Consider the following 57,671-nt stretch of genomic DNA (forward strand, 5'->3'; position numbering starts at 1 on the left):
CCCGCGGCCCGTGCCGCCCGGAGGATCAGCTCGCTGGTGACACCCGGGATCGGGTCCTCGCGGGCCGGGTAGATGTCCAGCACGACCGAGGCGTCCGCCAGCGACAGGGCCTCGCCCATCTCCTTGCCCAGCTCCTGGGTGCGGGAGAACAGGTGCGGCTGGAAGACCACGAGGATGCGGCCCGAGGTGCCCGCCCGCATGGCCTCCAGGTCGGCGGTCATCTCGGTCGGGTGGTGCGCGTAGGAGTCGACGACCTGGACGCCTGCCGCCTCGCCCTTGAGCTGCAGGCGGCGCTTCACACCGGTGTAGGAGGCGAGCGCGGGGGCCAGTTCGGCCGCCGGGATGCCGAGGGCGACACCCGCGGCCAGCGCGGCGACCGCGTTGTGCGCGTAGTGGCGGCCGGGGACGGAGACGGTGAAGGTGAGCTCGGCGCCGTCCAGCAGGACCGTGACCTCGCTCTTCAGGCCGTGCGGGACCACGGCGAGCACCCGGACGTCCGCGTCGGCGGCGTCGCCGTACGTCACCACGCGCACGTCACGGCCCGTGACGCGGCGCGTCAGTTCGCGGGCGCCCTCGTGGTCCGCCGAGATCACCAGCGTGCCGCCCTCGGTGACACGGTCCACGAACGTCTCGAAGGACTCGTAGATCTCTTCCATGGACGCGTAGTTGGCGTGGTGGTCGAGTTCGACGTTGAGGATGATCGCGACTTCGGGCGCGTACTTGTGGAAGCTGCGGTCCGACTCGTCGGCCTCGGCGACGAAGATCTCGCCCTCGCCGTGCAGGGCGTTCGAACCGGGGGCGTCGAGGTCGCCGCCGATGGCGTACGACGGCGAGAGGCCGAGCGACGACAGGGACACGGCCAGCATCGACGTGGTGGTCGTCTTGCCGTGGGTGCCCGCGACCGCGATCGGGCGCAGGCCGTCCATCAGGCGGGCGAGGGCGTCCGAGCGGTGGACCACGGGGATGCCGAGCTCGGCCGCGCGGGCGAGCTCGGGGTTGTCCGCGCGGATCGCGGAGGAGACCACGACACAGGTGGCGTCGGGGGCGAGGTGGCCGGCCGCGTGTCCGATGTGCACCGTGGCGCCCAGGGCGCGCAGCGCCTCGGCGGTCGGTGACTCCTTCGCGTCGCTGCCCGCCACCGCCGCTCCGCGCTGCGCGAGGATCTTCGCGATGCCCGACATCCCGGCGCCGCCGATGCCGATGAAGTGCGGTCGGTCCATCGCGGTAGGAAGGCCGGGTGCCATGCGTGTATCTCCCCAAGATCCGGTACGAAGGTGGGCGCGCTCTGCCGACAGAGCGCGCACCCAGCCTATGGGGTGCGGCGGACAGTCCCTCACTAGGGCGTGTTTCGAAAGTCCCGTCTGGCTCGCGACGCCTGGCACGGCCCTCCCCCAAGCTCTTCGAGCAGGGGGGACCCCCACGCCGCGTTGTCGGGATCGCCCGAGTACGCCCAGTACGCGGACGACCCTCCGCCTTGCGATGCACCGCACCAGACGCCGCGAGCCCCGCCCTCCGGGCGGACGACGCTACTTTCGAAACACGCCCTAGGACACCGGCGGACCCGCCGCGGGCACCCGGGGCGGACGCCCAGCCGTCTCCCGGGGAAGCCAGGACGCCGGGCCATGGGCCGTAGGCCCCGGGCCGCCCCTGGACCGGAATCACGGCCCGCGCCGCTGATTCCCCGGGAAGCGGGAGTGGCGGAGCCGCGCCTCGCACGCGCCCGGGGGCGGAGGCTGCGCCACGCGCGGCGCGCTCACGCCCCCGGAACCCGGGGCCCGCTCACACCTTGCTGTGCGAGAACAGCTTCAGCACCGGTACGCCCACCTTGTGGCGGGCCCGGGAGGCCCAGTCGCGGTGGAAGAACTCCTCCACGTAGTGGGGGTCGGTCAGCACGATGACCTCGTCGGCCTTCACCTCGTCGACCAGGCTCTTCAGCGCGTCGAGCGGGTGGTCCTCGATGAGCCGTCCCTCGGCCTCGCTGCCGGAGGAGCGCAGGGCGAGCAACGACACTTCGAGCGCCTGCTCACCCTGGCTGGCGGCCGCCTCGCCCTCCGGTGTGTCGCCCTCGCGGGCCGCCTCGTCGATCTCGCCCATCGCGACGTCGTCGATGGCCCGCAGCAACCGGTCCGCCTGGTCGCCCCGGGGCTGGAGCAGCACATGGAAGGCGACCGCCTCGTCACCGTGCAAGGTGGTGACGAACTCCACGTCGGCGGACGTCAGGGCCTTCTCGATCATCAATACGCTTGTGAACACGACAGGCGCCCTTCTCGTCCGTGGGCCGTCACGGCCCCTGCGGAAACCATCCTGCCCCGTGATCGCACGGGTACTGCGCGATTTAGTGTGCCCGTCGGAAGATAAACGGAACCTATCGTTCCGTCGGCCTGTCAGGGCCGACGGTATCGGCTGTACAGGAACCCGGCCTCTTCCAGCAAAGACACCAGTTCGAGCTGTCGCGGAACGGGCACCGAGGGCCCTCCGGCGATCCGCTGGGCGTCGCCCGCGCTGAGCATCGGGGCCAGCGTCAGGCACATCTCGTCCAGCACACCGGCCGCGACGAACTGGCCCAGCAGCCGGGGTCCGCCCTCGGTCAGCAGTCTGGTGTGCCCGAGGTCGCCCAGGGCCCGTACGGCGCGGGCCGGATCGATCCCCACGCCGTCCCCGGCGATCACCACCCGGGCGCCCGCCCGCTCGGCCTCCGCCATCCGGTCCGGGGCCGCCGCGGCGCCCGTCAGCACCAGCGTGGGCACCAGCGGCGACGTGAAGAGCGGCAGCGAGAAGTCCAGGTCCAGGCTCGCCGTGACCACGGCGAGCGCGGGCGCGGGGCCCTGCCCGGCGGCCTTGCGCAGGGCCGCGAAGGCCTCACGCGCGCGTGCCGGCCGGTATCCCTCCTGCCGCACCGTCTCCGCTCCGACCACCACGACGTCCGCGAGGCCCCTGAGGACGCCGAAGATCCGCATGTCGGTGGCGTTGGAGATGGGCTGCGAGCGCCCGTCGTGCTGGGCGGCGCCGTCGAGCGTGGACACCATGTTGGCCCGCAGCCAGGGCTCGCGGACCTCGGGGTAGGCGTACGCCGCCGCCAGTTCCCCGAGGTCCCACTCGCGCTCCGTCACATCCGTCACGGGGGCCTCGGCGGAGGCCTGGGCTGCTGTTTCGTAGGTCACAGGGAACAGGCGTCGCATGACGAGCAGTGTGGCACGGCGCATAGAGTGGGGAACCGTGTCGTCCACCTCCACCGCCTCCGCGATCGACCCGATAGCCGAAGCGGCACCCCTGTCCCTGTGCGCTCGCGAGCCGCACGTCCCCGCCGACCGGCTCGTCGCCGAGATGGTGCCGCCGCCGCGCTTCGACTCGGTCCGCTTCGCCACGTACATCCCGGACCCGAACCAGCCCAGCCAGACCCAGGCCGTGGGCATCCTCGAAGGCTTCGCGGGCGGGCTCGGCGGGGCGCACGCGGTGGGGGCGCCCAAGCGGAAGCTGTTCGGCTTCGGCAAGGCGCCGAAGACTCCGGCCGGCCCCCGGGGCGTCTACCTGGACGGCGGGTACGGCGTCGGCAAGACCCACCTCCTCGCCTCCCTGTGGCACGCGACCCCGGCGGAGCCCGCGCTCAAGGCGTTCGGCACCTTCGTGGAGCTGACCAACCTGGTGGGCGCGCTCGGCTTCCAGAAGACCGTGCAGACCCTTTCCGGGCACCGACTGCTGTGCATCGACGAGTTCGAACTGGACGACCCGGGCGACACCGTCCTCGTCTCCACCCTGCTCGGCAAGCTGGTCGACGCGGGCGTCGCCCTCGCCGCCACTTCGAACACACTTCCGGGCAAGCTCGGCGAGGGCCGGTTCGCGGCGGCCGACTTCCTGCGCGAGATCCAGGGCCTGTCCGCGCGCTTCCGCCCGCTGCGCATCGACGGCGAGGACTACCGGCACCGCGGTCTGCCCGAGGCGCCCTCCCCGTTCTCCGACGAACAGGTCACCAAGGCGGCGTACGCCACCGACGGCGCGTCCCTGGACGACTTCCCGCACCTGCTGGACCACCTGGCGCGCGTCCACCCCAGCCGGTACGGCGCGCTGACCGACGGGATCTCGGCGGTCTGCCTCACCGACGTCCAGCCCGTCCCGGACCAGTCGACGGCGCTGCGGCTCGTGGTGCTCGCGGACCGGCTGTACGACCGCGAGGTGCCGGTCCTCGCCTCCGGAATGCCCTTCGACCGGCTGTTCAGCGAGGAGATGCTGAACGGCGGCTACCGCAAGAAGTACTTCCGCGCGATCTCCCGGCTGACCGCGCTCGCCCGCGACGCGAAGCCACTCGTCGAGGGCCGGGGAGCCTAGGCCCCGTCGCGGAGCGGCGGGACCGTACGACGCCCGGCGACAGACCAGACAACAACCGCACCCCCGCGACGTAAAGTGGAGAAGACAGACAAACTGGGCGACTCGGAAGGGGGTCGTCATGGTCCAGGAAATCATCGCGGCGATCGCGGTGGCCGCTTCCGCCGGCGTGGTCTATGTCGCGGCCGGTGCCAGGGTCGTCAAGCAGTACGAGCGTGGGGTCGTCCTTCGTCTGGGGCGGCTCGCCGGGGAGGTCCGCTCCCCCGGCTTCACGATGGTCGTGCCCTTCGTGGACCGGCTGCGCAAGGTCAATATGCAGATCGTGACCCTGTCCGTGCCGGCCCAGGAGGGCATCACCCGGGACAACGTCACGGTCCGGGTGGACGCGGTCGTCTACTTCAAGGTGGTGGACGCGGCGAACGCGGTCATCCAGGTCGAGGACTACCGCTTCGCGGTCTCCCAGATGGCGCAGACCTCGCTCCGCTCGATCATCGGCAAGAGCGACCTGGACGACCTGCTGTCCAACCGCGAAATGCTCAACCAGGGCATGGAGTTGATGATCGACAGCCCGGCGATCGGCTGGGGCGTGCAGATCGACCGCGTCGAGATCAAGGACGTGTCGCTGCCGGAGACGATGAAACGGTCCATGGCCCGCCAGGCCGAGGCCGACCGTGAGCGCAGGGCCCGGATCATCAACGCGGACGCCGAACTTCAGGCGTCCAAGAAGCTGGCACAGGCCGCCGAGGTGATGTCCGAACAGCCCGCGGCACTCCAACTGCGACTGCTGCAGACAGTGGTGGCCGTCGCGGCCGAGAAGAACTCCACCCTCGTCCTGCCCTTCCCCGTGGAACTGCTGCGCTTCCTGGAACGAGCCCAGCCCGCCCCACCCGCCCAACCGGTGGCGGCGCCGCAGCCGCCGCCGAGGGAACAGCAGCCCGAGGCCGCGCCCGGGACAACGGAGCCGGCGGCGGAGGCTCCCGCCGCGCCGGACCGGGTCAACGGAGTGCCGGAGGCGCTCGGCCTTCCGGAGGCGTTCGCGGACACGGACGGGTTCGGAATCCTGAGCAGGCCCGGACCGCCGAGGGAGCCCGGGGAACCCGACGATCCCTTGGCCTCGGAGGATTCCGGGACGCCTCAGGACTCGTCCGGGGAACCGGAGGAGCGCACCGGGCCGGAGGCGCCCGCGGGATAAGTTCCGTGCGCCGCAAGTACCGCTGCTAGCGTGAGGGCCGTGAAGCGTGCCGTAGTGAACACGACGACGCCGGAGAGTGTCCCGGCGCGCTGACCGCTGATGTGAGTCGAAGCCCCGGGGCGAGTGCCCCGGGGCTTCGCCGTGTGGTCGCTCGCCCTCCGCAAGCGAGGAGACCACCATGAACGACCACCGCCGACTCGGCCGCGAACTCGACCTGTTCGACACCGACCCCCTGATGGGGGCCGGACTGCCCTACTGGCTGCCGGACGGCGCCGCCGTGCGGTACGCCCTGGAGGAGTACGTCCGCGACGCCGAGCGCCGGGCGGGCTATCGGCACGTGTACTCACCGGTGCTGGGCAAGAAGGAGCTCTACGAGATCTCGGGGCACTGGTCGCACTACGGCGACGACATGTTCCCCCCGATGGAACTCGGCTCGGAGCAGGTGCTGTTGCGGCCGAGCCTGTGCCCCCATCACGCGCTCATCTACCGGTCCCGCCCACACAGCTACCGCGAACTCCCCTTCCGAATGGCCGAGTTGGGCGCCATGTACCGCTCCGAGCTGTCCGGCGTACTGGGCGGCCTGACCCGGGTGCGCGCCATCCAGCTCAACGACGCGCACATCTTCTGCGCCCCGGACCAGGTCGCCGAAGAGGCCTCCGCCGCACTCGGGTTGATCCGGGAGGCGTACGACGCGATGGGCATCCGCGCGGCCCGGTACCGGCTGTCGCTGCCGGGCCCCGGCGGGAAGTACGTCGCCGATCCTGAGCTGTGGCACAGATCGGCCGCCCTGCTGCGCGAGGTCCTCGACGGCTCGGGTGTGGCGTACGAGGCCGTGGAGGGCGAGGCCGCGTTCTACGGGCCGAAGATCGATGTCCAGATCAGCGACCCGGCTGGCCGCGAGGCCACCCTCTCGACCGTTCAGGTCGACTTCCATCAGCCCGAGCGGTTCGATCTGCACTACATCGGCGCCGACGGCGGGAAACACCGGCCGGTCATGGTGCACCGGAGCGTGATCGGCAGTCTGGAGCGGGCCGTCGCCCACCTCATCGAGGTGCACGGCGGCGCCTTTCCCGCCTGGCTCGCCCCCACCCAGCTGGTGGTCCTGCCGGTCTCCGACGCCGAGACCGACCGGGCGCTCCAGTTCGTACACCGCTGCCGCGACCAGGGGCTGCGGGCCGAACTCGCCGCCCCGGAGCAGGGCAGTCTGGGTGCCCGGGTGCGGGCCGCCCGGCTGGTCCCGTACCAGGCGGTGATCGGCCCCCGGGAGGCGGCCGCCGATCTGATCGCCCTGCGCCTGCGGGACGGCCGCCGTCTCGACCCCGGACCGGCCGCCGAGGTCCTGCACCTCGTCGGACAGCAGATCGAATCCCGTAGCGTCGATCTGCTCGACCGGACCGGCTGAGCAGGCATGGCGGGGCGGTGCGGGCCCCGGGCCACCCGCACCCGCCCCGCCCGCCCTCGCGGATCACGGCCCCGGACGGAGCCCCAGCCGGGTGACTTCGGGGCCGTATGCGAGCGGCACACCTCCACCCTGGGCAAATAGTCACACTTATCTGCATATCGTCACACGATGATTCTCTCTGTACGGAGCATCGCCGCGACCTGCGCCCTGGGAGCCCTCGGCGCCGGACTCGCCGCCTGCGGCTCCCCGGCGATCCCGGATGCCGCGCGCCGGGGACACCACGCGCCCGCCACCGCGGCCGCCCCCGCCGCGCCCTCGCGGCCGCCCACGCTCGCACCCGGTCCCGCCGGGCTGACGCCCGTCTTCAAGAACGGGCCGCGCACGCCGGACAAGACCGTCGCGCTGACGTTCGACGCGGACATGACCGCGGACGAGGGGGCAAGGGCGGCGGCCGGTGAGCGTTTCGACAATCCGCGGCTGATCGCGACACTGCGGAAGTTCAAGGTGCCCGCGACCTTGTTCATGACGGGCCGATGGGCCGACGAGTACCCGCGGGAGGCCAAGGACATCGGGCAGGACCCGCTGTTCGAGATCGCCAACCACTCGTACAGCCACTACGCCTTCACCGGCGACTGCTACGGGCTGCCGACCATCCCCGAGGACAGGATGCGCGCGGACGTGGAGCGGGCGTACGCCTCCTTCCGGAAGGCCGGGGTGCGGGACCCGATGCCCTACTTCCGCTTCCCTGGCGGGTGTTACGACCAGCGGTCGCTGCGGGCGCTGAGCGCGGCCGGGGTCACCGCCGTGCAGTGGGACGTGGTGAGCGGGGACGCGTTCGCGACGGACGCGGACGCCGTGGCACAACAGGTGCTCGACGGGGTGCGGTCCGGGTCCGTCGTCGTCATGCACTGCACCCGCAGCGCGGCACCGGTGACCGAGCGGGCGCTGCGCACGGTCGTTCCGGAGCTGCGCCGCAGAGGCTTCCGCTTCGTGAAGGTGTCCGAACTGATCGGCGCCGCGGACGCACGGCACTGAGTCCGCTTCCGGTGCTCCGCGCTCCCGTGCTCCCTGGCTCCCGTGCTCCCTGGCTGCCCGGCCCTCGTAAGCTGAAGGCATGAGCGACGACAGCCGCGCGATCGACGCGGACGGGCCGGCCGGGGAGTCACCGCGCGCCCTCGGCGCGGCGGGGGAAGCCGGGCCGCCGTACGCGGAGTGCGTGCTGTGCCGTGAACCGACCGAATACCCGGAGTCGCACAAGGGGATCACGCTGTGCCCCGTCTGCGCCTGGCACGAGGCGCAGCGCACCGCTTGTTCCGGCTGACCCGGCCGCAGCACACCGGAGACCGGAAGTCCGGGCGGAGGCGCCGGGCCGGCGCCCGTGGGAACCGTCCGCCCTGGACGGATCTTGCGCCTGGCAGACTGGGGACGTGAGCAGCGACCCGGTCCCCGCCGACGATTCCACCGACGACAGCCCGTTCCGTACTGAGCCGACTGTGCGCGACAAGGCACGGCAGTTCGTGCTGCCGCTGGTCGTGCACATCGAGAAGGCCGCTCCCCCCGCGCGCACCGACGCGCTGGAGACCGCCGCGCGCGCCGTGCTGACCATCCTGAGCGACGAGCGTTCGCTCGGGGACGGCCCGTGGGCGCAGGCGATGACGGACTGGCAGGACGCCCGGATCCGCAAGGTGGTGCGGCGGGCGCGCGGAGCGGAATGGCGGCGCGCCGAGGCGCTGCCGGGCATCACGGTGACCGGGACGTCGTCCGAGGTACGGGTCTTCCCGCCGGTGCCGCTGGACGGCTGGCCGAAGGATCTGGCGCGGCTCCAGGTGTCCGGTACGGACCTCGACGACCCGGAGCCGCCGGCACCGGCCGATCCGGCGGCGCCCGTACTGTGGCTGAACCCGGAGCTCGACATGTCGGCCGGCAAGACGATGGCGCAGACGGGTCACGGTGCCCAACTGGCCTGGTGGGAGCTGTCGGAGAAGGAGCAGACCGCCTGGCGCGAGTCGGGCTTCGCCCTCTCCGTGCGTACGGCGGACCCGGCCCGCTGGAGTGAACTCACCACGTCGGAGCTGCCGTTGGTCCGTGACGCGGGATTCACGGAGATCGCGCCCGGACTGACCGTCGCCGTCGAGGGCCATGACCGGGTGGGGGCGTTGCCGCCGGAACGCGCGCCGGACTCGGCGGGCTGAGTCCGGCCCCTGCGCCGGGAGCCTCAGCCGGCCAGTGTCGAGGCGAGTTCGGTGGTGACCCGGACGAGTTCGGTGTCCGGCTCGGCCAGCAGGTGCTGGAGGCTGCCGCGGTGGGCGCGCACGGCCTGGCGGGCTTCCCGTTCCCAGCCCACCCAGTTCTCGCGGCGGTTGAGGAGCTTGGGATAGGCGGCGGCCGTCCGCTCCCACTGGCGGGCGTCCGCGATGTCCTTCAGGAGCTGGACTATCTGCACCCGGCAGGTGACCTGTGGGAGTTCAGCGAGTTCCCAGAGGAAGGGGACGGTCGCGGCCGTCGCCTGCTCCACCACGAATCCGTACTGGCAGATTCGTTCCCTCAGGTCCTGCAGTGCGGCCCTGGCCGTTGTCGCGTCACCCCAGGCGATGGTGTTGAGCAGGAACGGGATGGCCTCCGCCGACCCCTTGGAGTCCTTGATCTCGTCCCACGACACGTGTTCCAGATTCCTGAGTGGTGTTGCCATTTCCGCTCCCTCCGAAGGCGTCGGACAGTGTCAGGCGCTCGGGCGGCCGACAGTCCGTCCCGGGCGGGCACGCTCCCGAGGGAGCCCTGAAACGACGTCAGCACGTGGCGCTGGTAACGAGGTTGACGCCACGGCTATTATCCACGCTGACAGCCAGTTCGTGCAATTGCACGAGAAATTGCACGAAGACAGAGAGACACAGGGGCCGCGTGAGGTCCGGCCCGGGCCTGTGACCGGGGGCCGGGCGCGCACGCGTGGAACGTCAGCAAGGAGAGTGCGTGGTGCCATCAGTGCCGAACGGAGTACGGGCGAGCTCGCTGGGCGCCTGCTGGATCAAGAGCAGGCACAGCAACGCCGAGGGCAACTGTGTCGAGGTGGCCGCCCTGGGCGACGGAGGCATCGCGGTCCGCAACTCCCGTGACCCCGACGGTCCGGCCCTCGTCTACACCCCGGCGGAACTGGCCGCGTTCCTGGCCGGCGCGAAGGACGGCGAGTTCGACCATCTGCTCTGAGTCGGCCTTCGATCTTCCCGAACTCCGTTGAAACGGAAGGATAGTTGCCCACTTCTGTCTCTCCATGCGGCGAAGACCGGCGCAGTGCGATAATTTTGGCTGTCTTCTGCCGGTCGACTGGGAGTCAGGATGTCCGTCGAGTCACCCCGCACCTCCCGTCTCGAACCGTATCTGAGCCGGGAGGAGCCCGCCCCCACTCTGCTGAAGATGCTGGTCGGGGTTCAGCTGGCCGGCGCCCGCGAGGACGCGGGCCTCTCCCAGGAACAGGCGGCGCGATCCCTGGGGTTCAGCGGGGCGAAGCTGTCGCGCATAGAGGCGGGCAAGGGCCGCCGGCCTCCCACGGAGGGCGACGTCCGCGCGCTGCTCGACCTGTACGGGACCGACGGCTACGAGGCGTCGGTGCTGCTCAGACTTCTGAAGCGGGCCGGAGAGCCGGGATGGTGGCAGCGCTACGACAAGCGGTTGATGCCCGAGTGGTTCGACCGGCTGGTCGGGCTCCAGGAGGCGGCCACCACCATCCGTACCTTCGAGATCCAGTACGTTCCAGGGCTGTTGCAGACTCCCGACTACACCCGGGCCGTGGTGGAACGCGGTCTGCCGACGGCTCCGGCCGGTGAGGTGCAGCGCCGGGTGGAACTGCGGATGCGGCGACGGGAGTTGCTGGACCGGACGGACGCCCCTCAACTGTGGGCCGTCGTCGACGAGTCCGTACTGCTTCGGGTGCTGGGCAGCCGCGAGGTGATGCGCGCCCAGCTGGAGCATCTCATCGAGATGGCTCAGCGTCCCCATGTGATCGTGCAGATCGTGCCGTTGGACGTCACGAACGCCTCGGCACCGGCCATCCCCGTCACGTATCTGCGCTTCGGCGGCGTCGAACTGCCCGACATCGTCTACCTGGAGCACATCAGGAGCGCCAACTTCCTGGAGGACCGCGACGAGACGGAGGAGTACCGGGTGGTACTCGACCGGCTCGCCGACGAGGCCCTCAGCCCGCGCGCGTCCCTGGCGCTGCTGCGCGAGACCGTGGATCAGCGCTACAGCGCCTCGCACTGACGGAGCGGCGTCGAGCCGCTCTACCGGATGCGGCCGACTCCGCCGAACTCGATCCACTCCTGCGTGAGTTGGCGCGGTACGACGTCGGTGTCCGGGCGCCAGGTGGACACCTCGACCAGTCCGGGTTCGAGGACGTCCATTCCGTCGAAGAACTCCGCCACGTCCTTCTCCTGGCGCACCCGGCCCCAATGGCCCTGCGTCGCGGTGTCCATGAAGTCGGTGACGAACTTGCGGACCTCGGGGTCCTCGCTGACAAGCTGGCACATCACCATGAAGCTGCCGGGCGCGAGCCGTTCGGCGACACGGCTGATCACGGCGAGGGGACCGTCGGTGTCGCTGTCCGGGATGCAGTGGAACACCGAGTTGAAGAGCACGGCCACCGGCTGCGAGAGGTCGATCAGCCTCTTGGTGTCGGGATGGTCGAAGATGGCCTCGGTCTCGCGCAGGTCCGCGTGTATGACGGCGGTGCGGTCGTTCTGGTCCAGCAGGGCCCGGCCGTGCACCAGCACCATCGGGTCGACGTCGACGTAGACCACCCGGGAGGTCTCGTCGATCGCCTGGGCGACCTGGTGCACGTTGTTCTGGGTGGGCAGACCGGATCCGTGGTCGAGGAACTGCCTGATTCCGTATCCGTCCGTCAGCGTCCTGACCACCCGCTGCAGGAAGCGCCGGTTGTTCAGCGCCAGCGCGCGCGTGCTGGGGACGACCTTGTCCAGTTCTTCGCAGGCCGCCCGGTCGGCGGCGTAGTTGTCCTTGCCGCCCAGGTAGTGGTCGTACATGCGCGCGGCCGTGGGCACCGTGGCATCGATCGACGTGGACAGTTGCTCGCCAGGCTGCATCGTTCCCCCAGATCCGTGTCGCGCCGACCCGACTGGCCCGACCGACAATACATATTAGGGAAACGGAAGTTGGCGTTACCAGTCCCCGAACGAAGGACCCCGCCACCGGACCGCCCGTCTCCTTCGCAGAGGTGGCGCGAAATGACCGGTCGACAGCGACAGCGCCGGCCGCGACCGCGACGCCGAACATCCGCTGGGCCGCTGTCCGCCTCGGTCTCGGCCCCGGCGGGGCGGACACCGCCCGGCCGGAGCCCTCCGGAACCGGACAACGTGCTCCGGCTGCCGGCGGCGAACCTCAAATGTTGCTCTGAACGTCCGCCCCGGTGGGTTCGGCCCGCTCTCCCGGGGCCATGACTCCGTCACGCCGGAACACGGGCCGTCGCGGGGGGCGCGACACGCAAGCGGGCCCGGTCGCGGCCGTGACGGAGGAGGGGACATGCGGCAGCCGATGCGGCTGGGTACGGGAATCGGGTGGCGGCCGGAGATCGCCGACGCCGTGGAGCGCATGCCCGGCATCGACTGGGTCGAGGCCGTGGCGGAGAACGTGTGCCCCGGTCATGTCCCCGAATCGCTGCTGCGGCTGCGTGAGCGGGGTGTCACCGTGGTGCCGCACGGGGTCTCCCTGGGCCTCGGCGGTGCCGACCGGCCCGACGAGTCGCGGCTCGTGGCGCTCGCCGAACGCGCCGAGGCGCTGGGGTCTCCGCTCGTCACGGAACACATCGCGTTCGTCCGGGCGGGGGGCCCGCTCACCGCGTCACCCCTGCTGGAGGCCGGGCACCTGCTGCCGGTTCCGCGTACCCGGGACGCGCTGGACGTGCTGTGCGCGAACATCCGGGCGGCGCAGGCCGCGCTGCCCGTTCCGCTCGCGGTGGAGAACATCGCCGCGATCGTCTCCTGGCCCGGCGAGGAGATGACCGAGGGACAGTTCCTCTACGACCTGGTCGACCGCACCGGCGTCCGGCTGCTCGTCGACGTGGCCAACCTCCACACGAACCGGGTCAACCGCGGTGAGGACCCGGCCGAGGCGCTCGACGAACTGCCAGTCGAGGCCATCGCCTACGTCCACGTCGCCGGCGGCTTCGAACGGGACGGCGTCTGGCACGACAGCCACGCCCATCCCGTTCCCCGGCCCGTGCTCGACATCCTCGCCGACCTCGCGTCCCGGGTGACCCTGCCGGGCGTCCTCCTCGAACGGGACGAGAACTTCCCCGAACCGGCCGAACTGGAACGGGAGCTGACCGCGATCCGGGAGACGGTGCGGTGGGCGGGAGCCCCGGCCGGGGCTCCCGCCCACGGAACAGCCGAGCGGAGCGGCGACACCGCCGCACCGGCGGACCGCACCTCCGCGCGGCCCAACAGCGCCGCCGCACAGGCCGACGGCACCGCCCGGCACGCGGAAGCCCCTTCCCCGTGTACGGCGGACGGCACCGCCGGACAGACGGACGGCACATCGGCACAGGCGGGCGGTTCCTCCGTACAGGCGGGCGGCACCGCTGTACAGGCGGACGGCACACCCGCGCAGGCCGACGGCACCGCGCAGGCAAGCGACACGGCCGCACAGGCGGGCGATTCCTCCGCAGAGCCGGACGGCACCGCCGGACAGACGGACGGCACATCCGCACAGGCCGACGGCACCGCCGGACAGACGGACGGCACATCGGCACAGGCGGGCGGTTCCTCCGTACAGGCGGACGGTACTTCCACGCAGGCCGACGGCACCGCCGTACAACCAGGTGACACCTCCGTACAGGCCGACGGCGCTGCCGTGGAGACGGGCCACCCCGCCATCGAGGCGGACGACACCGGTGCCGTCCGGCTGCGGCTGGGGCTGGCGCAGGCCGCCCTCTTGTCCGCGCTCGTCGCGGGAACCCCCGTACCCGAGGGCTTCGACCGTGTCCGGATCGGGGTGCAGGCGCGCGCCCTCGCCGCCAAGCGGGCGGACGTCGTGGCCAAGGTCGCTCCGGAGCTGCCGGAGATCCTGGCGGACGGCTACCGGCCGGCGTTCCTCGCGTACGCGCAGAGGCGTCCGATGACCGGCGGGTACCGGCGCGACGCCCTGGACTTCGCCGAACACCTTCTGCTCGCGGGGCTCCCGGAAGGCGCGCGGACCCGGCGGCTGCGCGCCTGGTGGCTGGAGCGATCAGGGCCGGTCCCGCTCTCGGGGCGTCCCGTGGCCCGGCTGGCCCGCGCCACCCGCAGGGCACTGCTGGGCCGTTGAACCCACCGGCCGGGCGGACACCGCGCGATGACCGCGGTCGCACGCCGACCCGCAGGCGCGGCCGCGTGGGCGTGCGGCGCCGAGGGCGCGGCGACCGCGCGCCCGCCGCCGCTCACCAACTCCCCCGCCCTGCGCGGTGCGACGAGGTCCGGCCCAGCCCGGGTCCCCGTCGCCGGCGGTCCCGGTGACCCCGCCCCGGGCCGCTCGCTCCCGCCGCCCGCCTCACGCCCCGACCGACGGCGACTCTCTGACGACGCGTGTCGGCGCGCCTTCGGCCGGGCAGTGCCGAACAGCCCCGGACAGTGCCGCTGCACGCCGTACCGCTCCGCCCCGTGACGCCCGGCCAACGGAACGTCACATACCGGCAACGCTCCGTCCCACATAGTGAATAAAGCATGGCGCCCGCCGCGCCCTTGGCATAGAAAAACGCCATGTTCTGGGTCCTTCTCCTGCTCATCGCCTGGGCAGCGGCCGGTGTCTCCTGCACCCGGCTGTGCCTCGCCGCCGTCCATGCCGCGACACTCGACGCGGACCTGGCGCGCGGGCACGACCTCACGCTGTACGAGGCGGCGTTCCTGTCCGGCGGCCCGGCCCGGGTCGCCGATCTGACCCTGGTGTCGATGGCCCGTCAGCATCGGCTGCTGCTCGCACACACCGGCTGGGCGACGGTGGTGGATCCGCGCGGGCGCGACGACATGGAACGCTCGGTCATCGGCGCCATCGGCCCCGAGGGCCAGTCCCGGATAGCGCCGGTACGGGTGAGCACGGCCGACGGCGACTCGATGCGCCGTCTCGCGGACCACCTGGTGGCGGCGGGCCTCGCCGTCCCGGACGGAGCCCGCACCACCGTCGCGGGTGCCGTCCGCCAGGTCCAGGCCGCCGCTGCCGCCGTCCTCGCGCTGGCCGCCGCGGCCCTGCTGCTGCCGGGCCAGTCCCCCGGGAGCGAGGTCCCGGTGGCCGTGTGGTTCCTGCTGCCGCTGATTCTGACGGTGAGTTGTCTCGCCATCGCCCGGATCGAGGTGCACCCCTACACCCGCTGGGCGTCACCGGCCGGGCAGCGGCTGCTCGGCACCCTGGCCCGGCACTCCGACGTGTCGGGTGACGACCGTACGTACCTCACGTCCGTCGCCGTACGCGGCATCCGCGCGATCGGCGAGCCCGAGATGCGGGCCGCCCTGACGCACCGGGACCGCGACACCGGCCACGGCGCCTGGCGGCAGGGCACCCTCTAGGGCCGGTCCGGCAACTCGCGCGGGCCCGGCGGGAAACGGCGGTCGGGCTCCAGGGGGCTGAAGGGCGCCCGTGGGGGGCGCATCGGGGTCATTGACGGCGACACCGGCGGCCGGTGCTTTACTTCGCCAACTACCGCACGAACCATCCTTTTTGTCGCTGCCGTGCGCTGAAGGGATTCGCGATGAGAGCTGCCGTCCTCCACGGAACCGCAGGGTCGTTGCTGCTGACCGGCCTCGTGGCCGTCCCGGCGGGCGGCGCACCGGCGTGGCCGGGCCAGGGCGGTTCCGCCGAGGCGCGCGGCACCGCCGTCGCCGCCCAGCGCGCCGCGGCCGCGGGCATCCGCTTCGGCACCTGCGCGAAGGTCGAGCACCTGCCGTCGAACCTCCAGTGCGGCACGGTCACCGTGCCCCTCGACTACGCCCTCCCGGACGGCAAGCGGATCAGACTGACCGTCAGCCGGGTCAGGGCCACCGGCAAGGACCCGCGCAACGCGAAGCACAAGGTGCCGCGCCAGGGTGCACTCGTCTACAACCCCGGCGGCCCCGGTGCCTCCGGCATGTACTTCCCGTTGATCGGCTTCCTCCCCCCATGGAAGCGGATCGGGGCCGCGTACGACCTCGTCGGCTACGCCCCGCGCGGGGTCGACCGCTCCGCGCCGCTGTCCTGCCGGGACCCGAGGCGCCCGCCGAAGGCACCGACGCAGTCACCGGCGGTCCCCTCGGAGGCGTACAAGAAGGCGCGGATCGCGGAGGCGAAGGCGTACGCCCGCGGCTGCGCCCGGCGTTCGGGTCCCGCCCTGCGCCACTACACCTCGCTCAACAACGCCCGCGACCTGGACGTGCTGCGCGCCGCGCTCGGTGAGCGGAAGCTGACCTTCATGGGCGCCTCGTACGGGACGTACTTCGGCTCCCTGTACGCGACGCTGTTCCCCTCGCACGTACGCCGGATGGTCTTCGACTCGGCGGTGAACCCCGCGCCCGAGAAGGTCTGGTACCAGAACAACCTGGACCAGTCGGCCGCGTTCGAGGTCCGCTGGGCGGACTTCCGCGCGTGGATCGCCCGGCACGACAAGGTGTACGAGCTCGGCCGCACGCCCGAGGAGGTACGGCGCTCGTACGAGAAGGCGCGGGCGCGGCTCGCCGTCTCGCCCGCGGGCGGCAAAGTGGGGCCCGCCCAGTTGCAGGGCGCGTTCCTGCAGGCCGGCTACTACGACGACTACTGGCCGCAGCGCGCGCTGGCGCTGTCCGCCTATCTGAAGGGTGACCCCAAGCCGCTGATCCAGGTGGCGGGACCGCATCCGGAGGCGGCGGCCGAACAGGAGAACGGCAACGCGGTCTACACGGCTGTGGAGTGCAACGACGCCTCCTGGCCGACCGACTGGCGCACCTGGGACCGCGACAACACCCGTCTCGCGCGGGTCGCGCCGTTCGAGACCTGGGACAACGTCTGGATGAACCTGCCGTGCGCGTACTGGTCCGCGCCGCGGCAGAAGCCGCTCGACGTGCGGACGCTGCCCGGCGAGCTGCCCCCGACGCTGATCCTGGCCGCCGAACGGGACGCGGCGACGCCGTACGAGGGTGCCAAGGAGCTGCAGCGCCGGCTGTGGGGCTCGGTGCTGGTGACCGAGAACGGCGCCGGTACGCATGGGATCGCGGGCGGCCCCAACAAGTGCGTCAACGGCTATCTGGACGCCTACCTGCTGGAGGGCCGGCTCCCCGACCGGAGCGCGGCGTGCGCACCGCACCGGGAGCCGACGGCGCAGGCCTCGGACGACCGTGCGCGGGGCCACCGGGGAGCGAAGGGCCCGAAGACGGCCAAGTCCGCCACGTCCGCCCGGTCCACCAGGTCCGCCGGGGGCGCGGGGACGTCGAAGAGCTCCGCGCGCCCGGGAGCGGCGAGGACCGTCCGGCAGGCGTCCTGACGGAGCACCGGAGAACCTGAAGGCGGGCGTCCCCGGGAGGGGCGCCCGCCTCTTCCTGCGGGGACGGTCAGGCGAGACCCGCGACCAGTTCGGCGACGTCCTTGCGGCGGCCGGTGTAGAAGGGGACCTCTTCGCGCACGTGCATCCGGGCCTCGGAGGCGCGCAGGTGCCGCATCAGGTCGACGATGCGGTACAGCTCGTCGGCCTCGAAGGCGAGGATCCACTCGTAGTCGCCGAGCGAGAACGAGGCGACCGTGTTGGCGCGCACGTCGGGGTACCCGCGGGCCATCTTGCCGTGGTCGGCGAGCATCCGGCGGCGGTCCTCGTCGGCCAGCAGGTACCAGTCGTACGAGCGCACGAAGGGGTAGACGCTGACGTAGTCGCGGGGCGTCTCGTCGGCGAGGAACGCCGGGATGTGCGAGCGGTTGAACTCGGCGGGCCGGTGCAGCGCCATGTTCGACCAGACCGGGTCCAGGGCGCGGCCCAGCCGGGTGCGCCGGAACAGGTTGTACGCCTCCTGGAGCTGGTCGCTGGTCTCCGCGTGCCACCAGATCATGACGTCGGCGTCGGCGCGCAGCCCCGACACGTCGTAGGTGCCGCGGACGGTGACGTCCTTCGCGGCGAGTTGGTCGAACAGCTCCTGGACCTCGTCGGCGTAACCCGTGCGGTCCTCGGGCAGTACGTCCTTCAGCCGGAAGACGGACCACAGGGTGTAGCGGATGGTCTCGTTGAGGTCCTTGGCCAGCTTGCCCTTGTTCGGGACCCTGCCGGACTCGGTGGTGGGGGCGTCGTCACTCATGGGGCTATTCTCCCGCGCCGCCGTGCAGGCTCTGCACCGGGTCGGCCCGCAGCGCGTCCAGGGCGCCGGACTCACCGCCGAGCCCGTCCACCGCGGCGTACGCGGAGGCGATGCAGGCGGGGATGCCCACCCCGTCGTAGGCCGCGCCGCAGACCGCGAGGCCGGGCAGCCTGCCGACGTGCTCGCGGACGCGGGCCACGCGCGCGTGGTGGCCGACGGGGTACTGGGGCAGCCCGTCGTCCCAGCGGGTCACCCGGGTCTCGACCGGCTCGGCGTCGAGCCCGGTGGCCTCCCGCAGGTCGCGCCGGGACAACCCGACGAGGTCGGCGTCGGAGCGGCCGAGCACCTCCGTCTCGCCGTACCGCCCGACGGAGGTGCGCAGCACCAGCAGACCGGGGTCCTGCTCGGCGATCCAGCCCCACTTGCGGGAGGCGAAGGTGGACGCCTTGATGGTGTGCCCGTCGACCGGCGGGACCAGGAATCCGCTGCCCTCGGGGAGGGTGACGCCGTCGGCGCGGTAGGCGAGGGTCACCAGGGCCATCGACGCGTACTCCACGGCGGCCAGCTCGGCCGCCGCGGCCGGGGCCTCGGCCCGCAGCAGTGCGGCGGCGGCCGGGGCGGGCAGCGCGAGGACGACCGCGTCGGCGTGCAGGACCCGGTCTCCGGCGACGACGCGCCAGGCCTCACGGGTCCCCGCACCGGTACCGGGCCCGGCAGCCGCGGTCCGGCGCAGCCCGGTCACCGGAGTCCCGGTGAGGATCTCGCCCCCGCGTGCCGTCACCGACTCGGCGACGGCGAGCGGCAGTCGGCCCACTCCGCCGTCGATGCCCATGAACACCGGGCCGGTCTGCCCGGCGGCGGCGGCCTTGGCCTGGATCTCGCGGACGGCCTCGGTGAGGGAGGTGTGCACGCGGGTGGCGGCGTAGAGCTGGGGGACGGCGAGGCGGAGCGAGATGCGGTAGGCGTCGCCCGCGTACACGCCGCCGAGGAGGGGTTCGACGAGGCGGTCGACGACCTCGCGGCCGAGGCGGGCCGCCACGTACTCGCCCACGGCGATGTCCTCGCCCACCTCCGTGCGGGGCAGGTCGGCGTCGCGCTCGATGCGGAGCAGTCCCTCTTCGGAGAGGACGCCGGCGACGGCGGACGCGCTGCCGGGGACGCCCATGACATGGCCCTTGGGCATGGGGCGCAGGACCCCGCGGGTCCACAGGGAGGCCGTCGCGGTGGCGGGCGGCTGAAGGCGGTCGCCGAGCCCGGCCTCGCGGGCGAGGTCCACGGCCTCGGGGCGGCGCGCCAGCATCGACTCGGCACCGAGGTCCACGCGGGTGCCCGCGATCTCGCCGGTCAGCAGCTTGCCGCCGACCCGGTCCGAGGCCTCCAGGACGGTGACGCGTGCGCCCCGCCCCAGCAGGCGGTGGGCGGCGGCCAGCCCCGCGATCCCTCCGCCGACGACCACGACGTGTCCCGAACCCGTACGAGTGTCCTCTTCGCGCATGGCTCCACCTTCTCAAACGCCTCCGGCACCTCCGGCAAGGAGCCCGGTGTCCCGCGCGAGTCCGGACCGTGACCGCATCGAGGCCGGATCCCGCCAACGTCCGGTATCCGTCCGGCGTCGAAGGACCGTCAGTCGTCACCACCTGGGGGTAGGCCCGCATGCGCACACGCAGTCCCGGACATCCACTCCGACCCGTTTCAACCGTTTCACCCCTCTCGTCCGCCTCTTTCACCTCCCACGCATCCCACACATCGGCGGCATCAGCAGCATCGGCGGCACGGTCCTCCCGCTCCGCCCTGCCTGCCCGGGTCCTGGCGGGGATGTGTCTCGTCACCGCGCTCGCGCTGACCGGATGCGGCGCCAGCGGCACGGGTAGCGCCGCCGACAGCAAGGCGGACGCCCCTGTCGCACGCGGTGCGAACGAGGCCGGCGCGGGGAAGGCGGTCCCGGGTGCCGCGGGGAGCGACGGTTCGGGCGGCCGCAGGGCGGCCCCGACCCAGGTGACCGCGAACACCATCATCCGCACCGCCTCCCTGACCGTCGTGGTCAAGGACGTGCCCAAGGCCCTCGACGACGCCCGCGCCACGGCCGAGACCGCCGGCGGCTACATCGGCGACGAGACCACCACGCGCGACGGCGCGGGCCACGAGCGCACCCACGTCGTCCTGCGGGTGCCCACCGAACGGTACGACCAGGTGCTCGCCGATCTGGAGGGCACCGGCAAGGTCGTCGACCGGCAGGCCAAGGCGCAGGACGTCACCGATCAGGTCGTGGACGTGGAGAGCCGCGTGAAGTCTCAGCGCGCGAGCGTGGCCCGGGTCCGCGAACTGATGGACAAGGCGACCAAACTCAGCGATGTGGTCACCCTGGAAGGGGAGTTGAGCAGCCGGGAGGCCGATCTGGAGGCGCTGCTCTCCCGGCAGGCGTCGCTGAAGGACCGTACGAGCCTGGCCACGATCACGCTCTCGCTGTCCGAGACCCCGGTGAAGAAGGCGGAGAAGAAGCACGAGGACCCGGGCTTCCTGGACGCGCTCTCCGGCGGCTGGACCGTGCTGGTCACCGTGGTGCGCTGGCTGGCCCTGGCGATCGGGGCGGTGCTCCCCTTCGCTGCGGCAGTGGCCCTGATCGCCCTGGTGTGGCTGCGTCTCGTACGTCCCCGGCTGCCCCGCCGCCCGTCACCCGCCGTTGCTCCGGGCCCGTATCCGACCGTGGCTCCGGGCCCGTCCGGCGGTCCCGCCGCCGCTCCGGCGCCATCACCGGTTCCGGCCTCGCGGCCGTCGCCGGAAGGCGGCGAGGAGCACTGAAGTGCCGTGCCCCCGTAGCGTGTTCGTATGAGCCTGAGCGGTACGAGGGATACGAGCGGTACGAGCGGCAGAGGCGACGCGAGCGGCGGGGGCCGGGAACGACTGGTCGTGATCGGCGGTGACGCGGCGGGCATGTCCGCCGCGTCACAGGCCCGGCGGCTGCGGGGCCCGGACGAGCTGGAGATCGTGGCGTTCGAGCGGGGCCACTTCACGTCGTACTCGGCGTGCGGCATCCCGTACTGGGTGGGCGGCGACGTCCCCGAACGCGACCGGCTGATCGCGCGGACGCCCGAGGAGCACCGTGAGCGCGCCATCGACCTGCGGATGCGTACGGAGGTCACCCGGATCGACGTCGCGGGTACCCGGGTGCGCTCCAGGGACCTGGGTACCGGGGCCGAGACGTGGACGTCGTACGACCGGCTCGTGATCGCGACCGGCGCGCGTCCGGTCCGGCCCGACCTGCCGGGCGCCGACGCGCCGGGCGTGCACGGCGTGCAGACCCTGGACGACGGGCAGGCCCTGCTCGACACGCTGGCGTCGACCGAGGGCCGCCGTGCCGTGGTCGTGGGCGCGGGCTACATCGGCGTGGAGATGGCCGAGGCGCTCATCAACCGCGGGTACGAGGTGACCGTCGTCAACCGGGGCGAGGAACCGATGTCCACGCTCGACCCGGACATGGGCCGTCTGGTGCGCACCGCCATGGAGGGCCTCGGGATCACCATGGTCGGCGGCGCCGAGGTCACCGAGTTCCTCACCGGGGAGGACGGACGGGTCCGCGCGGTCGTCACGGACGCGGCCACGTACCCCGCGGACGTGGTGGTGCTCGGCATCGGCGTACGCCCCGAGACGGCTCTCGCGCGCGCGGCGGGGCTGCCGGTCGGTGAACACGGCGGGCTGCTCACCGATCTGGCGATGCGGGTGCGCGGGCACGACGACATCTGGGCGGGCGGCGACTGCGTCGAGGTGCTCGACCTGGTCTCGGGACGGGAGCGGCACATCGCGCTGGGCACCCACGCGAACAAGCACGGGCAGGTGATCGGCTCCAACGTGGGCGGCGGATACGCCACGTTCCCCGGTGTCGTCGGCACGGCCGTGAGCAAGGTCTGCGATCTGGAGATCGCCCGCACCGGGCTGCGCGAGAAGGACGCGCACCGGGTGGGGCTGCGGTTCGAGACCGTCACCATCGAGTCGACGAGCCGCGCGGGTTACTACCCGGACGCCGCCCTCATGACGGTGAAGATGCTCGCGGAGCGGCGCACGGGGCGGCTGCTCGGCGTGCAGATCGTCGGCCGGGAGGGCGCGGCGAAGCGGGTGGACGTCGCGGCGGTGGCGCTGACCGCCGGCATGACGGTGGAACAGATGACGGCACTGGACCTCGGCTACGCGCCCCCCTTCTCCCCGGTCTGGGACCCGGTCCTGGTGGCGGCCCGCAAAGCGGTGGCGAAGGTACGGCAGGGCGCCCGGTGACGGGCCGGGGGCGGCCCGCGCCCTTCGGGACGGCGCGGCGGCGCGCCGCCGCGCCCCGGACGGGCGGGTGCGGTGCGCGGCCGGCGGTCCGCGGGGCGGGCCGTCGGCCGGTTACGCGGACTCGTGCCCGGCTGTCCCGTTGATGCGGTCGATCGCCTGCCGGGCCTGCTCCGCCGGCGGCCGGGGCGGCAGCGAGGAGACCGAGCCGGCCGCCGTGACCGCGGGCGGGCTCTGGGCCGGCTTCGCGTGCGCCGCGGACCGCGCGGACCGCAGACGGTGGCTGACCGCCTCGTCCAGGGTCACCGGTCGCTGCATCCGGGCCGCGAGCCGTCCGGCCTCCTGGCCGAGCGCGGCGACGTCCTCCCAGGGGAGGTGCAGCACCAGGGCGATTTCCGCCTCGCCGTCGGGCAGGGCATGCATCGGAGGAGTAACTCGGTCGCTCATGGCCTGTGTCCTCACGTCTTCACGTCGTCACGTCGAACCCGCGTCGTGACGCGGGCGGTTGAGCAGACATACGGCTGCGGGGGCACAAGTGTTCAGTGGGAGACCGCACCGGCCGCCGGGCGGTCCGGGCCCCTCGCCGGGCCCGGCGGAGCGTGGATGCACCCCACGCATCGGGGGCAGTACTTCCTCGTGGTCATTCCCGTCCATGACGTGAACCCGGTGCGGCGCACGCCCTATGTGACGTACGCGCTGATCGCCGCCAATGTGCTCGTGTTCCTCTACACCCCCGGTCTCGCCGGATCGGTGGCGGGCGACAGCGCCCTGTCGCAGCTCTGTCATCTGCACGCGTTCATGGAGCACTACGCCGCGGTCCCGCAGGAACTGATCCATCATCGGATGCCCCGGCTGGTGCCGACCGGCGGGATCGGCGGCGGGCCGTACGGGTCGGGCTGCGCGGTGGGCCCGCCGGACTACGCCAAGTCGCCGCCGCTGTCGGTGCTCACGGCGATGTTCCTGCACGGGAGCTGGCTGCATCTGCTGGGCAACATGCTCTTCCTGCTGATCTTCGGCAACAACATCGAGGACCGGCTCGGACACGTGCGCTTCACGCTGTTCTACGTGGCCTGCGGCTACGCGGCGGCGTACGGGTTCGCGCTCGTGAACGAGGACTCGGGCGACCCGCTGATCGGCGCCTCGGGGGCGATCGCCGGGGTCCTGGGCGCCTATCTGGTGCTGTACCCGAGGGCCAGGGTCTGGGTCCTGGTGCCGTTCCTGGTGTTCCTGCCGCTCCGGCTGCCCGCGTGGCTCGTGCTGGGCTTCTGGTTCGTGCTCCAGGCGGCGTACTCGTCCGGCGCGGCCGTGCCCGCCGCGGGCACCGTGGCCTACGCGTCGCATGTCGTCGGCTTCCTCGCCGGCATGCTCCTGGCCTGGCCGCTGCGCCCCGGCACCCCGCCACCGCCGGAGCCGCGCCGCCTGCTGTGGGGCAGACAGGCACGGCACGGCTGGTGACGGCCGGGCGGCCCCGCGTCCGCGGGACGATCCACGGACGCGAGTGCGCCCGGTACTGCGCGCAGGGTGCCTAGCGGGCCGTCTGCGTGTGGACGTACTCCACCAGGCGGGTCAGCGCGTCCGGGTTCATGCTCGGCAGGACGCCGTGGCCGAGGTTGAAGACGTGACCCTCCAGACCGGCGGCGGCGTCGAGCACCTCGCGGGTCTTCGCCTCGACGGCCTCGGGGGTGGAGAACAGGACCGCCGGGTCGAGGTTGCCCTGGAGTGCCTTGCCGGGGCCTACACGGCGGGCCGCCTCGTCGAGCGGGACGCGCCAGTCGACGCCGACCACGTCCGCGCCGGCCTCGCCCATGAGACCGAGCAGTTCACCGGTGCCGACCCCGAAGTGGATGCGCGGCACTCCGTACGGGGCGACGGCGTCGAAGACCTTGGTGGACGCGGGCATCACCGAACGGCGGTAGTCCGCGGGGGCCAGGGCGCCGACCCAGGAGTCGAAGAGCTGGACGGCGCTCGCGCCCGCCTCGATCTGCACCTTCAGGAAGGTGGAGGTGATCTCGGCGAGACGGTCGAGCAGGTCGGCCCACAGTTGCGGGTCGCCGTACATGAGCGCCTTGGTGTGCTCGTGGTTCTTGGACGGACCGCCCTCCACGAGGTAACTCGCGAGGGTGAAAGGCGCGCCCGCGAAGCCGATGAGGGGGGTGTCACCGAGTTCGGCCGTCAGGAGCCCGATCGCCTCGGTGACGTACCAGACGTCCTCGGGGGTCAGATCACGCAGCTGGGCCAGGTCGGCACGGGTGCGGATCGGGTTCTGGACGACCGGGCCGACGCCCGGCTTGATGTCCAGGTCGACGCCGATGGCCTTCAGCGGGACGACGATGTCGCTGTAGTAGATCGCGGCGTCCACGTTGTGCCGGCGGACCGGCTGCAGGGTGATCTCGGCGACCAGCTCGGGCCGCATGCAGGACTCCAGCATGGGGATGCCCTCGCGCACCTTGAGGAACTCGGGCAGTGAGCGACCGGCCTGCCGCATGAACCACACGGGCGTGTGCGGCACGGGCTCGCGCCTGCACGCCTTGAGGAAGGCGGACTCGTACATGGCTGTCGGCTGCTGCCCGGCGGGGCTGTGGTTGGCGCTCACGACGGAAAGTCTCCCACGGCGCGCGGGCGCCCCCGTCCCGGGCTCCGGTCCGCCCGCCGCCCCGGCTCCGGCCCTCCGCACGGCCCTCTCCACGAGCGGTGATCGCGCGGCACGATCCGGACAGGGGTCCCACGCACGGGTGTCTCTCCCTGCGCGCGGGCTCCGTTCCCCTTAATCTTCCCCGCATGGCTGCGGCTCAGGGACGACTGTCGGACGGCGCTGGCGGAATGGACGACGCGAAGGAGAAGAAGGAGGAGGACAGGAATGCGGCGGAGACGGCCCCGGGGCCCTTCCGGGCGGCCGTCGAGGCACTGAGGGCCGCCCGGCTGCGGCCCGACATCGAGATCGACCCGACGCGACCACCTCAGCGGCTGGCCCCGTACTCGTACGCGCTGGAGGCCGCGGTCGTCGCCGACGACGAGGACCTGGCCGACGGCCGCCTCGTGCTGCTGCACGACCCGGCCGGGCACGACGCGTGGCAGGGCTCCTTCCGTCTGGTGACCCTGGTCCGCGCTGAGCTGGAGCCGGAGATGGCCGCCGACCCGTTGCTGCCCGAGGTCTGCTGGTCATGGCTGACCGGCGCGCTCCAGGCCCGCGGTCTCTCGTACGGCGAGGCGAGCGGCACCGTCACGCGCGCGAGCTCGCACTATTTCGGCGGGCTCGCGGAGCGCCCGGCCGCCTCGCAGATCGAGATCCGCGCGTCGTGGACACCCCGTGAGGGACTCGGCGGCGTCCCCGACACGGCCGCGCACCTCGCGGGCTGGTGCGACCTGCTGTGCCAGATCGCCGGACTGCCGCCGGTGACTCCGGGTGACGCCTCGGTGGTCACCTTGCCGCAGCGCCGGGGACCACAGTCCCGCTGACCCTCACAAGGGCGCGCGCCGACGCGCGCGCCCTTTCCGTTTCCTTACCGGCCGAATGTCGATACGACCACTTTCGGCCGCGTATCGACGTGGAACGACTCGGTTCGATCTTCGGATGATCGATCGCGTGTCCGAATTGCACGGATTGTTACTCACCAGATCGTGATCATTCTCTAAAGGTCAATGGGTTTGATGCCGAAGACGTCTGTGACCTTGAAAGCACGGTTCGTCCTGGCTCCACCCCCAGAGCCGGTCCCGTCCCGCCCCCCAGGAGGCCTGGTGTCCGTTCTCCTCGAGCAGCCCGCAAGCCTGGTCGCCTACCGCCCGAACAAGCCGACCGCCATGGTGGTCGTGGCCGACCCCCGGGTCCGCTCCACCGTCACCCGCCATCTGTGGGCGCTCGGAGTGCGCGACGTCATCGAGGCGTCGTCCGTCGCGGAGGCCCGTCCCCGAATCGGCAACCCGCGTGACATCTGCGTCGCCGACGTCCATCTGCCGGACGGTTCCGGCCTCACCCTCCTCTCCGAGACCCGGGCCGCCGGATGGCCCAACGGCCTCGCCCTCTCCGCCGCCGACGACATCGGCGCTGTACGCAACGCCCTCGCGGGCGGCGTCAAGGGCTACGTCGTCACCGGCACCCGTACGAACGTCGGGCTCCCCACACGGCCCGGCGCCGCTCCCATCGGCTCCGCCGCCGCCCGCATGCACCGCCGCCCCCCGGGTGCCCCGAGCCACCCGGGCGGCTACCGCGAACTGTCCGGACGAGAGGTCGAGGTCCTTCGACTGGTCGCGGAGGGCCAGTCGAACAAGGCCATCGGCGTCTCCATGGGCCTGTCCGCACTCACCGTCAAGAGCCACCTCGCCCGCATCGCCCGCAAGCTGGGCACGGGTGACCGCGCCGGAATGGTCGCGGTGGCCCTGCGGACCGGAATCATCCACTGACCCCTCCCCCCCGCCTCCCACCACCTCTCCCCCGCACCACCCCGACCTCCCCCAGCCCGGCCCCCTTCCCCTGCGCGTGAACCCGGTCCTGCACGGACCTGTCTGGTTTACGACCATCCAACGCCCGTCGACGGAACGTTCCGTCGACGGGCGTTGTCCATACACAGATACTCTTGACAGGTGACCGACGCCCAAGAGACCGCAGCAGACAGCTCACTGCGAACCACCGGAGGCGGCCCTCCGGACGACGTCGAAACGGCGCCGACCCCTTTGCTTGAGCCCCGAGAAGGCATTCCGCCCGTGATCGCCGACGACACCGCGCTCGCCGGGGTGATCGCCGCCTTCGCCGCGGGGACCGGCCCGGTGGCCGTCGACGCCGAACGCGCGTCCGGGTACCGATACGGCCAGCGCGCCTATCTGGTGCAGTTGCGCCGCGAGGGCGCCGGCAGCGCGCTGATCGACCCCGTCGCCTGTCCCGACCTGTCCGGTCTCGGTGCGGCGATCTCCGGGGCCGAGTGGGTGCTGCACGCCGCCACCCAGGACCTGCCCTGTCTCCGCGAGATAGGCATGATCCCCACCAGCCTCTTCGACACCGAGCTGGCCGGACGCCTGGCCGGGTTCCCCCGGGTGGGTCTCGGCGCGATGGTCGAGAGCGTCCTCGGCTTCGTCCTGGAGAAGGGCCACTCCGCCGTCGACTGGTCGACGCGCCCGCTGCCCGAGCCCTGGCTGCGCTACGCCGCGCTCGACGTGGAGCTCCTCGTCGACCTGCGCGACGCACTGGAGAAGGAACTCGACCGGCAGGGCAAGCTGGACTGGGCCCGGCAGGAGTTCGACGCCATCGCGCAGGCCGAGCCCGCGCCGCCGCGCAAGGACCCCTGGCGCCGTACGTCGGGGATGCACAAGGTGCGCCGCCGACGGCAGATGGCCGTCGTCCGGGAGCTGTGGGAGACCCGGGACCGGGTCGCGCAGCGCCGGGACATCTCTCCGGGCAAGGTGCTCGGGGACGCGGCGATCGTCGAGGCCGCGCTGGCCGTGCCCGCCAACCTGCACGCCCTGGCCGCGCTGAACGGCTTCGGGCACCGCATGGGCCGGCGCCAGCTGGAGCAGTGGCAGGCCGCGGTCGACCGGGCGAAGGAGCTGCCGGACAACGAGCTCCCGCAGCCCGGACAGCCGGTGACCGGGCCTCCCCCGCCGCGGGCCTGGGCCGACAAGGACCCGGCCGCCGCGGCCCGGCTCTCCGCTGCGCGGACCGCCGTATCGGCGCTGGCCGAGAAGCTGAACATGCCGCAGGAGAACCTGATCACCCCGGACACCGTGCGGCGCGTGTGCTGGGAGCCGCCCGCGACACCCGACACGGAGTCCGTGGGCGCGGCGCTCAGGGCCTGCGGGGCGCGGCCCTGGCAGGTCGAACTGGTCACGCCGGTGCTGGTGACCGCGCTGTCCCTGAAGACCGCCCCGTAGTCCCTCGCCGGCCCCGGCCGCCCGGCCGCCCCTCGCTGTAGGCCGTTCTCCGGCGTACGCCGGAGAGGCGGCACGGCGCTCGGGGCGGTCCCGCCTCACCGGATGGCCCGCCCGCCACAAGGCCCTCGTCCACCCGGACGGGATCACCTGAACGGCGTCACCCGGACAAGGTCACCCGGACGGGCTCCCGCACGTGGTCGAGTCCCGGTCGGCTCCATATGGAGTGCGTTCCGGGCCCCGGAGCCGGGTCGTTCCGGGCGCTGGTTCCGGTGTCCCGCGCGCGCTCCGCGTGCTCGGTGTACTCCGAACGGGTCCAGGAAGCGGAATCGGCCCGTCGAACGGACGACGAGATCACGCCAAGATCCTGGCCTCCCGGCACGCCGCCCGCCGCCGTGGACGTCCGGCCGCGGTGAAACGGCGTCGCGGCAGGCCGGGCGGCCGTACGCGGACCACCCCGGGCGACCGTCGCGGTCGCGCGACCCCACCCCTTCCCCGACGCGTCGGCGCCGAACGTGACGGACGGGGCCGACGCGACGGACGGGGCGGACGCGTGCGCTCGGCGGGCCCGGGGCAGGATGGCCGAGGCCTTTCGATGTGACCTTCGCCGCTCCCGGCCTCGGGACTGGGCAGGTTGGTTACTCGTAAGTAGCATGGGTGCTGAGCGCGCGCTCAGGCGTGTGTCCGCGCAGCAGTGCCATCCCGCATCTGGAGGAGAGCCATCGTGCCTCGTACCGTCAGGGACGTCGTCTTCGTAGACGGCGTCCGCACCCCGTTCGGCAAGGCGGGCCCGAAGGGCATCTACCACGAGACCCGTGCCGACGACCTCGTCGTGAAGGCCATCCGGGAGCTGCTGCGCCGCAACCCCGGTCTTGACCCCAAGAAGATCGACGAGGTCGCCATCGCGGCGACCACGCAGATCGGTGACCAGGGTCTGACGCTGGGCCGCACGGCCGGCATCCTCGCCGGGCTGCCGCAGTCGGTCCCCGGCTACTCCATCGACCGCATGTGCGCCGGCGCCCTGACGGCCGTCACCGCCACCGCGGGCTCCATCGCGTTCGGCGCGTACGACGCCGTCATCGCCGGTGGTGTCGAGCACATGGGGCGCCACCCCATGGGCGAGGGCGTGGACCCGAACCCGCGCTTCGTCAGCGAGAAGCTGGTCGACGAGTCCGCCCTGTTCATGGGCATGACCGCCGAGAACCTGCACGACCGCTACCCGACCATCACCAAGCTGCGCGCCGACGAGTACGCCGTGCGCTCGCAGGAGAAGGCCGCCAAGGCCTACGCCAACGGCAAGATCCAGCAGGACCTGGTGCCGATCTCGGTGCGCAACACCAACGCGGAGGTCGGTGAGACGGGCTGGGGCCTGGTCACCGCCGACGAGCCGATGCGTCCGGGCACCACGCTGGAGAACCTGTCCGGCCTGAAGACCCCGTTCCGCGTCCACGGCCGGGTCACCGCCGGCAACGCGGCCGGTCTGAACGACGGTGCGACCGCGTCGATCCTCGCCTCCGAGGACTTCGCCCGCGAGAACAACCTGCCGGTCAAGATGCGCCTGGTCTCGTACGCCTTCGCGGGCGTCGAGCCGGAGGTCATGGGCTACGGCCCGATCCCGGCCACCGAGAAGGCCCTCGCCAAGGCCGGTCTGTCGATCGAGGACATCAACCTCTTCGAGATCAACGAGGCCTTCGCCGTCCAGGTGCTCGCGTTCCTGGAGCACTACGGCATCGCCGACGACGACGCGCGCGTCAACCAGTACGGCGGCGCCATCGCGTACGGCCACCCGCTCGCCTCCTCCGGCGTCCGTCTGATGACGCAGCTGGCCCGCCAGTTCGAGGAGCAGCCGGAGGTCCGTTACGGCCTCACGACCATGTGCGTCGGCTTCGGCATGGGCGCCACGGTCATCTGGGAGAACCCGCACCACAAGGACGCCGGAGGCGACAAGTGAGCACCGCTGAACTCCTGAAGGGCGCAGCCGAGCTGTTCCCCGACGAGGTCGTGACGTCCGCGAACGTACGCCACCTCGACCTGCCGTTCGGTGCCGGGCGCTTCGCGCTCATCACGCTGGACAACGGCTTCGACCACACCAAGCCGACCACCTTCGGCCCGGCGTCGCTGGCGAACCTCGACACCGCCATCGACCAGGTCGAGCGGGAGGCCGCCGCCGGTGAGATCGTCGGTGTCGGCGTCACCGGCAAGCCGTTCATCTTCGCGGTCGGCGCGGACCTGAAGGGCGTCGAGCTCCTCAAGGAGCACAAGGACGCGCTCGCCATCGGCAAGGGCGGCCACGAGGTCTTCAAGCGCCTGTCGGGCCTCGCGGTCCCGACCTTCGCCTACTACAACGGCGCGGCGATGGGCGGTGGCGTCGAGGTCGGTCTGCACTGCTCGTACCGGACCGTCTCCGCGGCCCTGCCGGCCTTCTCGCTGCCCGAGGTCTTCCTCGGCCTGGTCCCCGGCTGGGGCGGCTGCACGATCCTGCCGAACCTGATCGGCGCCGACAAGGCCGTCTCGGTCATCATCGAGAACTCGCTCAACCAGAACAAGCAGCTCAAGGGCGGTCAGGTCTACGACCTCGGCATCGCCGACGCGCTCTTCGAAGGCGCGGACTTCCTGGAGCAGTCGCTGCTGTGGACGGCCGCCGTCCTCAAGGGCGAGATCGCGATCGAGCGCCCCGCGATCGACCGCGGCGAGGCCTGGGACCAGGCCGTCGCGCGCGGCCGGTCCATCGCCGACGGCAAGGTGCACGGGGCCGCCCCGGCCGCCTACCGCGCGCTGGACATCATCGCCGCGGCCAAGGACGGAGACCTGCAGAAGGGGTTCGACGCCGAGGACGTGGCGCTCGCCGACCTGATCATGGGTGGCGAACTGCGCTCCGGCATCTACGCCTTCAACCTGGTCCAGAAGCGCGGCAAGCGTCCGGCCGGTGCGCCGGACAAGTCGCTGGCGCGTCCGGTCACCAAGGTGGGCGTCGTGGGCGCGGGCCTGATGGCCTCGCAGCTCGCCCTGCTCTTCCTGCGCCGCCTGGAGGTGCCGGTCGTGCTGACCGACATCGACCAGGAGCGCGTCGACAAGGGTGTGGGCTACGTCCACGCCGAGATCGACAAGCTGCTGCTCAAGGGCCGCGTGAACCGGGACAAGGCCAACCGCCTGAAGGCCCTGGTCTCCGGTGTGCTGGACAAGGCCGAGGGCTTCTCCGACGCGGACTTCATCATCGAGGCCGTCTTCGAGGAGATCGGCGTCAAGCAGCAGGTGTTCGCGGAGGTGGAGGCGGTCGCCCCGGCGCACGCGATCCTCGCCACCAACACCTCCTCGCTGTCGGTGAGCGAGATGGCTTCGAAGCTGAAGAACCCCGAGCGGGTCGTGGGCTTCCACTTCTTCAACCCGGTCGCGATCCTCCCGCTCCTGGAGATCGTGCGCGGCGAGCAGACCGACGACGCCTCGCTGGCCACGGCGTTCGCCGTCGCCAAGAAGCTGAAGAAGACCGCGGTTCTCACCAAGGACGCCCCGGCGTTCGTCGTGAACCGCATCCTGACCCGCTTCATGGGCGAGATCCAGAACGTCATCGACGAGGGCACCTCGGTCGAGGTCGCCGAGAAGGCCATCGAGCCGCTCGGCCTGCCGATGTCCCCGCTGGTCCTGCTGGAGCTGGTCGGTCCCGCGATCGGTCTGCACGTCTCGGAGACCCTCAACCGGGCCTTCCCGGACCGCTTCACGGTCTCCCCGAACCTCGCGGCGGTCGTCAAGGCCGGCAAGCGCGGCTTCTACGTCTACTCCGCGGAGAACGGCTTCAAGCCGGAGCTGGACCCCGAGGTCGCCGCGCTCCTCAAGCAGGGCGATGTCGTCCTGACGGAGGAGCAGGTCCGGAACCGGGTCCTCGACGCGGTCGCCCAGGAGATCGGGCTCATGCTCGACGAGGGTGTCGTCGCCGAGGCCCAGGACATCGACCTCTGCCTGATCACCGGCGCCGGCTGGCCCTTCCACCTGGGCGGCATCACGCCGTACCTGGACCGTGAGGGCGTCTCCGAGCGGGTGACCGGGAAGCGGTTCCTGGAGCCGGGGCTGGCTTCGGTACCGGTGTAACGGCCGTACGGCACACAGGAGAGAGGGCCTCCGCTTCCGGCGGAGGCCCTCTCTCCTGTTCCACGTCCCTGACGTCGGGCGCCGACCCCGTGGAAGGCGCCGTCCGCCCGCCGGCCTGCACGCCCCACCGTCGTACTCGCCTTCGGTACGGCGGTTTTGGCGTGCACGCTCCCGTGCGTTCCGGCCGTCGGCGTCAGACCGGCCGCCACGCCTCCAGGGCGATCCCCGGCTCGTCCTTGCGGCGGGTGATGCGGAGTTCGCCGCTGCCCGGGGAGAGCGTCGCTGCGACCACACGGCCCTGCTCGTCCTCGGCGAGCGACAGCAGGGCATCGGCGGGGAGTTCCGGTCCCGACTCGGTCCACCACGCGCCCGCCGACTCGTCCTCGGTCGGGTAGGCGGCGAACGCCACCCGTCCGCTCGCCGAGCGCTGGGCGAGCAACGTGCAGTCGTGGCCGTCGAGTTCGCAGCGGATGACGCAGACCGGGCCCGGACCGGCCGAAGCCAGCAGGGCCACCGGCTTGGTGCCGGGACGCCAGGCGCACACATCGCCCGAGTCATCGGTGAAGAAGAGCGTGGTGGAGTCCGCCGAGGTCGCGAGCGCGCGCAGGCTCCCCGACCGGACCGGTGCCTCCAGCGCCTCGTCCAGCGCGGGTTCCGCGCCCGCCTCCTCCTGGCGCCAGTGCAGAACCCCGCCCGGGACTGCCGCGTACAGCTCGACACGGCCGGACTCCCCGGTGACGGCCGCCAGGTCCCCCTGGACGTCACGCCCCTTGAGGTCGTACCAGCGCCCCCAGCCGCCCTTCTCCTTCTGGCCGATCATGCTCACGCCACCGCCGCCGTTGCGTACGAAGACATGGGCGCGCCCCTGCGCGTCGATCGCGACGGCGGGGTTGCCCGTCCGGTCACCGCTGCCGTCGGGATGACCGATCGGGTTCCAGTCGAGGGCGGCGAGGTCCGGCCGGAAGTGGGTCGAGTGGACGAGACCCGACTGGTCGCGGACCGTCGGACGCCAGGAGACCAGATGGGTGTACCGGTCCGGGCCCTGCCCCAAGGCCAGTACGGAGTGCAGGCGTTGGCCACCGCCCACCGGGCGCGGAGTGTCCCAGGGACCGCCGGGTCCGCGCTCCGCCCGGCAGTGGACGGTGGCCTCGGACAGCAGGTACGCACCGAGCCTGCCGTCACGACCGCGTATGAGCCAGTCGACGTTCACCGCTTCACCTTAATCGGGGGCGGGCCGCTCGTTCCGACCCCCTCACACGGTCAGCCGTTCACAGGCGCTTGGCGCTGCGCAGCAGGCCGGCGTAGAAGCCGTTCCCGTCGATGCGGGAGGCGCCGCCCTTGTCGCCCATGGTCGGTCCGTTGACCTCCTTGCGGCTGGAGATGAAGACGCGGTGGCCGTCGGTGTCCACGCCCAGGTACATGGCGACGTGGTCGATGTGGTTGCCGGTGCGGTGGTCCATCTTGAAGAAGAGGAGGTCACCGGGCTGAACCACGTCGATGTTCTCGGGGCGCGTGTACCAGGGCGCCGGGCCGGAGAGCTTCAGGATGTCGACGCCGGTCTTCGAGCGGGCCATGCCGTCGGCGCTGCGCGGCAGTCCGTCGCCGGACGTGTTCGTCGACATCAGCGGATAGCGGGCCCGGTAGCCCCACACCATGCGCATGAACCCGGAGCAGTCCAGGGCGCGGTAGCGCTCCTTGCGCGCCACCGTCGTGGTGCCGTCGCGGAAGGTGTAGTCGATGCCGAGGTAGTCGTAGAAGTCGTTCTGCTCAAGGCGGTCGACGCCGTCCTCCTTGAACGGGCCGAAGACCGCGTCACCCGCGTACGGGACGCCCTCGTCGTCCTTCTTCACCGGTGCGCCGTCGACGTACTGGAACGCGATGGCGAAGACGTCGTCGGCCTGGCTGCCGTAGAACTCCTTGAACCAGTCCTTGAACCACTTCTCCTTCTCGGCTCCCTTGCGCCAGGGCTCCGGCATCAGCCGCACCCAGTCCTGCGTCATCACACGGGTCCGGGTGTTGGCCGGTTCGGTGAAGGTGCGGGAGGGGCCCCTGAGGGTCGCGGTGCGGGCGCCGTCCGTGAAGGTGGCGAGGATGTCGCCGTTCTCGCCGCGCAGCACGGAGCGCGTCGGATTGTTCAGACGCTCCCAGGTCTGCTTGCCGGTGGCCTTGCCCGAGTTCTCCAGGTCGGGCTTGTCGGTGACGGCCTGCACGGCGGGGACCTTCGCCTCCTCGTCCTTGCGGAGTTCGAAGGTGAAGTACGCGCTGCCCGCGAGCAGCGCGATGACCGTGGCCGCGTGGAGGACGGGACGGCCTTTGCGCTTCGGCATGGTGACGGCTCCAGGGATTGCGAGTAGGGCGGGCGGCTCAGGCGGAGGGCATGGCGCCGAGAAGGATTCCGGCGGTCAGCACGACGTAGGTGGCGAGCGTGACGGTGCCGGTCGACAGCAGCGTGGCCCCCTTGGGCTGACGCACCAGCTGGTAGCCGACGAGACCGGGCACGATGAAGCCCAGGGTCTGGTTGGCGTAGAGCAGCGGGAACTCCATCTGGAGCACGACGATCACGGACGCCTGGATCAGGACGCCGCTCAGCACGACGGCCGCGAACAGCCGCTTGCCGTAGAGGATCACGAAGCGCTGGAGCAGCAGCGTGGTGACGTACGTCAGCACGGTGACGCCGACGACGAGCGCGGCGCGCTGAAGGTCCTCGATGAGGGTGAGCGCCAGCCAGCCCGGGGTGATCATGCCGCCGGGCGAGAGGTTGGTCGTGAGGTAGCAGATCAGCGAGAACATCAGGCCCAGGCCGATGCCGATCGCGGCGATCTCGGGGGTGAGGACGGAGGGGATCAACGGGGCTCTCCTGGGCTGTGCCACTGCTGGGGGTCGTCGGCGGGGTGTGCGGAAGGGACGCGGGGTTCGAACAGACCCCGGGACCGGGACTGTTCACCGAACCCGGGCGGTGTCTGAAGCCCTGCGGTGCCGGGCCCGGGCGTCCCGTCCGGCCAGGGCCCGAGTCCCTGCTCGGGCCGGAACGGCTGCTCGGGCCGCTCCGGATGCTGCTCCTGGTGCGCCCGTCGATGCTCCTGGTCCGGGTGCTCCGGCGGGTACGCGTGCCGCGGCTGCCGCCGCGTCTCCTCGGGCTGATACGGGCGCTGTGCCTGCTGGCGCCCCTGCTCGGGCTGGTACAAGTGCTGCGGCCGCTGAGGCCGGGCCTGCTGCCGTTGTGCCTGCTCCGGCTGGTGCTGGTGTGTCCGCTGCGGGCTGTCCTGCTGGGGGTGCGGGCGGTCCGCGGCGCGCTGGGCGGGGACCTGGGTCCTGGACGCGTACCGGGACTCGTACGTCTCCGGGTAGCGCTGGTACGGGTCGATCCGCGGCGCGTAGAGCTGCACGGTCTCGACGTGCTCGCGCACGGCCTGCGCCACGCGCGGCTCGTCGGCCGCCGCACCGGCACCGGCGCCACCGCTGTGACCGGCCGCCTGCTCGTCGACGCTGTCGTCCGCCGGGAGTTCGGCGAGGTGCTCCAGAAGGTGTTCGCCCTGGCCGTGGATGTTGCCGATGGCCACCAGCGAGGTGTCCGCGCCGAGCTCGCCGAGGAGCTGCCGCATGAACTCCTCGGGGTCGCGCCGGTCGCCGCCGAGGTCGACCGCGCGCGAGCGGTACTCCGCGGGCATCGCGTCGATGGCGCTCTTGGCCGGGTGGCCGATCACGAAGACCTTCTCGGGATCCAGCTCGGGGATGATCCCGCCCATCTGGCCGTTGCGCTCGACCCGGTCGGGACGGCAGTTGATGACCACGTTGAGCGGGCGGTGGATGGCGCCGAGATCGAGCAGCTGGTTGACGTTCATCAGCGTCGACTCGGGGTCGTTGGCCGCGAAGACGTTGGCGAAGCGGAGCTTCTTGCCGTCCTCGGTGACATACCGCTCGACGGAGAGGACACCGGGGTCCGGGGGTGCGTCGTACATGCCCTGGAGAGCGGTCTGCCGCTCCACGCCGAGGAGTTCGGCGACGGTGAGCGCGATCGCCACGTTCTCCTTGAAGGTGAACCAGCTGAAGCCGCGCAGTTCCTCGTCCGAGACGGTCTCGGGGTCGGCGTAGATCAGCTCGCAGTCACGGGAGTCGGCCTCCTCCTGGAGGATGTCGAACCGGTCCTTTTCGGCGGTGACGCAGATACCGCCCTCCGGCATGGAGCGGGAGAGGGAACGGGCCACGTCGTCGAGCGTGGGACCCATCTCGGCGAGGTGGTCCTCACGGACGTTGCACAGGACACCGATCGTGGAGCGGATCAGCTTCGACTGGTTGATCTCCTGAAGGGCCGGCATGACGGCCATGCACTCGATGACCAGGGCGTGCGGGTTGTACGCGGCCGCGCGCCGGACGATGCCGATCTGCTCGACGACGTTGGCGATGCCGAACTTGCGGTAGACCGGCTCCTCCGTCGCGTCGGGGTGGATGAACCGGGCCGCCGTGCCGGTGGTCTTGGCGACCGTGGTCAGCCCGCCCCCGCGCAGCGCGCCCGCGCACAGCCGGGTGATGGACGACTTTCCGCGGATGCCGTTGACCAGCACCCGGGTGGGAATGTTGTCCAGGTTGGTGAAGTGCCGCCGCTGTTCGACGATGCCCGCCACCAGCAGGATCGCGCAGCACACCATCAGGACGGTGTAGAGGAAGAGCACGGCCGATCAGTTCCTAACGTGCTGCTGGTGAGCGGTGTCCGGTGCGTTCCGGCGCCCGGATGCCTGCTGTCTGCGCTGTTCCTGGAGCTGCTGGCGGACGAGTTCCAGGGAGCGGGTGACCGCGCCGACCTCGTCGTGGTTGCGCGGGAACAGGACGGTCTTGCGGTCCCCGTCGGCCAGTGCCTCGGCCTGTCCGGCCAGGGCGCGCAGCGGCCGGGCCACCACGATGTGCATCCAGCCGAGGCAGGCGACCGCGGCCGCGGCGCCCAGCAGTCCGGCGAGCACGGTGCGGTGCTGGATGTCGTACTCGGGAATGGCGAGCCGGTCCGCGGGCTGCCAGCTCACGACGGTCCAGCCGAGCTTCTTGGCCGCGCCCCCTCCCGCGAAGGGGGCCGCGGCGGCGATCTGCACCCCGCCGTCGCGGTAGAGGACACCGGCGGCGTGCGCGGACTTGCCGACCTTCTGTCCGGCCGCGGAGGCCAGGTCCTTCAGCCGGTCGTCGGGCAGCGACTGGAAGGCGAGGTAGCCGGTGTTGCCCGCGATGATCTTGCCCTGGTCGTCGACGAGGCGTACGACGCCGAGGCCCGGCCTCTTGAGCACCGAGTTGAGGAAGTCGATCCGGAACTCGCCCACCAGTGCCGATCCGTCGCGGCCGGGGATCTCGGCGGTGCCGACCACGAGGGGCTTCTTGCCGCCCCGGCCGAGCAGCCGGATGGGGTCGGCGGTGGCGGGCTCGGGCCGCGCCTCGCGGGGCTCGTCGCCGACCCGGGCGACCACCTGGCCTGAGGCGTCGACGACGTAGAGCGACTGGTAGCGCAGGTGCTGGTCGAGTGTGCGGTCCAGCACCTCGGTCATGTCGGCGGGGGACGTGCGGTCGCCGATCAGCGTGGCCACGGACTGGAGGTCGGCCTCACCCTCGTTGAGCGCGCGGCGGATCCGGTCGGTGAGCGTGTCGGTGCGCTCGCGCTGGTCGTTCACGAGCTGCTGCGGTACCACGACGGTGCCGTCGGCCCGGTTGAGGACGAGCAGCAGCGGGGCCGACCAGGAGAGCAGCAGGACCGCGCAGACGGAGAGGAGCCCGCGGGTGCCGATGCGGCGCGGACCGCGCGGCCGGGCCGCGGACCGCTGCTCGGCGGGTTCGCCGAGCAGTTGGCCGCGCAGGCGCTCCAGCGCCGTACCGATCCGGCGGGCCTCGCCGTAGCCGGGGACGTTCACCGGGCGCGTCAGGTCACCGCGGGTGAGGCGGCGCGACTCCAGGAAGAGCCGGATGAGCGGCCGCTGCACGGTGCCGAGCAGGACGGCGACGGCGATGCCGCCGATGACCAGCAAGGCGCAGGCCGCCATCAGTCCGAAGACGGGTGAGGTGGATCGGGTGGGGTCCTCGGCGACCTTCACCATGGCGACCACGCTGAGGCCGAGGGCGGTCGCCGTGGTGGTCTCGCCGGGCTGTTGCGAGGCGAGCGTGGCGTATCCGGCGACGGACCGGTCGGAGAGGAAGGTGCCGCCGAGCAGGCTGCCGCTGACACCCGGGTAGCCGCCGGAGCCGGGTTCCTTGCTGCTGAGCGGGTTGTCGCCGGCCTTGGCCGCAGCGTTCTTCGCGAAGGACCTGAGCTGTTTGTTGGACGCGGCGACCTCCTTGCGCTGGAGGTCGGTCAGAACCTGCTCGGGCTCGGGGATGCCGTCGCTGCTGAGGATCGTCCCGGAGCGGTCCACAACCGCGATGGCGCGGAACCGGCCGAGGCTGATGCCGGGGAACTTGAGGCTGTTGGAGGCGACGAGCAGTAGCTGGGGCCTGCCCGGCCAGGACAGCAGCGCGAAGGACAGCAGCCGGACCTCGCCGTTCTCCAGGCGCACCATGCGGGGCGCGAGACCGCCCTCGTCACTGAGCGCGGACCGGTCGAGGGAGGTCAGCGGGACGGTCTCGCCGCGGGTCGCGACGAGCTTGCCCGACCGGATCTCGATGACCGCCGTACCCATCCACTTCTGGTACGTGTTGCCCAGTTTGTCGAGCACGGTGTCGCCGGAGACCGGCGCGCCCGCGCTGAACAGGGCGGCGGAGCGGTCGAGGTCGGTCACCGACTCGTCGATGGAGGCGCGCAGGGCGATGGCGCCGTCCTCCGCGAAGTGCTGCTGGGAGGTCTGGACGGCCTTGGGCAGCGCGGTGTCGCCGGCCGGGCCGAGTACGAGCGCCGCGACCGCGGCGAGGGAGAGGAGGAGCACCGAGAGGACCGCTATCGGCGGTCGTATGCCGCCAAGCAGCGACATATCAGCTCTGCGGCGAGCACGGTGCTGCCGCGCCGGGGGCGATGACGCCAACGGACAGGTCCTCTCAAGCGGTTGTACGGGCGGACGAGCGACCTGCTCGCGGTGCGGGTGATGCGGATGCGACACGAAGGCGCATAAGGGAGAACTGAGTCCCTGCGCGTGTCAGACCGGCGAAGGTAAGAAAAAGTTGCATAAATCTAAAGTGATCTAAACAACATCACAATTTAGACGGACATATTCGTACAGATTCAATGACTTCCGGTTTCGATCGGGCCGGGACCGCTCCGGAGGACCGGGCGAACAGCGGCGCCGGCCCCGGGCCGGGCGCCACCGGTCCTGGCGTCCGGTGATCTCATCCCGGCAGCTCCGTGAGGGGCTTCAGCCCGTCCTTCGCCGCGCCGCGGTTGAGCATGGTGCCCTCGGTCCGCTCGAAGGCCAGCCGGAGCCGCGACCGCTGCTGGTCGCTCAGGTCGTCGCGCTTGAGCTCGGCCGCCACGTCCACCAGCCGGTAGTCCTCGACCTGGCCCTTCGCCGGCTCGACCGGCGTGCCGTCCGCGCCGACCTCGGGGTCCGGCGGAATCTCCACGAGGGTCGGCTCGTACCGGGCCTCGACGTCCCACCGGCCGCCGCGCTCGGTGAAGGTGAACCAGCCGATCACGCCCTCCTCGGTGAGTCCCGTCGGCACGTCGTGGCGCGCGACCTGATTGCCGAGTCCGTACGCGATCCACGTGCCGTCGACCTTCTCCATCGGCTGCACGACATGCGCGTGGTGCCCGATGACCAGGTCGATCCCGGTCTCCCGGGCCAGCCGTCGGGCGAACGCGAGCTGCGGGGTCGACGGGTTCGGGTGGTGCTCACGGCCCCAGTGGATGGAGAGGATCACGACGTCGGCGCCGGCCGCGCGGGCCCGCTTCTCGGCCGTCCTGATCCGGCCCAGGTCGTTCTGGTTGACCAGCCACGGCTTGTCCTTGGGCACCTCATGGGCGTTGAAGCCGAAGGCGAAGGAGATCTGCGCGACCTTCACGCCCTTGACGTCGATGATCAGCGGGGTGAGCGCGTCCTTCTCGGTCCGGAAGGAGCCGGTGTGTTCGAGGCCCACGGAGTCCAGCGTGTCGAGAGTGCGTTTCACGCCCGCGTAGCCGTGGTCGATCGAGTGGTTGGAGGCGGTCGAGCAGGTGTCGTAGCCGACGTCCTTGATGGTCCCGGCTATCTGGGGCGGCACGAGGAAGTTCGGGTAGCTCTCGAAGGGGCCGTTCGGCTTGCCGATCACCGGCTCCATGTGGCAGATCCCCAGGTCCGCCTTGCTGATCACCGGCTTGACCCCGGCCATGAGCGGACCGAAGTCCAGGCCGTCGGCACCCTCGCCGGTCTTCCCGGCGTCCGCCCTCGCCTGGTCGATCAGCTGAGGATGGATCAGGATGTCGCCGGCCGCGGCCACCGTGAACGAACGTCCGCCCGCCCCGGACGCCGAACCGGAGTCACCGCCGCCTCCGACGAGACCGCATCCCGCCAGAACGGCGACGAGAGCGACGGAGGTCAGGAGGGTGGGCAAGGTGCGGCGGCTAGGACGTCTGGTCACCAGAGATATCTTGATACAACCATGAGGGCAAACAGCTCCAGAACGATAACGATCGCAACACTTCTCTTGCTCCTCACCGCGCTCGCCGGATGGGGAACGATCGCCGTGCGCGGCACCCACGGCACCGGCGGGGACGCGGTGGGCGACCACCGCGGGGACGGTCCACCGTCCGCCGACCTGGCCCGCGCCGTCGCGGCCTACACCGCCCGCTTCTCGCCGGACGGCGGCTTCCGGCCGCCCTCCCGCACCGAGCGCCAGACCGTCGCCGACGGGGTGGGACTCCTCCTCGACCATCGCCGCGAGCAGGCAGAACAGCGACTCGCCGAAGTCGACTTCACCGTACGCACACTGGTCGACAGCGGCACCGGCCGCCGATTCGCCGAGGTGTACGACCGTGTCGACCAGGGGCCCGCGCCGCGCGGCTGGGGCCGCGTCTTCGTCGACCTCGACCACCCCGTCCGATGGTCGGTACAGGTGCCTCATCCGGTCGCGGACGAGAACACGGAACTGCTGGGGGTACGGGTCCTGAAAGGCGCCCCCGGAGGTCTCTTGATCATTGCCGGAGCACATCGCAAATCCGGTGAAGGGAACGCCGCGGACGTGGCGCACCGCCGGGACACGGTGTTCCACGCGGTCTGCGCGGAACTCGTCAGACGCCGTGTCGCGGGCATCCAACTGCACGGCTTCGCCCAGGATTCCGCCCCTCGCTACGACGTGATCGCCTCGGCCGGCGCCGGAACGGCCGGCCGCCCCGCGGGCCGCCGGCTCGCCGACGCGCTCCGGGCGAGGGACTTCGCCGTGTGCCGGGCCTGGGCGCGCACCTGCCCGCTCTCCGGGCGGGACAACGAGCAGGGGCGGGCGGCCGCCGCCGCCGACGGGATTCCTTTCCTGCACGTGGAGTTCGCCCCGGGGCCCCGGGCGGACTCCCCACGGGCGGCCCGGGTGGCCGAGGCCGTGTCCGTCGTGACGCGGCGCTGGGCCGAGGGCGTTCTGGCAGGGTGAGGGCATGACGACTCTGCTCATCGTGGACGGCGCCAATGTGGTGGGTTCCGTGCCGGACGGCTGGTGGCGGGACCGTCGCGCTGCCGCCGAGCGGCTCAGGGAACGGCTGGCGGACTTCGCCGTGCGGGGCCTGCCGGGGCACCCGGGCCCGCTGGAGATCGTCCTGGTGGTGGAGGGCGCCGCGCGCGGGGTGGAGTCCGTCCCCGGGGTCCGGGTCGACGAGGCTCCGGGCAGCGGTGACGACCGCATGGTGGAACTGGTGGCCGAGGCGCCGGACCGCGCCTGTCTGGTCGTCACGGCCGACCGCGAACTCCGGCGCCGGGTGGGTGAACTGGGCGCAGAGGTCACGGGCCCGCGAACGGTACGCCCTCTCCCCTGACCGCGGGTCCGGGTGCCGCTCCGCCCCGACCGCCGGTCCGCGCGGACGGCGCCACCGTTCCTCGGCCGTCGGCCCCTCGTCGTCGCCTTCCCTGGGCCTGCCTCTCGTGCGGCCCGGCGGTCCCCCGCCCGTACCTCACGGGCCTCGTCGGCTCCGCCGGCCGGGTGGGGACGCGGCGAGGCCCCGTCGCCGCCGCCGGAGCGGGACGTACGGGGCCCGAGAGCGGAGCGGGCGTCAGCCCGCCGTGCCGCCGGGCGGGTTGCGGAGTTCGCCGCCCGGCGTCTCCTGGTTCCGGGCGAGGCGGCTGTGCGTGTGGCCGTAGAGGAAGTAGACGCCGATGCCGATCACCATCCAGATGGCGAACCGCAGCCAGGTCTCCGCGGGCAGGTTCAGCATCAGCCACAACGTCGCGAGCACCGACAGGATCGGCACCCACGGCACCAGCGGGGTGCGGAAGGCGCGTGGCAGGTCGGGGCGGGTGTGGCGGAGGATGACGACGCCGATGGCGACCACGATGAAGGCGAAGAGCGTGCCGATGTTGACCAGTTCGGCCAGCTCGCTGAGGCTGGTGAAGCCCGCGAGGATCGCGATGATCCCACCGAGCAGGATCGTCGGCCGGTGCGGGGTGCGGAACCTCGGGTGGACCCGGGAGAAGAACCGCGGCAGCAGTCCGTCGCGGCTCATCGCGAAGAAGACCCGGGTCTGGCCGAGCAGCAGGATCATGCAGACGGTGGTCAGTCCGATGGCCGCGCCGAAGCTGATCACGCCCGCGTACCAGGGGTGCCCGGTGGCCTTGAACGCGTCGGCGAGCGGGGCGTCCACGGACAGCTTGGTGTAGTTCTGCATGCCCGTGACCACGATCGACACGAGGACGTAGAGCGTGGTGCAGATGACGAGCGAGCCGAGGATGCCGCGCGGCATGTCGCGCTGCGGGTTCTTCGTCTCCTCGGCGGCGGTCGCGACCACGTCGAAGCCGATGAAGGCGAAGAACACCACGGAGGCCGCGGTGAAGATGCCCATCACGCCGAAGTTGGTCGGCGCCCAGCCGAACATGAGCTGGATCAGCGGTGACTTGATGCCGCTGCCCGCCTCCACGTTCTGCGCCGGGGGGATGAACGGCTTGTAGTTCTTGCCCTCGATGAAGAAGGCGCCCGCGATGATCACGATCAGCACGACGGTGACCTTGATCGCGACGACCAGCGTGGTGATGCGGGCCGAGAGCTTCACACCGATGACGAGGATGGCGGTGAGCACCAGCACCAGCGCGGCGGCCAGGATGTCGAAGCCGAAGCCGTGGGCCCCGTCGCGTCCGCTGAGCGACTCGGGCATGTGCCAGCCCGCGTTGTCCATCAGCGAGCGCACGTAGCCCGACCAGCCGACGGCCACCACCGCCGTGCCGAGCGCGAACTCCAGGACCAGGTCCCAGCCGATGATCCAGGCGGGCAGCTCGCCGAGCGAGGCGTAGGAGAACGTGTACGCGGACCCCGCGACCGGGACCGTGGAGGCGAACTCCGCGTAGCACAGGGCCGCCAGCGCGCAGGCGACACCCGCGGCCACGAAGGCCAGCGAGACCCCCGGCCCGGCGTTCTCCTTGGCCACTTTGCCGGTGAGGACGAAGATGCCGGTGCCGATGATGACACCGACACCGAACACGGTGAGGTCCAGAGCGGACAGCGTCTTCTTGAGCGCGTGCTCCGGCTCCTCAGTGTCCAAGATCGATTGTTCGACCTTCTTCGTCCTGAAGAGGGTGTTGCTCACGGACGTACCTCCCACGCTTGTCGTCCTCGACATGATCGAGAGGGCGGGTAGCACGTGTTCCCCGACGCGGACCGGTTCACGCGGACGGGCCGGTTTCACCACCCGTACAGGGTGCTGAAACCGGCCCATCGGCCCTGCGTGTCCGTCTCGGTCGAGGCGTGTCCGTCTCAGTCGCGCGCGGGCTCCACCGCGTCCATGGCCTGGGCCGTGGTGCGCTCGTACCGGCCGTCGAGCTTGGCGACGAGGCCGGTGACCTGCCGGGCGATGTCCGGCGCGGTCAGGCCGATCTCCGCCATGACCTCGGCGCGGGAGGCGTGGTCGAGGAAGCGCGGCGGGATGCCGAAGTCGCGCAGCGGGACGTCGACGCCCGCGTCGCGCAGCGCCTGCGCGACCGCGGAGCCGACACCGCCGACCCGGGAGTTGTCCTCGACGGTGACGACCACGCGGTGCTGCTCGGCGAGCGGGGCCATGGCCTCGTCGACCGGCTTGACCCAGCGCGGGTCGACGACCGTGGTGGAGATGCCCTGCCGGTCCAGGAGGGCGGCGATCTCCAGGCACATCGGGGCGAGCGCGCCGACGGAGACCAGCAGCACGTCGGGCGCGTCGGTGCCGGGCGCCCGCAGGACGTCCATGCCGCCGATCCGGCCCACGGCGGGGACGGCCGGGCCGACCGCGCCCTTGGAGAAGCGCACCACGGTGGGCGCGTCCTTCACCTCGACGGCCTCGCGCAACTGGGCGCGGACCTGGTCGGCGTCGCGGGGCGCGGCGAGCCTGAGGCCGGGGACGACCTGGAGGATCGACATGTCCCACATGCCGTTGTGCGAGGCGCCGTCGGTGCCGGTGACGCCCGCCCGGTCCAGCACGAAGGTGACACCGCACTTGTGCAGGGCCACGTCCATCAGGACCTGGTCGAAGGCGCGGTTGAGGAAGGTCGCGTAGACGGCGAAGACGGGGTGCAGTCCGCCTGTGGCGAGGCCCGCCGCGGAGACGGCGGCGTGCTGCTCGGCGATGCCGACGTCGTACACCCGTTTGGGGAATGCCTTGGCGAAGCGGTCGAGGCCGACCGGTTGGAGCATCGCGGCGGTGATCGCGACGATGTCCTCGCGCTCCTTGCCGAGCTCGACCATCTCCTCGCCGAAGACGGAGGTCCAGTCGGCGCCGGAGGAGGCGATCGGCAGGCCCGTGTCGGGGTGGATCTTGCCGACGGCGTGGAAGCGGTCCGCCTCGTCCTGGAGGGCGGGCTGGTAGCCGCGGCCCTTCTCGGTGAGGCAGTGCACGATGACCGGGCCGCCGAAGCGCTTGGCGCGGGCCAGGGCCGACTCCAGGGCCTCGATGTCGTGGCCGTCGATCGGGCCGACGTACTTCAGGCCGAGGTCCTCGAACATGCCCTGCGGGGCGATGAAGTCCTTGAGGCCCTTCTTGGCGCCGTGCAGGGTCTCGTAGAGGGGCTTGCCGACGACCGGCGTGCGCTCCAGGAGGTCCTTGCCCCGGGCCAGGAAGCGCTCGTAGCCGTCGGTGGTGCGCAGGGTCGCCAGATGGTTCGCGAGACCGCCGATGGTCGGCGCGTACGAACGCTCGTTGTCGTTGACGACGATGATCAGCGGGCGGTCCTTGGCGTCGGCGATGTTGTTCAGCGCCTCCCAGGCCATACCGCCGGTGAGAGCGCCGTCACCGATGACGGCGACCACGTGGTCGTTCCGGCCGAGAACCTCGTTGGCCTTGGACAGACCGTCGGCCCAGCCGAGGACCGTGGAGGCGTGCGAGTTCTCGATGACGTCGTGCTCGGACTCGGCCTGTGAGGGGTAGCCGGACAGGCCGCCCTTCATCTTCAGCCGGGAGAAGTCCTGGCGGCCGGTGAGCAGCTTGTGGACGTAGGACTGGTGGCCCGTGTCCCACAGCACCCTGTCCTTCGGTGACTCGAAGACGCGGTGCAGGGCGATGGTCAGCTCCACGACACCGAGATTGGGGCCGAGATGGCCGCCGGTCTTGGAGACCGCGTCGACGAGGAAGGTCCTGATCTCGCCGGCCAGCTGGTCCAGCTGCTCCAGGCTGAGCCGGTCCAGATCGCGCGGTCCCCTGATGCGGGTCAGCAGCGGCACCCGTGCCTCCTTGCAGTAGAGCTGTTGCCGGGCTTGGTCGAGTCTAATGTTCCGCCTTTTCGGGCGCGGGCCGGGCCTGGCGATGTACGCCACACGATCGGCCCAACCCGACGGGAACAAGCGTTCGCGCCCGGACGTGACTGTGCCCGGCGCCGCCGTGGGCGCCGGGCACAAGGTCTTTCACAGGGACGCCGCCGCGATGTGCTGCGGCGTTCCCCGCTGAGTGTTACGCGCGGCCCGCGGCCTTCTGGCTCTTGCGCGAGACGGAGTCGATGACGACCGCGCCCAGGAGCACCGCGCCAGTGATCATGTACTGGATCGAGGTGTTCATGTTGAGCAGGTCGAGACCGGTCTGGATCGACTGGATGACCAGCATGCCCAGGAGGGCCGACCAAACGTTTCCGCGGCCACCGAAGAGGCTCGTACCACCGATGACGGCCGCCGCGATGGCGAGCATCAGCGTGTTGCCGCCACCGGCGTTCAGCGTGGCGCTCGCGGTCTGACCGGCGAAGAACATACCGCCGACCGCCGCGAAACCGCCGGAGATGGCGAAGACGGTGATGCGGACCATGGACACGCTGATACCGGCTCGGCGAGCCGCCTCGATGCCACCGCCGACCGCGAAGATCTTGCGGCCGTACGTGGTGCGGCGCAGCACGAAGTCGACGATCACCAGGGAGGCGAGGAAGATCACCAGGGCGTTGGAGACACCGGAGGCGTTGTTCAGCACGGCGGCGGCGACGAAGGACGCCACGGCGAGCGCTCCGACGCGCAGCAGGATCTCGCTGGTGGGCCGGAAGGGCACACCGGCGGACCGGCGGCGGCGCTGGTCGATGAACGAGCCGATCAGCATGGACGCGACACCGAGGCCGGCCAGCAGGTAGGCACCGATGACGGCCTGGCCCATGAAGAAGGAGCTCTGGCCGAGCAGGTACACCGGGCCGCTGTCGGCCGGGATGTTGATCGTGCCGCTCGAACCGAGCAGCCACAGCATCAGGCCGTTCCAGCCCAGGAAGCCGGCCAGCGTCACGACGAAGGCGGGCACGCCGATCCTGGCGAAGAACCAGCCCTGCATCGCGCCGATGACGGCACCGGTCAGGACGGTCAGGAACAGCGCCAGCCAGGGGTTCACGCCGTGGTTGACCACGAACACCGCGAACACCGTGGAGGCGAGGCCGCTGACCGAGCCGACGGAGAGGTCGATCTCACCGAGCAGCAGGACGAACACCAGGCCGATGGCCAGCATGCCGGTGGCCGACATGAAGTAGCTGATGTTCGACAGGTTGTCGGCGCTGAGGAACCGGCTGTTCTGCGTCTGGAAGATCGTCCAGATGATGATCAGGCCGATGAAGACCGGCAGCGAGCCCAGCTCGCCGCCCTTGATCTTGCGCTTGAACTCGGTGACGTAGCCCTTGAGGCCCTCTTCGCGGACCAGCAGACGCGGGTCCACGACCGACACGGGAGCGGCAGTGGGGTCGTCGGAGGGAGCCACCGTGTTCTGGTGCTCCACCTCGGCCTCCGCCTTGGAAACCTTGGACGTGTCGCTCACTTTGCGGCCTCCGTGTTGCGACGCCCCGCACGACGGGTCACGGCGTTGTCCGTGGCTCCGGTGATCGCGGCGATGATCTCTTCGTGGCTGGTGTCCTTCACGGAGAAGGAGCCGTTGTTCTTGCCCAGGCGCAGGACGGCGACGGTGTCCGCGACGGCCTTCACGTCAGCCATGTTGTGGCTGATGAGAATGACGCCGAGGTTGCGCTCGCGCAGCCGCTCGACCAGGTCGAGGACCTGCGCGGTCTGCTCGACACCGAGCGCGGCGGTCGGCTCGTCGAGGATGACGACCTTGGGGTCGCCGATGAGGGCGCGGGCGATGGCCACGACCTGGCGCTGACCGCCGGAAAGGCTCGCGATCGGGATACGCACGCTCGGGATGCGGATGGAGAGTGTGCTGAGCAGCTCACGCGCTTTCTGCTCCATCGTGACCTCGTCGATGACGCCGCGGTGCAGCAGCTCACGACCGAGGTAGAGGTTGCCGACCACGTCGAGGTTGTCGCACAGGGCGAGGTCCTGGTAGACGGTCGCGACGCCGAGTCCCTGGGCGTCGTGCGGCTTGTTGATGCTGACGGGCTGGCCGTCCCACTCGATGACGCCTTCATCGATGGGGTGGACGCCCGCAATGGTCTTGACCAGGGTGGACTTTCCTGCGCCGTTGTCGCCCACGAGGGCGACCACTTCTCCGGGGTGGACCTCCAGCTCTACATCGGTGAGTGCCTGCACAGCACCGAATCGCTTGGAGACTCCGCGCAACGCCAGCACGGGCGTAGCGGACACGTGAACCATCTCCTTCGCCGCCTGACCGGCGGGGATGCCGCGCTCGAACAAACCGGCGCGGAGGGATGTGCGAAATGCACAAGGTTTACAAGATGAACATGCGCGAATCCGCTGCATTTCGCAACGGATCCATCCGACGCCCACCCCGCAGCGGGGTATTTAGGTGGGGCAGGCGTCGGACAGGTTCGCGAGACCGCAGAGCGGTCGAGTCCCGGGCGGCCGTCCGTTGTACGGAGGCCGCCCGGGACCGGGGTGACTACTGAAGGCCGGCAGCCTTGCAGGCCTTGGCGAAGTCCGCGGTGCAGATGTCGGCGACGGTGTAGAGACCGTCCTTGACGACCGTGTCCTTGATGTTGGCCTTGGTGACCGAGACCGGGACGAGGAGCTGCGAGGGCACCTTGTCGCCGGAGCCGCTGGTCAGGGTCTGGTTGGCCAGGGACTTGATGTCCTTGTTGGTCAGCAGGTTGACCGCGAGCTGGGCAGCGGCGTCCGCCTCCGGCTTGAAGGCCTTGTAGACCGTGGAGGACTGGGTGCCGGCGACGAGGCGCTGGATACCCGCGAGCTCGGCGTCCTGACCCGTCAGCGGGATGCCGCTGATCTTCGCACCCTTGAGGGTGTTGGCGATGCCACCGGCCATGCCGTCGTTGGCGGAGTAGACGCCCGCGATGTTCTTGGCACCGAGCTGCGTGATGGCAGCCGACATCTTCTGAGCGGCGACGGTGTCCTTCCAGAGACCGGACTGCTCGTACGCGATGTTGACCTTGCCGTCGAGGGCCTTGTGGGCACCCGCCTTGAACTGACCGGCGTTCGGGTCGGCGTCGTCACCGTTGATCATGACGATCTTCGACTTCGGGGTCGCCTTGGAGCCGAGCGAGGTGAGGAGCGCCTGGCCCTGGAGCTCGCCGACCTTCTCGTTGTCGAAGGAGACGTAGGCCGAGACCGGACCCTGGGCGAGGCGGTCGTACGCGACGACCTTGATGCCCTTGTTGACCGCGGTCTGGATCGAGGACTTGATCGCGGCCGAGTCCTGCGCGCTGATCACGAGGACCTTGACGCCCTGGGTGATCATCGTGCTGACCTGCTGGGCCTGCTTGGCGGCGTCACCGGCCGCGTTCGCGTACTGGACCTTGCAGTCCGGGCACAGCTCCTTGACCTTCGAGACGAAGAGCGGGTGGTCGAACTTCTCGTAGCGGGCGGTGACGCTGTCGGGGAGCAGGAGACCGATGGTCTTGCTGCCCGAGGAAGAGCTGCTGCTGCTGTCGCTGGAGCTCTTGTCGCCGGCCTTGCCACAAGCGGCCACCGAGAGGGCCATGGAAACAGCGGCGGTACCGATGACGACTCTACGCATCGTGTTGTTCATTGGTGGTGCCTCCCTGACAGGGCCGCAACGCTGCGGCCGAGGTGGTTTGGAGTCAACTCGGCCGCTCGTGCGACGTCAAGAAGTAAATACTTAACGGGTTGGCAACGGCGTGTTTCGTTCTCTAAGTGAAGGCAGGTGTAACGGCAGACAGAGACCCGTCCAAAAGGGTCGAATCGCCCATCTCGCTGAGTGCGAGAGCCAGCGCTCCGAGCACCTCCGCACGGCCCCCGAGCGCCCCTGGCAACACCGAGAGTTGACGTGCGGCACTGGGGATCGCGTAGCGGCCGACAGACTCCCTGATGGGCCCGAGAACGAGCTCACCGGCCTCGGCGAGATCGCCACCGAGGACCACCCGGCTCGGGTTCAGCAAATTACAGAGATTCGCGACTCCACTGCCGATATGTCGGCCGACGTCGGCGATCACGCGACGGCAGCCCGGATCTCCGTCCCGCGCCAGCCTGACCACGCCTTCCATGGTCAGATCGGTCCCGTGGCTCGACTGGAGGAGCGGCAGCACATAGCGCGCCGCCGCGAAGGTCTCCAGGCAGCCGCGGTTGCCGCAACGGCAGACGGGGCCGGATTCATCAAGTGTAATATGCCCGATTTCTCCCGCCGTGCCACCCGGACCGCGATAGATCTTGCCCTCTATCACCAGGCCCGCGCCGACACCGCTCGCGACCTTGATGTACGCGAGGTCCCTGACCCCGCGCCCGCTGCCCCAGACCATCTCGCCGAGCGCGCCCAGATTGGCGTCGTTGTCCACGTACACGGGCACGCCGAGCCGCCCCCGCAGCTCCTCGGCGGGCCTCGCGCCGGTCCACCCCGGCAGGATCGAGGTGGACCCCAGGGTCCCCGATTCCACGTCGATGGGGCCCGGCACGCCGAGGCCCACGCCCGCGACCTTGGAGCGGTCGACACCGGTCGCCTCGATCAGACGGCTGACCAGCTCCTCGGCCCGGTCGAAACCCTGCGCGGCGGACGCGTCCACATCCAGCGGCTCGGACTCCTCCGCCAGCACCTGATGGGCCAGGTTCCCGACCGCGACACGCAGGTGGGTATGCCCGAAGTCGACACCGATGACGATGCCGGCGTCGCCGCTCAAGGACACGCTGCGCGCCCTGCGGCCGCCGGCCGAAGTGGGTGTGACCTCGACCGTTCCACCGTCCTTGAGTTCGCGAACGATATTGGAAACGGTCGCGGCCGACAGGCCCGTCGACCTCGCGATCTCCGCCTGCGTGAGCGAGCCCGCCAGCCGCACCGCCCGCACGACGCGTTCCAGATTGGCTCGGTGCAGCGAAGACTGCGACCCCGGAGTCTCCATCGACTCATCCACTCCTGCCCTCAGCCGGGCGGCCCCGATGCCACCCGTGTGATCTGGGTCACGCCAACGGGACCCCGGTCACTTACAAGTTGTGAACTCCAAGCTCCGCTGAACGGGTTACCGCAGTCAAGTCCTTGACGAAAATCGGGTCTGTCCTCAGGTTCGGTTTCCGGCCGCCCCCGGACACGCGTGCGCCACCCCCGGGGCGGAGGTGGCGCAGGCGAGGAAGGAGTCGAATCGTTACTTGAGGGTCGCCGAGGTGAGGCCCGCCTGGACCTGCCGCTGGAAGGACAGGTAGACGATCAGCATGGGGATCATCGCGATCGTCACGCCGGCGAACAGGACGGGAAGATCGGTGGCGTACCCCTGCTGCTGCTGGAGCTGGATCAGTCCCTGGGTCAGAACGTAGCGTTCCGGATCCGAACTGGTCTGAGGCTGCATCAGTACCGACGGCAGGATGTACTGGTTCCACTGGCCCAGGACGTTGAAGATGCCGACGCTGAGCAGTCCGGGCTTGGCCATCGGCAGCATCACCTGGAAGAACGCCCGGGTGTGCGAGGCCCCGTCGAGCACCGCCGCCTCGAAGACCGCCGTCGGAAGTGTCCGGAAAAAGGCGTGCATGAAGAACACCGTGAACGGCAGAGAGTAGGCCACGTACACCAGGATCAGACCTTGGTACGTGTTCAACATGTCGAGACGTTTGACCATGAAGAACAGCGGCACCAGGGCCAGGAAGACGGGGAACATGGCCCCGCCGACGAAGAAGTAGTACACGAGCCGGTTGCCCGGGAACTCGTAGCGGGCCAGGACGTACGCCGCCATCGCGCCGAGGAGCATGGTCAGCGGGACGGAGAAGACCAGCACGATCAGGGTGTTGGCGAAGTAGTCGCCGATGCCCTTGTTCCAGGCCCGGGTGAAGACGTCGAACTGCCAGTTGGAGGGCCAGCCGAGGGCCGACCCGCCGATCTGCGCGTCGGTCTTGAAGGAGCTCAGGACCAGCCAGAGCAGCGGCAGGATGATCAGGATCGCCCACAGGGCGAGGAACCCGTGCGAGAAGACGTTGAGGGCCATGCCCTCGGTGCGCTTGTCACCCGGCCGGGGCGGGGCCTTCCTTGCGTTTCGTTGCGGGGGTACTCCGGCGCCGTCGACCTTCGCCGGCTGCGTGATGGGTGCGCTCATAGTCGTGTCTCCCGCTCAGAACTCGATGCGCTCGCGGCGGGTGGCGCGCAGCGTGACCACGGACAGGATCAGGGTGAGAAGGAGCATGACGACGCCCATGGCGCAGGCGTAACCGCTCTTCCCGAAGTAGAGGAAGTTGCGCATCATGACGTTCGCCATGACTTCGCTGTGGTGGTCGGGCCCGCCGCCGTAGCCGGTGCCCTGGGTCGTCGTCGAGACGAGGACGAACATGTCCATCGCGATGATGCCCAGATAGACCCAGGCGGTCTGCACCGTGTCCCAGAGCAGGGGCAGGGTGACCCGGAAGAAGGTGTGGGCGCGGCTCGCGCCGTCCAGCAGCGCGGCCTCGTAGATGTCCCGCGGGATGGACTGCATGGCGGCGGAGAACAGCACCAGGTAGAAGCCGACGCCGTGCCAGACGACGACCGCCATCAGGCACCAGAGCACCAGGTTGGGCTCGTTCATCCACTCGACGGGGTTGTTCGCGTCGACCAGACCGAGCTTGATCAGTACACCGTTGAGCAGACCGCCGCCGTCGCTGCGGTAGAGGGCCCCGAAGAGCACCGCCACGATCGCGAGCGACAGCACCTGCGGGAAGAAGTACACGATCTTGTAGAAGCGGGAGCCGGCGACGCCCTGTACGCCACCGGCGCCACCCCGCCCGCCCGCGTTCACCATGAAGGCGAAGAAGAGGGCGAGCAGGATGGTGATCACCGGGATGAACACCAGGAACAGGATGTTGTGCCAGATCGCTTCGAGGAATACGTCGTCCTGGAACAACGCCTTGTAATTGTCCAGGCCGACGAAACTGAACGTCTGCGACTGACCCCTCCAGTCGGTGAAGGAGTAACCGATGGTCTGTATGTAAGGCCAGATCACGAAGATCAGATACAGCGCCAAAGGTGCGAGGAGAAACCCCGCGACGAACCGGTACTGCCCTTTTCGCATGGCATCCTGCCCTGGTGTTCCGGGTGTGCGTGACCCGGGTGTTCCGGAGTGCGCGTGACCCTGATGTTCCGGGTTTACGTGATCAGTCGCGGTGGTTCTTCTTGGACGCCGGGTCCTTGGCCGCCTTGTCGACCGCCGCCTGGGCCCGCTTCAGCCATTCCTTCGGCTGAATGCGCTTGGACATCAGCTCGTTGGACGCGTTCTGGATGGAGACGTCCATCTCGCTGTACCAGTTGGGGTACAGGAAGTTGAAGGTGTTGTCACCCGCCGCCTTGGAGGCGTCGACGGTGGACTGGGTACCGGGACGCAGGGTCACGCCTTCGGACACGGCGTCCTTGAGGATGGTGAGCGAGTTGGCCTTCTGCGCGAAGAGCGTCGACCACTCCTTGGAGAGCATGGAGCGCATGAACTCCTTGGCCTCGGGCAGGTTCGCGGCCTTCGCCGGGATGATGAACGGCTCACCGGAGCCGGCCCGGATCGCCTCGAACGGCAGCTTGTCGCCGGGCAGGCTGGGCATCGGCATGAACTTCATGTCGAAGTCGGCCGGCGTCTGCTTGAGCTGCTCGTTCTCCAGCCAGGAGCCACAGGTGATGAACGCGGCCTTGTACTGGTTCCACCGGGTCTGTGACTCGGTGTGGGTGAGGCCGTTGGTGCCGGCCATCAAGTAGCCCTTTTCCACGACCTCGTAGATGGCCTCGACGGCCGTCAGGGCGGCGTCGGACCCGACGAACGCCTTGGGGTCCAGGTTGTCGATCGCCTTCATGGCGTCCAGACCGCCGTTCTTGGCGATCAGGTCCATGATGGCGACGTTGATGTAGTACGGGTACTTGCCCTGGTGCGCGAGGCCGCCGATGCCCTGCGACTTGGCGTCCTTGCAGATGGCGAGGAAGGCGTCCCAGGTCTTGGGCACCTCCCAGCCCTTCTCCTTGAAGAGCTTGCCGGAGTACCACAGCCCCCACACCGTGTAGATGTAGTTGAGGGACACGACCTTGCCGCCCTGCAGGCCCGGGTCGAGCGTGCCCGGGATCAGGGTGTCGCGGACCTTCTTGGTCGGGTCGTCGATGGACGGGGCGTCGAGGACCGAGGCCAGGTCGAGCAGTTGGCCGCTCTTGAAGAGCACGTCCAGCTTGATCTGCTGGGCGCCCGAGTCGTCGACGATGTCCGGCGGGTTGCCGCCGTTGAAGCGCGGCTGGAGCTTGCCGGTGATCTCCTGGGTACCGGTGTGGGCGCTCTTGGAGCCCCACTTCTTGTCGAAGGCCGCTTCCCAGGCCTTGGCGTAGTCGTCGCCGTAGCCGCCCTTGAAGACGACGACGTCGAGCTTGCCGCCGCCCTTCTTCACGCCGAACGGGTTGTCCTTGCTGGTCTTGCCGGTGCCCTTGTCGCCGGAGTTGTCGTCACTGCCCCCGCCGCTCGCACATGCGGACAGGAAACTCATGGTCGGGACGGTGATCAGACCAAGTGCGGCCGACCTCTTGATGAGGTCACGGCGGCCGACACCCTCGGGGCTGCTGTTCTCGGCGGAAGTGGATCCCATGCTCAAGTCCTCGCCTTCTCCAGGACTCAGGCGGTGAACCGGATCCTCCCCGGCACCGCGGTTAGGTCAAGCTGGGGTCGTGCATGGGGGATTCAGTGGGACGAATCGACGGTACGTGTATGCACCACGGTCCGTCGGCGCCCTCGGAATTCCCCCCTGGGTCCTGCCTGTCCGGCGCCAGTCGATCGACGGGCCGGACGCGACAGGTATAGTCCACTTCCCGCCAGCGGAGCAAGATCGAATGCAGGTTTGCCCGTCGGTCTTTTCCGAGTTGAGACCTCCCGGAAATATGGGGCACCCCCGGACCACCCCGGCGAAGATCCACAGGAGCCGACCTCCCGCAATGAACTCAATGCACGGTTCGTCACGCGTCATTCACCCCGGATGCCACACCCGACACCCTTGACAGCACTGTCGACTTGGCGCCCCAATGGTCCTTGCGCTTCGAATCTGACAACGTTGTCCAGGTGCAGGGAGGGTGCTCGCGCATGCAGCACAGAGCTCGGTACAGACGGAGTTTGACGCGCCGGACCGGATGGTTTTCCCCGGCGGCACTGGGGGTGGCCGCCCTCTCCCTGTTAGCGGCCTCGCAGGGCGTCGCGGTCGCCCGGCCGGCCCAAAAGGCGTCCGCGGACCGGGAATTCAGCTCCTCGTTCGAATCGGGCGATCCAGCTCCGGACTGGCTCAATACGGTGGATACGGCCCCCGACGGGACGAAGAGATCCTCCGGGGTCGACGGCGGGTACAGCACCGGCATCCCCGGAAACGTGACCGACCATGTCACCGACGTGCGCGCCAGCGGCGAGAACACCGGTGCGGGCGAGGTCAAGGAGAACCTCGTCGACGGCGAGTCGAGCAGCAAGTGGCTGACCTTCGAGCCCACCGGCTGGGCGGAGTTCGACCTGGACGCGCCGGTCAAGGCGGTCACGTACGCGCTCACGTCCGCAAACGACCACGACGAGCGCGACCCCCAGGACTGGACCCTTCAGGGCTCGACCGACGGCAAGGACTGGAAGACCCTCGACACCCGCTCCGGAGAGTCCTTCGGCGAGCGGTTCCAGACGAAGTCGTACGACATCCAGAGTCCTGTCGAGTACCAGCACTTCCGGCTCGACGTCACCAAGAACAACGGCGGTGACATCCTCCAGATCGCCGATGTCCAGTTCTCGACGGGACAGAGCGACGACCCGACCCCCAAGGACATGCTCTCGCTCGTGGACCGGGGTCCGAGCGGCTCGCCGACCGCCAAGGCGGGCGCGGGCTTCACCGGCAAGCGGGCGCTGCGCTACGCCGGCACCCACAAGGGCGACGGCCGCGCGTACTCGTACAACAAGGTCTTCGACGTGAACGTCGCCGTCCGGCGCGACACCGAACTGTCGTACCGGATCTTCCCCTCGATGGCGGACGGCGACCGGGACTACGACGCCACGAACACGGCCGTGGACCTGGTCTTCACCGACGGCACCTCGCTGAGCGAGCTGAACGCCGTCGACCAGCACGGATTCACGCTGACTCCGCAGGGCCAGGGCGCCTCCAAGGCGCTGTACGTGAACCAGTGGAACAACGTGACCTCGCGGATCGGTTCCGTCGCCGCCGGGAAGACCGTCGACCGGATCCTCCTCGCGTACGACTCGCCGAAGGGCCCCGCGAAGTTCCGCGGCTGGCTGGACGACGTCTCCCTGAAGCAGGCCGCCCCGGAGAAGCCCAAGGCGCACCTCGCCGACTACGCGGTGACGACCCGCGGCACCAACTCCAGCGGCGGCTTCTCGCGCGGCAACAACTTCCCGGCCACGGCGGTCCCGCACGGCTTCAACTTCTGGACGCCGGTGACCAACGCGGGCTCCCTGAGCTGGCTCTACGACTACGCGCGCGCCAACAACGACGACAACCTGCCCACCATCCAGGCGTTCAGCGCGAGCCATGAGCCGAGCCCCTGGATGGGGGACCGGCAGACCTTCCAGGTGATGCCGTCGGCCGCCTCCGGGACCCCGGACACCGGCCGCACGGCCCGCGAACTGGCGTTCCGGCACGAGAACGAGACCGCGCGGCCGTACTACTACGGGGTGACGTTCGAGAACGGCCTGAAGGCGGAGATGGCGCCGACCGATCACGCCGCCGCCCTGCGCTTCACCTATCCCGGTGACGACGCGAGCGTCGTCTTCGACAACGTCACCGAGCAGGCGGGGCTGACGCTGGACACCTCGGCGGGCGTGGTCACCGGCTACTCGGACGTCAAGTCCGGTCTGTCGACCGGCGCCACCCGGCTCTTCGTCTACGGGGTGTTCGACGCGCCCGTGACCGACGGCGGCTCCAGCGGAGTCAAGGGCTACCTGAAGTTCAGGCCCGGCTCCGACCACACCGTCACCCTGCGCCTGGCCACCTCGCTGATCAGCATCGACCAGGCCAAGGACAACCTGGGCCAGGAGATCCCGGACGGCACGTCGTTCGACGCGGTCGAGAAGGGCGCGCGCAGGCAGTGGGACCGGCTGTTCGGCAAGGTCGAGGTGCAGGGCGCCACGCCGGACCAGCTGACGACGCTGTACTCCAGCATGTACCGGCTGTACCTGTACCCCAACTCCGGTTTCGAGAAGGTGGGTTCGAAGTACCAGTACGCCTCGCCCTTCTCGCCGATGCCGGGGCCCGACACACCGACCCACACCGGCGCGAAGATCGTCGACGGGAAGGTGTACGTCAACAACGGCTTCTGGGACACCTACCGGACGACTTGGCCGGCGTACTCGCTGTTCACGCCTCATCAGGCGGGTGAGATGGTCGACGGGTTCGTGCAGCAGTACAAGGACGGCGGCTGGACCTCGCGCTGGTCCTCGCCCGGTTACGCGGACCTGATGACCGGCACCTCGTCCGACGT

46 protein-coding genes (2 of these 46 cut by a window edge) are annotated in these 57,671 nt (G+C 70.6%); 22 read left to right on the forward strand and 24 right to left on the reverse strand.

Annotation, left to right across the window (positions count from 1 at the left end; translation table 11 throughout):
- The 3 genes from murC to OHT01_RS10455 all read right to left on the reverse strand — a co-directional run.
- Positions 1 to 1,244, reverse strand: the 5' portion of a protein-coding gene (gene murC, locus OHT01_RS10445; protein ID WP_328552865.1) for a UDP-N-acetylmuramate--L-alanine ligase. 145 nt of this gene lie to the left of the window's left edge; 1,244 of the gene's 1,389 nt are visible here — the first part of the coding sequence; it begins with the start codon at positions 1,242 to 1,244; its stop codon lies beyond the left edge, outside the window.
- A 535-nt stretch (positions 1,245 to 1,779) separates the two neighbouring features.
- Positions 1,780 to 2,253 carry an indole-3-glycerol phosphate synthase gene (locus OHT01_RS10450; RefSeq protein WP_328552866.1) on the reverse strand — a complete coding sequence of 158 codons (474 nt, stop codon included), beginning with the start codon at positions 2,251 to 2,253 and terminating at the stop codon, positions 1,780 to 1,782.
- 131 nt (positions 2,254 to 2,384) lie between these two features.
- Positions 2,385 to 3,179, reverse strand: a complete 795-nt coding sequence (locus OHT01_RS10455) for a pyrimidine reductase family protein (RefSeq protein ID WP_328552867.1) — start codon at positions 3,177 to 3,179, stop codon at positions 2,385 to 2,387.
- Here OHT01_RS10455 and zapE point away from each other — a divergent pair.
- From zapE to OHT01_RS10485, 6 genes are all read left to right on the forward strand, one after another.
- The gene (gene zapE / locus OHT01_RS10460; protein WP_328552868.1) at positions 3,178 to 4,323 is read left to right on the forward strand and encodes a cell division protein ZapE; all 1,146 of its coding nucleotides are present in this window, start codon (positions 3,178 to 3,180) and stop codon (positions 4,321 to 4,323) included. The genes OHT01_RS10455 and zapE overlap by 2 nt on opposite strands.
- A gap of 118 nt (positions 4,324 to 4,441) precedes the next feature.
- Positions 4,442 to 5,512, forward strand: a complete 1,071-nt coding sequence (locus OHT01_RS10465) for a slipin family protein (protein ID WP_328552869.1) — start codon at positions 4,442 to 4,444, stop codon at positions 5,510 to 5,512.
- A 178-nt stretch (positions 5,513 to 5,690) separates the two neighbouring features.
- Positions 5,691 to 6,914 carry a threonine--tRNA ligase gene (thrS, locus tag OHT01_RS10470; RefSeq protein WP_443043380.1) on the forward strand — a complete coding sequence of 408 codons (1,224 nt, stop codon included), beginning with the start codon at positions 5,691 to 5,693 and terminating at the stop codon, positions 6,912 to 6,914.
- A 168-nt stretch (positions 6,915 to 7,082) separates the two neighbouring features.
- Entirely contained in the window at positions 7,083 to 7,949 is an 867-nt protein-coding gene (locus OHT01_RS10475) for a polysaccharide deacetylase family protein (RefSeq protein ID WP_328552870.1), read from the forward strand.
- A 79-nt stretch (positions 7,950 to 8,028) separates the two neighbouring features.
- Positions 8,029 to 8,235: a hypothetical protein gene (locus tag OHT01_RS10480; protein WP_328552871.1), complete on the forward strand. Its 207-nt coding sequence runs from the start codon at positions 8,029 to 8,031 to the stop codon at positions 8,233 to 8,235.
- A 106-nt stretch (positions 8,236 to 8,341) separates the two neighbouring features.
- On the forward strand, positions 8,342 to 9,106 hold the full coding sequence (locus tag OHT01_RS10485; protein WP_328552872.1) for a peptidyl-tRNA hydrolase: 765 nt from the start codon (positions 8,342 to 8,344) through the stop codon (positions 9,104 to 9,106).
- A gap of 23 nt (positions 9,107 to 9,129) precedes the next feature.
- On the opposite strand, the gene OHT01_RS10490 is transcribed toward OHT01_RS10485, so the two are convergent.
- Positions 9,130 to 9,603 (reverse strand): hypothetical protein, encoded by a 474-nt coding sequence (locus OHT01_RS10490; RefSeq protein ID WP_328552873.1) that lies wholly within the window; start codon positions 9,601 to 9,603, stop codon positions 9,130 to 9,132.
- Between the two features lie 281 nt (positions 9,604 to 9,884).
- On the opposite strand from OHT01_RS10490, the gene OHT01_RS10495 reads away from it, so the two are divergent.
- Positions 9,885 to 10,115, forward strand: coding sequence for a DUF397 domain-containing protein (locus OHT01_RS10495; protein ID WP_328558077.1), 231 nt, complete (start codon positions 9,885 to 9,887; stop codon positions 10,113 to 10,115).
- A gap of 129 nt (positions 10,116 to 10,244) precedes the next feature.
- Positions 10,245 to 11,168: a helix-turn-helix domain-containing protein gene (locus tag OHT01_RS10500; RefSeq protein WP_328552874.1), complete on the forward strand. Its 924-nt coding sequence runs from the start codon at positions 10,245 to 10,247 to the stop codon at positions 11,166 to 11,168.
- A gap of 20 nt (positions 11,169 to 11,188) precedes the next feature.
- Here OHT01_RS10500 and OHT01_RS10505 read toward each other — a convergent pair whose 3' ends face one another.
- Positions 11,189 to 12,007 (reverse strand): SAM-dependent methyltransferase, encoded by an 819-nt coding sequence (locus OHT01_RS10505; RefSeq protein WP_328552875.1) that lies wholly within the window; start codon positions 12,005 to 12,007, stop codon positions 11,189 to 11,191.
- 436 nt (positions 12,008 to 12,443) lie between these two features.
- Here OHT01_RS10505 and OHT01_RS10510 point away from each other — a divergent pair, with 436 nt between their 5' ends.
- The 3 genes from OHT01_RS10510 to OHT01_RS10520 all read left to right on the forward strand — a co-directional run bounded on the left by OHT01_RS10510 (position 12,444) and on the right by OHT01_RS10520 (position 17,379).
- Positions 12,444 to 14,225: a multinuclear nonheme iron-dependent oxidase gene (locus OHT01_RS10510; protein WP_328552876.1), complete on the forward strand. Its 1,782-nt coding sequence runs from the start codon at positions 12,444 to 12,446 to the stop codon at positions 14,223 to 14,225.
- A gap of 431 nt (positions 14,226 to 14,656) precedes the next feature.
- Entirely contained in the window at positions 14,657 to 15,457 is an 801-nt protein-coding gene (locus OHT01_RS10515) for a TIGR04222 domain-containing membrane protein (protein ID WP_328552877.1), read from the forward strand.
- 182 nt (positions 15,458 to 15,639) lie between these two features.
- Entirely contained in the window at positions 15,640 to 17,379 is a 1,740-nt protein-coding gene (locus tag OHT01_RS10520; protein WP_328552878.1) for an alpha/beta hydrolase, read from the forward strand.
- Positions 17,380 to 17,446: 67 nt separating this feature from the next.
- On the opposite strand, the gene hemQ is transcribed toward OHT01_RS10520, so the two are convergent.
- Entirely contained in the window at positions 17,447 to 18,178 is a 732-nt protein-coding gene (hemQ, locus tag OHT01_RS10525) for a hydrogen peroxide-dependent heme synthase (RefSeq protein ID WP_328552879.1), read from the reverse strand.
- 4 nt (positions 18,179 to 18,182) lie between these two features.
- Positions 18,183 to 19,673 carry a protoporphyrinogen oxidase gene (gene hemG / locus OHT01_RS10530; protein ID WP_328552880.1) on the reverse strand — a complete coding sequence of 497 codons (1,491 nt, stop codon included), beginning with the start codon at positions 19,671 to 19,673 and terminating at the stop codon, positions 18,183 to 18,185.
- A 320-nt stretch (positions 19,674 to 19,993) separates the two neighbouring features.
- On the opposite strand from hemG, the gene OHT01_RS10535 reads away from it, so the two are divergent.
- A complete protein-coding gene (locus tag OHT01_RS10535; RefSeq protein ID WP_328552881.1) occupies positions 19,994 to 20,977 on the forward strand; it encodes a DUF4349 domain-containing protein in 984 nt (327 codons plus the stop codon).
- Positions 20,978 to 21,004: 27 nt separating this feature from the next.
- Complete coding sequence (locus OHT01_RS10540) at positions 21,005 to 22,444, forward strand: FAD-dependent oxidoreductase (RefSeq protein WP_328552882.1); 1,440 nt, start codon at positions 21,005 to 21,007, stop codon at positions 22,442 to 22,444.
- 111 nt (positions 22,445 to 22,555) lie between these two features.
- Here the strand turns inward: OHT01_RS10540 and OHT01_RS10545 are convergent, their stop codons facing one another.
- Positions 22,556 to 22,888 carry a hypothetical protein gene (locus OHT01_RS10545; protein WP_328552883.1) on the reverse strand — a complete coding sequence of 111 codons (333 nt, stop codon included), beginning with the start codon at positions 22,886 to 22,888 and terminating at the stop codon, positions 22,556 to 22,558.
- Positions 22,889 to 23,077: 189 nt separating this feature from the next.
- Between OHT01_RS10545 and OHT01_RS10550 the strand changes: the two genes are divergently transcribed.
- The gene (locus tag OHT01_RS10550) at positions 23,078 to 23,896 is read left to right on the forward strand and encodes a rhomboid family intramembrane serine protease (protein ID WP_328558078.1); all 819 of its coding nucleotides are present in this window, start codon (positions 23,078 to 23,080) and stop codon (positions 23,894 to 23,896) included.
- Between the two features lie 70 nt (positions 23,897 to 23,966).
- On the opposite strand, the gene hemE is transcribed toward OHT01_RS10550, so the two are convergent.
- The gene (gene hemE, locus OHT01_RS10555) at positions 23,967 to 25,034 is read right to left on the reverse strand and encodes a uroporphyrinogen decarboxylase (protein WP_328552884.1); all 1,068 of its coding nucleotides are present in this window, start codon (positions 25,032 to 25,034) and stop codon (positions 23,967 to 23,969) included.
- A 185-nt stretch (positions 25,035 to 25,219) separates the two neighbouring features.
- Between hemE and OHT01_RS10560 the strand changes: the two genes are divergently transcribed.
- The 5 genes from OHT01_RS10560 to OHT01_RS10580 all read left to right on the forward strand — a co-directional run bounded on the left by OHT01_RS10560 (position 25,220) and on the right by OHT01_RS10580 (position 32,380).
- Positions 25,220 to 25,897 carry a DUF3000 domain-containing protein gene (locus OHT01_RS10560; protein WP_328552885.1) on the forward strand — a complete coding sequence of 226 codons (678 nt, stop codon included), beginning with the start codon at positions 25,220 to 25,222 and terminating at the stop codon, positions 25,895 to 25,897.
- Between the two features lie 279 nt (positions 25,898 to 26,176).
- Complete coding sequence (locus OHT01_RS10565; RefSeq protein ID WP_019073943.1) at positions 26,177 to 26,839, forward strand: response regulator transcription factor; 663 nt, start codon at positions 26,177 to 26,179, stop codon at positions 26,837 to 26,839.
- A 180-nt stretch (positions 26,840 to 27,019) separates the two neighbouring features.
- A complete protein-coding gene (locus tag OHT01_RS10570; protein ID WP_328552886.1) occupies positions 27,020 to 28,300 on the forward strand; it encodes a ribonuclease D in 1,281 nt (426 codons plus the stop codon).
- A gap of 721 nt (positions 28,301 to 29,021) precedes the next feature.
- A complete protein-coding gene (locus tag OHT01_RS10575; RefSeq protein ID WP_261704412.1) occupies positions 29,022 to 30,248 on the forward strand; it encodes a thiolase family protein in 1,227 nt (408 codons plus the stop codon).
- Positions 30,245 to 32,380: a 3-hydroxyacyl-CoA dehydrogenase NAD-binding domain-containing protein gene (locus OHT01_RS10580; RefSeq protein ID WP_328552887.1), complete on the forward strand. Its 2,136-nt coding sequence runs from the start codon at positions 30,245 to 30,247 to the stop codon at positions 32,378 to 32,380. Before OHT01_RS10575 ends, OHT01_RS10580 begins: the two co-directional genes overlap by 4 nt.
- Positions 32,381 to 32,573: 193 nt before the next feature.
- Here OHT01_RS10580 and OHT01_RS10585 read toward each other — a convergent pair whose 3' ends face one another.
- The 6 genes from OHT01_RS10585 to OHT01_RS10610 form a co-directional block, all read right to left on the reverse strand.
- On the reverse strand, positions 32,574 to 33,590 hold the full coding sequence (locus tag OHT01_RS10585) for a hypothetical protein (protein WP_328552888.1): 1,017 nt from the start codon (positions 33,588 to 33,590) through the stop codon (positions 32,574 to 32,576).
- A 58-nt stretch (positions 33,591 to 33,648) separates the two neighbouring features.
- Positions 33,649 to 34,707: an NlpC/P60 family protein gene (locus OHT01_RS10590; RefSeq protein WP_328552889.1), complete on the reverse strand. Its 1,059-nt coding sequence runs from the start codon at positions 34,705 to 34,707 to the stop codon at positions 33,649 to 33,651.
- A gap of 37 nt (positions 34,708 to 34,744) precedes the next feature.
- Positions 34,745 to 35,227: a poly-gamma-glutamate biosynthesis protein PgsC/CapC gene (locus OHT01_RS10595; protein WP_328552890.1), complete on the reverse strand. Its 483-nt coding sequence runs from the start codon at positions 35,225 to 35,227 to the stop codon at positions 34,745 to 34,747.
- The gene (gene pgsB / locus OHT01_RS10600; RefSeq protein ID WP_328552891.1) at positions 35,224 to 37,050 is read right to left on the reverse strand and encodes a poly-gamma-glutamate synthase PgsB; all 1,827 of its coding nucleotides are present in this window, start codon (positions 37,048 to 37,050) and stop codon (positions 35,224 to 35,226) included. Before pgsB ends, OHT01_RS10595 begins: the two co-directional genes overlap by 4 nt.
- Before the next feature lie 6 nt (positions 37,051 to 37,056).
- Positions 37,057 to 39,315, reverse strand: a complete 2,259-nt coding sequence (locus OHT01_RS10605; protein WP_328552892.1) for a HAMP domain-containing protein — start codon at positions 39,313 to 39,315, stop codon at positions 37,057 to 37,059.
- A gap of 352 nt (positions 39,316 to 39,667) precedes the next feature.
- On the reverse strand, positions 39,668 to 40,894 hold the full coding sequence (locus OHT01_RS10610) for a CapA family protein (protein ID WP_328552893.1): 1,227 nt from the start codon (positions 40,892 to 40,894) through the stop codon (positions 39,668 to 39,670).
- A gap of 105 nt (positions 40,895 to 40,999) precedes the next feature.
- Between OHT01_RS10610 and OHT01_RS10615 the strand changes: the two genes are divergently transcribed.
- Both OHT01_RS10615 and OHT01_RS10620 read left to right on the forward strand, forming a co-directional pair.
- Positions 41,000 to 41,896 carry a hypothetical protein gene (locus tag OHT01_RS10615; protein ID WP_328552894.1) on the forward strand — a complete coding sequence of 299 codons (897 nt, stop codon included), beginning with the start codon at positions 41,000 to 41,002 and terminating at the stop codon, positions 41,894 to 41,896.
- Between the two features lie 4 nt (positions 41,897 to 41,900).
- A complete protein-coding gene (locus OHT01_RS10620) occupies positions 41,901 to 42,275 on the forward strand; it encodes an NTP pyrophosphohydrolase (protein WP_328552895.1) in 375 nt (124 codons plus the stop codon).
- 234 nt (positions 42,276 to 42,509) lie between these two features.
- Here OHT01_RS10620 and OHT01_RS10625 read toward each other — a convergent pair whose 3' ends face one another.
- From OHT01_RS10625 to ngcE, 9 genes are all read right to left on the reverse strand, one after another.
- Complete coding sequence (locus OHT01_RS10625; protein ID WP_328552896.1) at positions 42,510 to 44,033, reverse strand: amino acid permease; 1,524 nt, start codon at positions 44,031 to 44,033, stop codon at positions 42,510 to 42,512.
- Between the two features lie 167 nt (positions 44,034 to 44,200).
- Positions 44,201 to 46,132: a 1-deoxy-D-xylulose-5-phosphate synthase gene (gene dxs, locus OHT01_RS10630; RefSeq protein WP_328552897.1), complete on the reverse strand. Its 1,932-nt coding sequence runs from the start codon at positions 46,130 to 46,132 to the stop codon at positions 44,201 to 44,203.
- 226 nt (positions 46,133 to 46,358) lie between these two features.
- A complete protein-coding gene (locus tag OHT01_RS10635; RefSeq protein ID WP_328552898.1) occupies positions 46,359 to 47,681 on the reverse strand; it encodes a sugar ABC transporter permease in 1,323 nt (440 codons plus the stop codon).
- Positions 47,678 to 48,469, reverse strand: a complete 792-nt coding sequence (locus tag OHT01_RS10640; protein ID WP_328552899.1) for an ATP-binding cassette domain-containing protein — start codon at positions 48,467 to 48,469, stop codon at positions 47,678 to 47,680. Before OHT01_RS10640 ends, OHT01_RS10635 begins: the two co-directional genes overlap by 4 nt.
- Before the next feature lie 247 nt (positions 48,470 to 48,716).
- A complete protein-coding gene (locus OHT01_RS10645) occupies positions 48,717 to 49,820 on the reverse strand; it encodes a sugar ABC transporter substrate-binding protein (protein WP_328552900.1) in 1,104 nt (367 codons plus the stop codon).
- 121 nt (positions 49,821 to 49,941) lie between these two features.
- Positions 49,942 to 51,141, reverse strand: a complete 1,200-nt coding sequence (locus OHT01_RS10650; RefSeq protein ID WP_328552901.1) for an ROK family transcriptional regulator — start codon at positions 51,139 to 51,141, stop codon at positions 49,942 to 49,944.
- Positions 51,142 to 51,381: 240 nt separating this feature from the next.
- Entirely contained in the window at positions 51,382 to 52,320 is a 939-nt protein-coding gene (locus OHT01_RS10655) for a carbohydrate ABC transporter permease (protein ID WP_328552902.1), read from the reverse strand.
- A gap of 15 nt (positions 52,321 to 52,335) precedes the next feature.
- A complete protein-coding gene (locus OHT01_RS10660; RefSeq protein ID WP_328552903.1) occupies positions 52,336 to 53,268 on the reverse strand; it encodes a carbohydrate ABC transporter permease in 933 nt (310 codons plus the stop codon).
- Between the two features lie 82 nt (positions 53,269 to 53,350).
- Positions 53,351 to 54,802: an N-acetylglucosamine/diacetylchitobiose ABC transporter substrate-binding protein gene (ngcE, locus tag OHT01_RS10665; protein ID WP_328552904.1), complete on the reverse strand. Its 1,452-nt coding sequence runs from the start codon at positions 54,800 to 54,802 to the stop codon at positions 53,351 to 53,353.
- Between the two features lie 488 nt (positions 54,803 to 55,290).
- Here ngcE and OHT01_RS10670 point away from each other — a divergent pair, with 488 nt between their 5' ends.
- On the forward strand, positions 55,291 to 57,671 hold the 5' portion of the coding sequence (locus OHT01_RS10670) for a GH92 family glycosyl hydrolase (RefSeq protein ID WP_443043381.1). 1,450 nt of this gene lie beyond the right edge of the window; 2,381 of the gene's 3,831 nt are visible here — the first part of the coding sequence; it begins with the start codon at positions 55,291 to 55,293; the stop codon falls past the right edge of the window.

It is taken from the genome of Streptomyces sp. NBC_00358 (assembly GCF_036099295.1).
Lineage (GTDB): Bacteria > Actinomycetota > Actinomycetes > Streptomycetales > Streptomycetaceae > Streptomyces.

Bases quoted from the DNA above. Each gene is read 5' to 3' on its own strand.
- zapE (WP_328552868.1), top strand. From the start codon at position 3,178: ATGACGAGCAGTGTGGCACGGCGCATAGAGTGGGGAACCGTGTCGTCC.
- OHT01_RS10455 (WP_328552867.1), bottom strand. From the start codon at position 3,179: ATGCGACGCCTGTTCCCTGTGACCTACGAAACAGCAGCCCAGGCCTCC.
- OHT01_RS10465 (WP_328552869.1), top strand. From the start codon at position 4,442: ATGGTCCAGGAAATCATCGCGGCGATCGCGGTGGCCGCTTCCGCCGGC.
- thrS (WP_443043380.1), top strand. From the start codon at position 5,691: ATGAACGACCACCGCCGACTCGGCCGCGAACTCGACCTGTTCGACACC.
- OHT01_RS10475 (WP_328552870.1), top strand. From the start codon at position 7,083: ATGATTCTCTCTGTACGGAGCATCGCCGCGACCTGCGCCCTGGGAGCC.
- OHT01_RS10480 (WP_328552871.1), top strand. From the start codon at position 8,029: ATGAGCGACGACAGCCGCGCGATCGACGCGGACGGGCCGGCCGGGGAG.
- OHT01_RS10490 (WP_328552873.1), bottom strand. From the start codon at position 9,603: ATGGCAACACCACTCAGGAATCTGGAACACGTGTCGTGGGACGAGATC.
- OHT01_RS10500 (WP_328552874.1), top strand. From the start codon at position 10,245: ATGTCCGTCGAGTCACCCCGCACCTCCCGTCTCGAACCGTATCTGAGC.
- OHT01_RS10505 (WP_328552875.1), bottom strand. From the start codon at position 12,007: ATGCAGCCTGGCGAGCAACTGTCCACGTCGATCGATGCCACGGTGCCC.
- OHT01_RS10510 (WP_328552876.1), top strand. From the start codon at position 12,444: ATGCGGCAGCCGATGCGGCTGGGTACGGGAATCGGGTGGCGGCCGGAG.
- OHT01_RS10515 (WP_328552877.1), top strand. From the start codon at position 14,657: ATGTTCTGGGTCCTTCTCCTGCTCATCGCCTGGGCAGCGGCCGGTGTC.
- OHT01_RS10520 (WP_328552878.1), top strand. From the start codon at position 15,640: ATGAGAGCTGCCGTCCTCCACGGAACCGCAGGGTCGTTGCTGCTGACC.
- hemQ (WP_328552879.1), bottom strand. From the start codon at position 18,178: ATGAGTGACGACGCCCCCACCACCGAGTCCGGCAGGGTCCCGAACAAG.
- hemG (WP_328552880.1), bottom strand. From the start codon at position 19,673: ATGCGCGAAGAGGACACTCGTACGGGTTCGGGACACGTCGTGGTCGTC.
- OHT01_RS10535 (WP_328552881.1), top strand. From the start codon at position 19,994: ATGTGTCTCGTCACCGCGCTCGCGCTGACCGGATGCGGCGCCAGCGGC.
- OHT01_RS10540 (WP_328552882.1), top strand. From the start codon at position 21,005: ATGAGCCTGAGCGGTACGAGGGATACGAGCGGTACGAGCGGCAGAGGC.
- OHT01_RS10545 (WP_328552883.1), bottom strand. From the start codon at position 22,888: ATGAGCGACCGAGTTACTCCTCCGATGCATGCCCTGCCCGACGGCGAG.
- OHT01_RS10560 (WP_328552885.1), top strand. From the start codon at position 25,220: ATGGCTGCGGCTCAGGGACGACTGTCGGACGGCGCTGGCGGAATGGAC.
- OHT01_RS10590 (WP_328552889.1), bottom strand. From the start codon at position 34,707: ATGCCGAAGCGCAAAGGCCGTCCCGTCCTCCACGCGGCCACGGTCATC.
- OHT01_RS10605 (WP_328552892.1), bottom strand. From the start codon at position 39,315: ATGTCGCTGCTTGGCGGCATACGACCGCCGATAGCGGTCCTCTCGGTG.
- OHT01_RS10620 (WP_328552895.1), top strand. From the start codon at position 41,901: ATGACGACTCTGCTCATCGTGGACGGCGCCAATGTGGTGGGTTCCGTG.
- OHT01_RS10640 (WP_328552899.1), bottom strand. From the start codon at position 48,469: ATGGTTCACGTGTCCGCTACGCCCGTGCTGGCGTTGCGCGGAGTCTCC.
- OHT01_RS10645 (WP_328552900.1), bottom strand. From the start codon at position 49,820: ATGAACAACACGATGCGTAGAGTCGTCATCGGTACCGCCGCTGTTTCC.
- OHT01_RS10650 (WP_328552901.1), bottom strand. From the start codon at position 51,141: ATGGAGACTCCGGGGTCGCAGTCTTCGCTGCACCGAGCCAATCTGGAA.
- OHT01_RS10655 (WP_328552902.1), bottom strand. From the start codon at position 52,320: ATGAGCGCACCCATCACGCAGCCGGCGAAGGTCGACGGCGCCGGAGTA.
- OHT01_RS10660 (WP_328552903.1), bottom strand. From the start codon at position 53,268: ATGCGAAAAGGGCAGTACCGGTTCGTCGCGGGGTTTCTCCTCGCACCT.
- ngcE (WP_328552904.1), bottom strand. From the start codon at position 54,802: ATGGGATCCACTTCCGCCGAGAACAGCAGCCCCGAGGGTGTCGGCCGC.